This window comes from Aquabacterium soli (assembly GCF_003933735.1).
GTDB classification, from domain to species: Bacteria; Pseudomonadota; Gammaproteobacteria; order Burkholderiales; family Burkholderiaceae_C; genus Aquabacterium; species Aquabacterium soli.
This window is the reverse complement of the sequence record NZ_RSED01000010.1, coordinates 113,169-170,839: the sequence shown is the minus strand read 5'-3', so window position 1 is coordinate 170,839 and position 57,671 is coordinate 113,169. Positions and strand designations below refer to the sequence as shown.

General features: G+C 62.9%; 44 protein-coding genes and 2 pseudogenes (1 of these 46 only partly in view). 11 read left to right on the top strand and 35 right to left on the bottom strand.

Annotation, left to right across the window (positions count from 1 at the left end):
- Positions 1-15 precede the first annotated feature (15 nt).
- The 5 genes from EIP75_RS14305 to rpmH form a co-directional block, all read right to left on the bottom strand.
- Positions 16-1,077, bottom strand: coding sequence for an ABC transporter ATP-binding protein (locus EIP75_RS14305; protein WP_233584866.1), 1,062 nt, complete (start codon positions 1,075-1,077; stop codon positions 16-18).
- 292 nt (positions 1,078-1,369) lie between these two features.
- Positions 1,370-3,091: a membrane protein insertase YidC gene (gene yidC, locus EIP75_RS14300; protein WP_125243954.1), complete on the bottom strand. Its 1,722-nt coding sequence runs from the start codon at positions 3,089-3,091 to the stop codon at positions 1,370-1,372.
- A complete protein-coding gene (gene yidD / locus EIP75_RS14295; RefSeq protein WP_125244005.1) occupies positions 3,088-3,366 on the bottom strand; it encodes a membrane protein insertion efficiency factor YidD in 279 nt (92 codons plus the stop codon). The genes yidC and yidD overlap by 4 nt, the downstream gene beginning before the upstream one ends.
- Positions 3,367-3,419: 53 nt before the next feature.
- Positions 3,420-3,980, bottom strand: a complete 561-nt coding sequence (locus EIP75_RS14290; protein ID WP_125243953.1) for a ribonuclease P protein component — start codon at positions 3,978-3,980, stop codon at positions 3,420-3,422.
- 143 nt (positions 3,981-4,123) lie between these two features.
- Complete coding sequence (gene rpmH, locus EIP75_RS14285) at positions 4,124-4,258, bottom strand: 50S ribosomal protein L34 (protein WP_125243952.1); 135 nt, start codon at positions 4,256-4,258, stop codon at positions 4,124-4,126.
- A 415-nt stretch (positions 4,259-4,673) separates the two neighbouring features.
- On the opposite strand from rpmH, the gene dnaA reads away from it, so the two are divergent.
- The 4 genes from dnaA (at position 4,674) to EIP75_RS14265 (ending at position 10,570) form a co-directional block, all read left to right on the top strand.
- Positions 4,674-6,215, top strand: coding sequence for a chromosomal replication initiator protein DnaA (dnaA, locus tag EIP75_RS14280; protein ID WP_125244004.1), 1,542 nt, complete (start codon positions 4,674-4,676; stop codon positions 6,213-6,215).
- A gap of 268 nt (positions 6,216-6,483) precedes the next feature.
- Positions 6,484-7,611: a DNA polymerase III subunit beta gene (dnaN, locus tag EIP75_RS14275; protein WP_125243951.1), complete on the top strand. Its 1,128-nt coding sequence runs from the start codon at positions 6,484-6,486 to the stop codon at positions 7,609-7,611.
- A gap of 94 nt (positions 7,612-7,705) precedes the next feature.
- Positions 7,706-10,249, top strand: a complete 2,544-nt coding sequence (gyrB, locus tag EIP75_RS14270; protein WP_125243950.1) for a DNA topoisomerase (ATP-hydrolyzing) subunit B — start codon at positions 7,706-7,708, stop codon at positions 10,247-10,249.
- Positions 10,250-10,255: 6 nt separating this feature from the next.
- The gene (locus tag EIP75_RS14265) at positions 10,256-10,570 is read left to right on the top strand and encodes a nucleotidyltransferase family protein (RefSeq protein WP_125243949.1); all 315 of its coding nucleotides are present in this window, start codon (positions 10,256-10,258) and stop codon (positions 10,568-10,570) included.
- 34 nt (positions 10,571-10,604) lie between these two features.
- Here EIP75_RS14265 and EIP75_RS25030 read toward each other — a convergent pair.
- From EIP75_RS25030 to EIP75_RS14230, 8 genes and pseudogenes are all read right to left on the bottom strand, one after another.
- Positions 10,605-11,591, bottom strand: a pseudogene (locus tag EIP75_RS25030) (DUF3387 domain-containing protein); the annotation flags it as partial.
- Between the two features lie 66 nt (positions 11,592-11,657).
- Positions 11,658-13,826: pseudogene (locus tag EIP75_RS14260) on the bottom strand (type I restriction endonuclease subunit R); the annotation flags it as partial.
- A 205-nt stretch (positions 13,827-14,031) separates the two neighbouring features.
- Positions 14,032-15,747: a DUF8451 domain-containing protein gene (locus EIP75_RS14255; protein WP_125243947.1), complete on the bottom strand. Its 1,716-nt coding sequence runs from the start codon at positions 15,745-15,747 to the stop codon at positions 14,032-14,034.
- Complete coding sequence (locus EIP75_RS14250; RefSeq protein ID WP_233584865.1) at positions 15,744-16,997, bottom strand: restriction endonuclease subunit S; 1,254 nt, start codon at positions 16,995-16,997, stop codon at positions 15,744-15,746. The genes EIP75_RS14255 and EIP75_RS14250 overlap by 4 nt, the downstream gene beginning before the upstream one ends.
- A 49-nt stretch (positions 16,998-17,046) precedes the next feature.
- Positions 17,047-18,609 (bottom strand): class I SAM-dependent DNA methyltransferase, encoded by a 1,563-nt coding sequence (locus EIP75_RS14245; protein ID WP_125243945.1) that lies wholly within the window; start codon positions 18,607-18,609, stop codon positions 17,047-17,049.
- Between the two features lie 246 nt (positions 18,610-18,855).
- Positions 18,856-19,128: a helix-turn-helix domain-containing protein gene (locus EIP75_RS14240; protein WP_125243944.1), complete on the bottom strand. Its 273-nt coding sequence runs from the start codon at positions 19,126-19,128 to the stop codon at positions 18,856-18,858.
- Between the two features lie 127 nt (positions 19,129-19,255).
- Complete coding sequence (locus tag EIP75_RS14235; RefSeq protein WP_125243943.1) at positions 19,256-20,743, bottom strand: M20 family peptidase; 1,488 nt, start codon at positions 20,741-20,743, stop codon at positions 19,256-19,258.
- Positions 20,736-22,136 carry a TAXI family TRAP transporter solute-binding subunit gene (locus tag EIP75_RS14230; protein WP_125243942.1) on the bottom strand — a complete coding sequence of 467 codons (1,401 nt, stop codon included), beginning with the start codon at positions 22,134-22,136 and terminating at the stop codon, positions 20,736-20,738. Before EIP75_RS14230 ends, EIP75_RS14235 begins: the two co-directional genes overlap by 8 nt.
- Before the next feature lie 75 nt (positions 22,137-22,211).
- Here EIP75_RS14230 and EIP75_RS14225 point away from each other — a divergent pair, with 75 nt between their 5' ends.
- Both EIP75_RS14225 and EIP75_RS14220 read left to right on the top strand, forming a co-directional pair.
- Positions 22,212-22,814, top strand: coding sequence for a hypothetical protein (locus EIP75_RS14225; protein WP_199758594.1), 603 nt, complete (start codon positions 22,212-22,214; stop codon positions 22,812-22,814).
- A gap of 2 nt (positions 22,815-22,816) precedes the next feature.
- On the top strand, positions 22,817-23,524 hold the full coding sequence (locus EIP75_RS14220) for a nucleotidyl transferase AbiEii/AbiGii toxin family protein (protein WP_233584864.1): 708 nt from the start codon (positions 22,817-22,819) through the stop codon (positions 23,522-23,524).
- Positions 23,525-23,552: 28 nt separating this feature from the next.
- Here the strand turns inward: EIP75_RS14220 and EIP75_RS14215 are convergent, their stop codons facing one another.
- Positions 23,553-24,725: an aminotransferase class I/II-fold pyridoxal phosphate-dependent enzyme gene (locus EIP75_RS14215; RefSeq protein ID WP_125243940.1), complete on the bottom strand. Its 1,173-nt coding sequence runs from the start codon at positions 24,723-24,725 to the stop codon at positions 23,553-23,555.
- 388 nt (positions 24,726-25,113) lie between these two features.
- On the opposite strand from EIP75_RS14215, the gene EIP75_RS14210 reads away from it, so the two are divergent.
- The 3 genes from EIP75_RS14210 to EIP75_RS14200 are packed head-to-tail and all read left to right on the top strand — an operon-like array spanning position 25,114 to position 27,209.
- On the top strand, positions 25,114-25,581 hold the full coding sequence (locus tag EIP75_RS14210; RefSeq protein WP_233584863.1) for a CDP-alcohol phosphatidyltransferase family protein: 468 nt from the start codon (positions 25,114-25,116) through the stop codon (positions 25,579-25,581).
- Positions 25,578-26,237, top strand: coding sequence for a lysophospholipid acyltransferase family protein (locus EIP75_RS14205; RefSeq protein ID WP_125243938.1), 660 nt, complete (start codon positions 25,578-25,580; stop codon positions 26,235-26,237). The genes EIP75_RS14210 and EIP75_RS14205 overlap by 4 nt, the downstream gene beginning before the upstream one ends.
- 30 nt (positions 26,238-26,267) lie before the next feature.
- Positions 26,268-27,209 carry a phosphatidate cytidylyltransferase gene (locus EIP75_RS14200; protein ID WP_125243937.1) on the top strand — a complete coding sequence of 314 codons (942 nt, stop codon included), beginning with the start codon at positions 26,268-26,270 and terminating at the stop codon, positions 27,207-27,209.
- 15 nt (positions 27,210-27,224) lie between these two features.
- On the opposite strand, the gene EIP75_RS14195 is transcribed toward EIP75_RS14200, so the two are convergent.
- The 18 genes from EIP75_RS14195 to EIP75_RS14105 all read right to left on the bottom strand — a co-directional run bounded on the left by EIP75_RS14195 (position 27,225) and on the right by EIP75_RS14105 (position 52,882).
- Positions 27,225-28,259, bottom strand: coding sequence for a hypothetical protein (locus EIP75_RS14195; protein ID WP_125243936.1), 1,035 nt, complete (start codon positions 28,257-28,259; stop codon positions 27,225-27,227).
- 150 nt (positions 28,260-28,409) lie between these two features.
- Positions 28,410-29,258 carry a right-handed parallel beta-helix repeat-containing protein gene (locus tag EIP75_RS14190; protein ID WP_158622862.1) on the bottom strand — a complete coding sequence of 283 codons (849 nt, stop codon included), beginning with the start codon at positions 29,256-29,258 and terminating at the stop codon, positions 28,410-28,412.
- Between the two features lie 164 nt (positions 29,259-29,422).
- Positions 29,423-34,750 carry a DUF6765 family protein gene (locus EIP75_RS14185; RefSeq protein WP_125243934.1) on the bottom strand — a complete coding sequence of 1,776 codons (5,328 nt, stop codon included), beginning with the start codon at positions 34,748-34,750 and terminating at the stop codon, positions 29,423-29,425.
- Positions 34,747-36,474: a DUF192 domain-containing protein gene (locus tag EIP75_RS14180; protein WP_199758593.1), complete on the bottom strand. Its 1,728-nt coding sequence runs from the start codon at positions 36,472-36,474 to the stop codon at positions 34,747-34,749. Before EIP75_RS14180 ends, EIP75_RS14185 begins: the two co-directional genes overlap by 4 nt.
- Before the next feature lie 60 nt (positions 36,475-36,534).
- Positions 36,535-37,461 (bottom strand): type II secretion system F family protein, encoded by a 927-nt coding sequence (locus EIP75_RS14170; protein WP_233584862.1) that lies wholly within the window; start codon positions 37,459-37,461, stop codon positions 36,535-36,537.
- 11 nt (positions 37,462-37,472) lie between these two features.
- Positions 37,473-38,318 carry a type II secretion system F family protein gene (locus EIP75_RS14165; protein WP_125243933.1) on the bottom strand — a complete coding sequence of 282 codons (846 nt, stop codon included), beginning with the start codon at positions 38,316-38,318 and terminating at the stop codon, positions 37,473-37,475.
- 16 nt (positions 38,319-38,334) lie between these two features.
- Positions 38,335-40,188, bottom strand: a complete 1,854-nt coding sequence (locus tag EIP75_RS14160; RefSeq protein WP_233584861.1) for a TadA family conjugal transfer-associated ATPase — start codon at positions 40,186-40,188, stop codon at positions 38,335-38,337.
- Between the two features lie 9 nt (positions 40,189-40,197).
- A complete protein-coding gene (locus EIP75_RS14155) occupies positions 40,198-42,450 on the bottom strand; it encodes a secretin GspD/PilQ domain-containing protein (protein ID WP_158622861.1) in 2,253 nt (750 codons plus the stop codon).
- Between the two features lie 86 nt (positions 42,451-42,536).
- On the bottom strand, positions 42,537-43,553 hold the full coding sequence (gene cpaB, locus EIP75_RS14150; RefSeq protein WP_158622860.1) for a Flp pilus assembly protein CpaB: 1,017 nt from the start codon (positions 43,551-43,553) through the stop codon (positions 42,537-42,539).
- A gap of 16 nt (positions 43,554-43,569) precedes the next feature.
- A complete protein-coding gene (locus tag EIP75_RS14145; RefSeq protein ID WP_125243930.1) occupies positions 43,570-43,776 on the bottom strand; it encodes a hypothetical protein in 207 nt (68 codons plus the stop codon).
- Complete coding sequence (locus tag EIP75_RS14140) at positions 43,773-44,372, bottom strand: hypothetical protein (protein ID WP_125243929.1); 600 nt, start codon at positions 44,370-44,372, stop codon at positions 43,773-43,775. The genes EIP75_RS14145 and EIP75_RS14140 overlap by 4 nt, the downstream gene beginning before the upstream one ends.
- 200 nt (positions 44,373-44,572) lie before the next feature.
- Complete coding sequence (locus EIP75_RS14135; RefSeq protein WP_125243928.1) at positions 44,573-45,367, bottom strand: hypothetical protein; 795 nt, start codon at positions 45,365-45,367, stop codon at positions 44,573-44,575.
- Between the two features lie 23 nt (positions 45,368-45,390).
- Positions 45,391-46,242: a hypothetical protein gene (locus EIP75_RS14130; protein ID WP_125243927.1), complete on the bottom strand. Its 852-nt coding sequence runs from the start codon at positions 46,240-46,242 to the stop codon at positions 45,391-45,393.
- Between the two features lie 69 nt (positions 46,243-46,311).
- Entirely contained in the window at positions 46,312-47,694 is a 1,383-nt protein-coding gene (locus tag EIP75_RS14125; RefSeq protein ID WP_125243926.1) for a hypothetical protein, read from the bottom strand.
- Positions 47,695-47,777: 83 nt separating this feature from the next.
- Positions 47,778-48,035 carry a hypothetical protein gene (locus tag EIP75_RS14120; protein ID WP_125243925.1) on the bottom strand — a complete coding sequence of 86 codons (258 nt, stop codon included), beginning with the start codon at positions 48,033-48,035 and terminating at the stop codon, positions 47,778-47,780.
- Between the two features lie 102 nt (positions 48,036-48,137).
- Positions 48,138-49,637: an apolipoprotein N-acyltransferase gene (gene lnt, locus EIP75_RS14115; RefSeq protein ID WP_274379815.1), complete on the bottom strand. Its 1,500-nt coding sequence runs from the start codon at positions 49,635-49,637 to the stop codon at positions 48,138-48,140.
- A gap of 100 nt (positions 49,638-49,737) precedes the next feature.
- A complete protein-coding gene (locus EIP75_RS14110; protein WP_125243923.1) occupies positions 49,738-52,143 on the bottom strand; it encodes a carboxypeptidase regulatory-like domain-containing protein in 2,406 nt (801 codons plus the stop codon).
- A 226-nt stretch (positions 52,144-52,369) separates the two neighbouring features.
- Entirely contained in the window at positions 52,370-52,882 is a 513-nt protein-coding gene (locus EIP75_RS14105; RefSeq protein ID WP_125243922.1) for a hypothetical protein, read from the bottom strand.
- A gap of 159 nt (positions 52,883-53,041) precedes the next feature.
- On the opposite strand from EIP75_RS14105, the gene EIP75_RS14100 reads away from it, so the two are divergent.
- Positions 53,042-53,824, top strand: a complete 783-nt coding sequence (locus EIP75_RS14100) for a class I SAM-dependent methyltransferase (RefSeq protein ID WP_125243921.1) — start codon at positions 53,042-53,044, stop codon at positions 53,822-53,824.
- A gap of 16 nt (positions 53,825-53,840) precedes the next feature.
- Here EIP75_RS14100 and EIP75_RS14095 read toward each other — a convergent pair whose 3' ends face one another.
- On the bottom strand, positions 53,841-54,311 hold the full coding sequence (locus EIP75_RS14095; protein ID WP_125243920.1) for a hypothetical protein: 471 nt from the start codon (positions 54,309-54,311) through the stop codon (positions 53,841-53,843).
- Positions 54,312-54,326: 15 nt separating this feature from the next.
- Positions 54,327-55,754 (bottom strand): type II toxin-antitoxin system HipA family toxin YjjJ, encoded by a 1,428-nt coding sequence (yjjJ, locus tag EIP75_RS14090; protein ID WP_125243919.1) that lies wholly within the window; start codon positions 55,752-55,754, stop codon positions 54,327-54,329.
- A 264-nt stretch (positions 55,755-56,018) separates the two neighbouring features.
- On the opposite strand from yjjJ, the gene EIP75_RS14085 reads away from it, so the two are divergent.
- Positions 56,019-56,900, top strand: coding sequence for a metal-dependent hydrolase (locus tag EIP75_RS14085; RefSeq protein ID WP_125243918.1), 882 nt, complete (start codon positions 56,019-56,021; stop codon positions 56,898-56,900).
- A gap of 16 nt (positions 56,901-56,916) precedes the next feature.
- Here EIP75_RS14085 and EIP75_RS14080 read toward each other — a convergent pair whose 3' ends face one another.
- Positions 56,917-57,671, bottom strand: the 3' portion of a protein-coding gene (locus EIP75_RS14080; RefSeq protein WP_125243917.1) for a substrate-binding domain-containing protein. It continues 334 nt past the right edge of the window; the window shows 755 of its 1,089 coding nt (coding positions 335-1,089); the start codon falls outside the window, past its right edge — the gene reads right to left on this strand; it ends in the stop codon at positions 56,917-56,919.

Genomic DNA, 57,671 nt, shown 5'->3' with positions numbered 1-57,671 from the left:
GAAGAAGGGGAAGGGCTAGGCCGCCAGGCGGTGCACGTCGTGGGCGTCCCAGTGCGCGCGCGCCGGGTCGCCGGGCTGCCAGGGGGTGGCCTGGTAGGCCGCTTCGCTGAGCATCACGTTGAGTTCGTTGCTGTCCTGCCCGCCCGACTGCAGGGTCAGCAGCACATAGGTGCCCTGGTATTCGACGCCGGTCACGGTGGCGTCCAGGCTGCTGCCCAACGGGACGCCGGCCTCGGTCTCGCGGCTCAGCCGGGTCTTGTCGGTGCGCACGGCCAGGCGTTCGCCTGCGGCTGCGATCACGTTGTGCCCACCGATGAAGCGCGCCACGAACTCGGTGCGCGGCGCATTGAAGATCTCGTGCGGCGTGCCGTTCTGCTCGATGCGGCCGGCGTTCATCACCACCACCTGGTCGGCCAGGGCCATGGCCTCTTCCTGCGAGTGGGTCACGTGGATGAAGGTCATGCCCAGGCTCTTCTGCCAGCCTTTCAGCTCCGCACGCATCTTGATGCGCAGGAACGGGTCGAGCGCCGACAGCGGCTCATCGAGCAGCAGCACGCGCGGCTCGGTGATCAGCGCGCGGGCCAGTGCCACACGCTGCTGCTGCCCGCCCGACAGCTCGGCCGGCTTGCGCTGCGCCAGATGGCCCAGCGACACGCGTTGCAGCAGGTCCTGCGCCTTGGCATGGCGCTCGGCCTTGCCCATGCCGCGCATCTTCAGGCTGAAGGCCACGTTGTCCAGCGCGCTCAGGTGCGGGAACAGCGCATAGCTCTGGAACATCATCGAGGTGCCGCGGGCCGAGGCCGGCAGGTGCGTGATGTTGCGCCCACCCAGCACGATGTCGCCTGCGCTGGCGTCCTCGTGGCCGGCGATCATGCGCAGCGTGGAGGTCTTGCCACAGCCTGAGGGGCCGAGCAGGCAGCAGTAGTGGCCCGCCTTGATCTTCAGGTCGATGTGGTCCACGGCCACGGGGGCCGAAGCGCCTTCGCCATAGCGTTTGACCAGACCGGTCAGTTCGAGGTCGGCCTGCGCGGCCATCGTGGCCAGGCGCTGCGCTTCAATCGTCGGTGCAAGGGACATCGGGAGACCTCCTGCGGCCGGGTGGCCGGTGAGGTCTGTAACGCAATGGGTGTGCCAACCTGTTTTGGCTGGTTTTCAAAGGATTTCGTCCCCTTTTCAGGGCCAAAACGCCTCGTCACCGCGCGTGGCGCACCAGATTGCATACAAATGCACAAATAAATTGCATACAAAAGCGTGCGCTGATTGCATACAAAAGGTGCATCGCAAACAAGCACACCGTTTACCGTGGTCACGCGGCCATGAAAAAAGGGCCCCGGATGGGGCCCTTTGTGCGGGGGAACCAGATGGCCGATCAGGCCTTCTGGGTTGCCCCTTCGATCTGCTTGTTGATCATCCACTGCTGGGCGATCGACAGGATGTTGTTCGTCAGCCAGTACAGCACCAGGCCGGCGGGGAAGAAGAAGAACATCACCGAGAACACCAGCGGCATGATCCACATCATCTTGGCCTGCAGCGGGTCCGGCGGCGTGGGGTTCAGCCAGGTCTGCAGCAGCGTGGACAGGGTCATCAGCAGCGGCAGCACGAAGTACGGGTCCTTCACCGACAGGTCGGTGATCCAGCCGATCCACGGGGCGTTGCGGATCTCGACAGACGACAGCAGCACCCAGTACAGCGCGATGAACACCGGGATCTGGATCATGATCGGCAGGCAGCCGCCGATCGGGTTGACCTTCTCCTCGCGGTAAATCTTCATCATCTCCTGCTGCATCTGCTGCGGCTTGTCCTTCAGGCGCTCACGCATCTCCTGGATGCGCGGGTTGATGGCCTTCATCTTGGCCATCGAACGGTAGGCCTTGGCGTTGAGCCAGTAGAAGGCGGCCTTGAGCAGCACCACCAGCGCCACGATGGACCAGCCCCAGTTCTGCAGCACGCTGTGGATGTAGTACAGCAGCCAGAACAGCGGCTTGGCCAGGATGGTCACCAGGCCGTAGTCCTTGACCAGCTCCAGGCCGGGGGCCAGGGCTTCGAGCTTTTTCTCTTCCTGCGGGCCCACGTAGAGCTGCGACTCGAAGGCCTTGCTCTGGCCACCGGCCACATCGCCCAGGTTGAACAGCATGCCCACGGCATACAGGTTGGGGCCCAGCTTGCGCGCGAAGAACTCGCGCGAGGTATCTTGCGTGTTCAGCCAGGCCGACGCGAAGTAATGCTGCACCACCGACACCCAGCCGTTGTTGGCCGTCTTGTCGAACTCGGTGCTGTTGTCGTCGATGTGCTTGAACTCCACCTTCTTGAACTTGGAGTTGGCCGTGTAGAAGGCCGGGCCCACATATGAGGTGGGTGCACCGAAGAAGCCGGACGAATGCGGCACCACGCCATCACGCACCAGCTGCACATACACCTGCGGGCGCACCGTGGTGCCCGAGGTGTTGACCACCTCCTGCTTGACACCGACCACATAGCCGCCGCGCGGGAAGCTGTAGGTCAGCACGCGCTTGACGCCGTTGATCGGGGCCGATTCGAGCTTGAGCACCAGGGCATCCTGGCCATCGGCCAGGGTCCGCTCGGCCGTGACCGGGGCCATGGCCGAGGTGTGGTTGGGCAGGTCGGTGCCTGCGGCGCCCACCAGGCCCGACTGGGCTGCGTACGAGTGGGCCGGGTCCAGCACCAGCACCTGTTTTTCAGGGTGGTCCTGGTCGGTGTACTTGAGCAGCTCCACCTTGACCAGGTTGCCGCCCTGCGTGTCCACCGTGGCGCGCAGCACGTCGGTGGTCAGCACCAGTTGCTGGCGTGGGGCGGCCGGTGCGGCGCCCGGCACGGCGCCCGAGGCGGCGGTGGCGGCAGCCACGGGCACGCCCGCATTGTTGGCACCGGTGCCCGAAGGCGTGGGCACCGATCCGGCATCCGTGGCGCCTGAGGCGGGGTTGGCCGCACCAGACGCCGCTTCGGCCACGGAGGCCGCCGGCGCGGGCGCGAACATGGAGGGCTGACCGGTGTGGCGCAGCCAGCCGTCCCACAGCATCAGCAGCGAGAACGCAAAGACTGACCACAGAATGGTCCGACGCATATCATTCATGGGCGGGGTGCTTTAGGCGTAGAAGAATTGGAAGACAGGAAAGAAAACAGCCGCGGCGCCTGCTCAGGGGCCGGGTCATGGCCACCCGGGCAGCCCGGGTGACAGCGCAATAGACGCCGCGCGGTCAGATAAGTGCCCGCCACAGGGCCATGTCGCTGCAAAGAATCGAGCGCGTAGGCTGAACAGGTGGGTGTGAAACGGCAGGCCGACCCGAGCCAGGGGCTCAGGAAGAAGCGGTAGCCCCGTACCAGCCCGATCAACAAGGCATTGACCAGACGCGACAAGGCGGCGCCGGCCTGCTTGAGCCACAAGAACCACAGCACGGGCTTCATCGGCGCCACCCTGCTTTCACGCAGTGGGCCAGCATGGCCTGCAGCTCGGCGCGCACCGCCAGCTTGAGCGGCTCGGAAGCCGCGCTGGGGTAATCCTTGACGGGCCAGGGCGCTTTCAGGCGCAGCACCCAGTTGCCCGCCGGGCGCTCGGCACTGAGCCAACCGGCCTGCTCGAGCGCAGCGGCATGCTCACGCCAGAGCTGGCGGGCCTGGTGCTTGATCAGCGACCGGGTGACCGATCGCTTGGCCATGCGCTTGGGCAAGACCAGCCCCAACCGCCACACACGGTGGTGGTGAGTGCGCACTTCATCCACAGGCTCGACCACCTCGGAGGTGGGGCCTGTTGACAAGTCGGCTTCAGGCACCGTGTCCCCCGTGGTCCGGGGGGCACGCCGCGCCAGCGACGGCTCGGCGAAATGCACGGAAAAATGCGCGCTGCGCGCCACGGGCCGTGTGCCCAGGGCTTGCTGGAAATCGGCCGAGCACAGGCGGGGCCGCAAAGCCAAGGGGCTGAGCCAAGGACTGGTCACGGCGCTGCTGATGATTTTCGGAACCATCCAAAAAATTCAGGCTGCCCGAGCAGCGCCAGGGGTTTCCTGGGCACCTCCATGCAGCCTGTCGAGGCAAGACCCACATGCGTGCCGCCCACGAACAAGGCGTGGGAGCGGCCCGGCGGCCTCATCTCATCGTCGGGTGACGATCAGACAGCCAGACGCTGGCGGCCCTTGGCGCGGCGGGCGTTGATGACCTTGCGGCCACCCTTGGTCTTCATGCGGACCAGGAAGCCGTGGGTGCGGGCGCGGCGGGTCTTGGACGGTTGGTAAGTACGCTTCATGATGAATCCTTCAGTCCCCCGGCCGCCCGATCAAGCCCACACAGCCGGCAGGCGCCGGGGCGGGTGTTCGAACGGACCACGAAGGGGTTTTTCATGTTCCGGGCTTTCATGCACCGAAGGCGCCATGCGAGACCGGGTTTGTTGACAGCTTGCGAATCGATTGCCGAAAGCCATGTACCGACACACCGCAAGCCCGGGCGCCAGACAAGGGCGCACCTAACTCACAACGGGTCGAACCCGGGATTACAGCAGAAGTCGCCCAAGCCGTCAATGGGTTATCGCCACAGGTCGCAAGGCCAAAGTCTGTGGATAACCTGTCGGAAACTGCCCTGCGCCAGCGTAGAATCTGCGGCCCAAGGAAGGACTTGTCCACAACATGAGTGCCGCCGATTCCAGCGTCGATCCCAGTGCCCCGATGGCACCCAACTTCAGCCCGGACGCCGTCTGGGCCCAGTGCTGCGAGAAGCTGCGCGCCGAACTCCCAGAACAGCAGTACAACACCTGGATCCGTCCGCTGCCGCCTGCCGATGTGCAGCGCGATGGCGACACCACGGTGCTCAACGTGCGCGTGCCCAACCGCTTCATCCTCGACTGGATCCGCACGCAGTACAGCACTCGCCTAGAAGCCATCCTGGCCAGCGTGAGCGATGGCCCGGTGCGCCTGGACATCAGCATGGCCGCCCGCCCGGCGATGGCGCGCCCCGCGGCCCCCAGCATGATGCCGCCCAATGCCCAGGGCCCGCACAGCCTGGGCACCATGGGCACGGCCTTGCCGCCCAACGCACTGGCCGCCCGCGCCTCTGGCAACTACCAGGGCGGCATCAACCCGCTGCCGCCCAGCGCCGGCCCGCACACCGTGGTGCTGAGCGAGCAGGGCGAGCACCCGCACAACGTGGTCGGCCTGCATGGCGGACAACGCCGCAACGGCCACCCGCAGGTCATGGGCCTGAACCCGGGGCTCACCTTCGACAACCTGGTGCCCGGCCGCGCCAACCAGATGGCACGCACCGCCGCCCTGCACGTGGCCGGCGCCCCCGGCCACATGTACAACCCGCTGTTCATCTACGGCGGCGTGGGCCTGGGCAAGACCCACCTGATGAACGCCGTGGGCAATGCCCTGTTGGCCGACAAGCCCGACGCGCGCATCCTGTACCTGCACGCCGAGCAGTTCATCTCCGACGTGGTCAAGAACTACCAGCGCAAGACGTTTGACGAGCTCAAGGCCAAGTACCACAGCCTGGATCTGCTGCTGATCGATGACGTGCAGTTCTTTGCGGGCAAGGACCGGACGCAAGAAGAGTTCTTCAACGCGTTCGAGGCCCTGCTGGCCAAGAAGGCACACATCATCATGACCAGCGACACCTACCCCAAGGGCCTGGCCAACATCGATGAGCGCCTGACCTCCCGCTTCGACGCCGGCCTCACGGTGGCCATCGAGCCGCCCGAGCTGGAAATGCGCGTGGCCATCCTGATCAAGAAGGCCGACCAGGAGGGCATTGCCATGCCCGAGGACGTCGCCTTCTTCGTGGCCAAGAACGTGCGCGCCAACGTGCGCGAGCTTGAAGGCGCCCTGCGCAAGGTGCTGGCCTTCGCCCGCTTCAGCCACAAGGAGATCACGATCACCCTGGCGCGCGAGGCCCTGAAAGACCTGCTGTCCATCCAGAACCGCCAGATCAGCGTCGAGAACATCCAGAAGACGGTCGCCGATTTCTACAAGATCAAGGTGGCCGACATGTACAGCAAGAAGCGCCCGGCCAGCATCGCCCGCCCGCGCCAGATCGCCATGTACCTCGCCAAGGAACTGACCCAGAAGAGCCTGCCCGAGATCGGCGAGCTGTTCGGGGGCCGCGACCACACCACCGTGCTGCACGCCGTGCGCAAGATCGGTGGCGAGCGCGCCAAGGACACCGAGCTGAACCAGCAGCTGCACGTGCTGGAACAGACGCTCAAGGGTTGAGAATCAGCGCTGAGAGGGCTGTCATGGCAGCCACCCCGATTTCTGAGAGGATGTCAAGCCAACAACGTTGTGGATAAAAAAAGGACAAGCCACCCCTTGTCCACAGCCCTTCGCGTTTTGCCCAAGTTGTTGTCTGTTGTCCCCAAAACGACGAGGTGTGTGGCCCACAAGCTTGTCCCGACCCTAAACCCTTGATGGATCAGGACAAAATACGGTTGTGCACAGAAAAAGCGGCCCTCTACTACGACGACCAATTTGAAAGAATGAAATGATTGTGTTGAAAGCAGCCCAGGAAAAAGTTCTCTCGGCCCTGCAATCGGTCAGCGGGATCGTCGAACGCCGTCACACATTGCCCATCCTGGCCAATGTGCTGATCCGCAAGAAGGGCCCGCAGATCGAACTGGTCACCAGCGACCTGGAGATCCAGATCCGCACCACGGCCGAGCTGGGTGGTGACGAAGGCGACTACGCCGTCACCGTGGGCGCCAAGAAGGTGGGCGACATCCTCAAGAGCCTGCCCAGCGACCAGACCGTGTCGCTCACGGCCAACCAGACCAAGCTGACGCTGCAGGCCGGCAAGAGCAAGTTCACGCTGCAGACGCTGCCGGCCGAAGACTTCCCCCTGGTGCAGGAGGCTGCGGATTTCGGACCCGCCTTCAGCGTGCCCCAGAAGACGCTCAAGCTGCTGATCGGCCAGGTGCACTTCGCCATGGCCGTGCACGACATCCGCTACTACCTCAACGGCATCCTGTTCGTGGCGGAAGGCAAGAGCCTGACCCTGGTGGCCACCGACGGCCACCGCCTGGCCCTGGCCCAGGCCAACCTGGACGTGGACATGCCCAAGCAGGAGGTGATCCTGCCGCGCAAGACGGTGCTGGAGCTGCAGCGCCTGCTGAAGGACGACGGCAAGGCCGCCGAGGGCGAAGAGGCTCAGATCGAGATGCGCTTTGCCGGCAACCAGGCCAAGTTCGCCTTTGGCGGCCTGGAGTTCGTCACCAAGCTGGTCGAGGGCAAGTTTCCTGACTACAACCGCGTCATCCCCAAGAACCACAAGAACCACATCACCCTGGGCCGTGCCACCCTGCTGGCCAGCCTGCAGCGCGCCGCCATCCTCACGTCCGAAAAGTTCAAGGGCGTGCGCATGAACTTCGCGCCGGGCGTGCTGGGCATTGCTTCGAGCAACGCCGAGCAGGAAGAGGCCAAGGAAGAGCTCGAGATCGACTACGGCGGCGACAGCTTCGAGATCGGCTTCAACGTGGGCTACCTGATGGACGTGCTGGCCAACATGAGCCAGGACATGGTGACCGTGTCATTGCACGACGCCAACAGCTCGGCCTTGATCACGAACCCGGAGTTCGAAGGCTTCAAGTACGTCGTGATGCCGATGCGGATCTGAGACAGCCCTGCCCGGGGCAAATGCCCCCTAAAAAGGCTAAAATGTCAGAGCCCTGAAGACCGTCTTCGGGGCTCTTTTCTTTCCCGGGCCCGACATGAGCGACACCACTCCGATCCCTGACCAGCAACCTGAGCAACCCGCGCCTCAAACCGAAGCGCAGATCTCGGCTGGCTATGGCGAAGGCAGCATCCAGATCCTGGAAGGCCTGGAGGCGGTGCGCAAGCGGCCCGGCATGTACATCGGTGATACATCCGACGGCACCGGCCTGCACCACCTGGTTTTCGAGGTGGTCGACAACTCCATCGACGAAGCCCTGGCCGGCCACTGCGACGACATCGTCGTCACCATCCACACCGACAACTCGATCAGCGTCACCGACAACGGGCGGGGCATCCCCACCGGCGTCAAGATGGACGACAAGCACGAGCCCAAGCGCAGTGCGGCCGAGATCGCCCTGACCGAGCTGCACGCCGGCGGCAAGTTCAACCAGAACAGCTACAAGGTGTCGGGCGGCCTGCACGGGGTGGGCGTGTCGTGCGTGAACGCGCTGAGCAAGTGGCTGCGCCTGACCGTGCGCCGCGAAGGCAAGACGCACTTCATCGAGTTCCGCAAGGGCGTGCCTCAGGATCGCCTGCTGGAAATGCGCGATGGCTTCGAGATCAGCCCCATGCGCATCACGGGCGATACGGAAAAGCGCGGCACCGAGGTGCACTTCCTGCCCGATGAAGAGATCTTCACCAACATCGACTTCCACTACGAGATCCTCAGCAAGCGCCTGCGCGAGCTGAGCTTCCTGAACAACGGCGTGAAGATCCGCCTGGTCGATGAGCGCAACAACAAGGAAGACAACTTCGCCTACGCCGGCGGGGTCAAGGGCTTCGTGGAGTTCATCAACAAGGGCAAGAACACCCTGAACCCCAACATCTTCCACGCCATGGGCGACAAGGTGTCCGATCACGGCACCAACGTGGGCGTTGAAGTGGCCATGCAGTGGAACGAGAGCTACAACGAGAACGTGCTCTGCTTCACCAACAACATCCCCCAGCGGGATGGCGGCACCCATTTGACAGGCCTGCGCGCGGCCATGACCCGCGTGATCAACAAGTACATCGAAGACAACGAGCTGGCCAAGAAGGCCAAGGTCGAGGTGGCCGGTGACGACATGCGCGAAGGCCTGGCCTGCGTGGTGTCGGTCAAGGTGCCTGAGCCCAAGTTCAGCAGCCAGACCAAGGACAAGCTGGTGAGCAGCGAAGTGCGCGCGCCGGTGGAAGACATCGTCAGCCGCCTGCTGACCGACTGGCTGCTCGAGAACCCGATCGACGCCAAGATCATCTGCGGCAAGATCGTGGAGGCCGCACGCGCCCGCGAAGCCGCCCGCAAGGCCCGCGAGATGACGCGCCGCAAGGGCGTACTCGACGGCCTGGGCCTGCCCGGCAAGCTGGCCGACTGCCAGGAGAAGGATCCGTCACTCTGCGAAATCTACATCGTGGAGGGTGACTCCGCCGGTGGCTCCGCCAAGCAGGGCCGCGACCGCAAGTTCCAGGCGATCCTGCCGCTGCGCGGCAAGATCCTGAACGTTGAAAAAGCCCGCTACGAAAAGCTGCTGACCAGCAACGAAATCCTCACGCTGATCACGGCGCTGGGCACGGGCATCGGCCGCGGCGCGGGGGGCGATGATTTCAACCCCGACAAGCTGCGCTACCACCGCATCATCATCATGACCGATGCTGACGTTGACGGCGCCCACATCCGCACGCTGCTGCTGACCTTCTTCTTCCGGCAGATGCCCGAGCTGGTGGAGCGCGGCCACATCTACATCGCGCAGCCGCCGCTGTACAAGGTGAAGCACGGCAAGCAGGAGCAGTACCTGAAGGATGCCCATGCGCTGGACGAGTACCTGATGAAGGTGGCCCTGGACGGCGCCGTGGTGGAGCCTGAAGGATCGGGCGGGGGCAAGCCCGCCATCGCTGGCGATGCCCTGGTGGACCTGGCCCGCGCCTACGTGACGGCCAACGCCGTGACCGAGCGCCTGGGCAACTGGATGGACATCGAAGCGCTGCGCGCGATTGCCAACGGCCTGACACTGAACCTGGACACCCTGGAAGCCGCCGAGCAATCGGCCACCGCGCTGCAGGGTGCATTGCAGAACGCCGTGGTCACGGCCGAGTTCGACACCCGCACCGACAAGCACATCCTGCGCATCAGCCGCATCTTCCACGGCAACACGAAGTACAGCGTGATCAATGCTGACTTTGTGCATGGGGCTGATTACGAAGCCCTGAGCCGCGCGGGCATCACCTTCAAGGGCCTGCTGGGGCCGGATGCCGTGGTGCGCCGCGGTGAGGGCGAGAAGGCCAAGGAAATCAAGGTGAGCGATTTCCGCGCCGCCATGGACTGGCTGATCGGCCAGGCCGAGAACAGCGTGGGCCGCCAGCGCTACAAGGGCCTGGGCGAGATGAACCCCGAGCAGCTGTGGGAGACCACGATGGATCCGGAAGTGCGCCGCCTGTTGCGTGTGCAGATCGAGGATGCGATCGAGGCCGACAAGGTGTTCACGATGCTGATGGGCGATGAGGTGGAGCCTCGTCGGGATTTCATCGAGAGCAATGCGTTGCGGGCGGCGAACATCGACGTTTGATTCATCGTGGCCATCCAAGCGTTCATCCTGGAGCAGCGTGAGGCACTGGCGGAACTCTGCCGCCGTGCCCATGCGCGCAGGTTGGACGTGTTTGGATCAGCCGTCAGGGATGATTTCTCCGAGGCCAGCAGTGACCTGGACTTTTTGGTCGAGCTTGAAGCAGCACAGCCCGCCGACTATGCGGAGCACTACTTCGTGCTCAAGGAAGGACTGGAGCAACTGTTCCACCGACCGGTGGATCTGCTGACGCAGGCGGCCCTCAAGAACCCGTACCTGCGCTCTCAGGTGGAGGCAGAGCGGAAGACGGTGTATGTCGCCTAAGGCCGCCAAGTACCGTGCCTTAATCGCACAGGTGCTATACCCACGCTTCTCCGATCTTCTCGGCTTGTGTGAGTACCAAGTCCACAGCCGCGTCGGCGTAGTCAGGTGGGTACTTGTACTTTCGCAGGATGCGTTTGACCATCAAGCGCAGCTTGGCCCGAACGCTCTCGCGCTGAGCCCAGTCCACGCTGATGTTCTGGCGTAGGCTTTCGGTCAGCTCATGGGCGATCTTCTTGAGCGTCTCGTCGCTCAGCTCTCGCACCGCTGATTCGTTGGTGATCAGCGCGTCGTAGAACTTCACCTCGTCGTCGCTCAGGCCCAGGCTTTCGCCGCGTAAGGTTGCCTCACGGAATTTCTTGGCCATCTCCACCAGTTCTTCCATCACCTGGGCGGTTTCGATGGAACGGTTCTGGTAGCGCTTGATGACGTTACCAAGCAGCTCAGAGAACTTGCGCTCCTGCACAACATTGGTGGCGAAGCGGCTCTTGATTTCGCCTTCGAGCAGACGCTCCAGTAGCTCCACAGCGAGGTTGCGCTCGGGCAGGTTCTTCACCTGCGCCAGGAACTCGTCATCCAGCAGGCCGATGTTGGGTTTGTCCAGTCCCACAGCATCGAAGATGTCCACCACGCTGTCAGACACTACTGCCGAACCGATGATCTGACGGATGGCCAGCTCGCGCTGCTCATCGGTCTTCTTTTGCTGGGTGATGTCCTTCTTGGTCAGGATCACCTTCACGGCTTGCATGAAGGCCACTTCTTCGCGGACGGTCTTGGCTTCATCCAGCGTGCAGCAAAGCGTGAAGGCCTTGCTCATGGCCAGGGCTGTGTCAGCAAAGCGCTTTTTGCCGTCGCGTTGGCCTTCGCTTTTCAACCCCAGGATGTGGTTGGCTGCACCGGCCAGCACCTTGTGCCCACCCGTGAGAAAGCCGCTGTAGTCAAAGCCGTGCAGCATGGCGCGCAGCACGTCGAGCTTTTCTTCCAGCACAGCATAGGCTTCGTGGGTATCCACGGTCGGCTTGCCACGGCCCTTGCTGGCTGTGTACTCCTTCATGGCGGCTTTCAGCTCGTTGCCGATGCCGATGTAATCGACCACCAAGCCGCCTTGCTTGTCCTTGAACACGCGGTTCACGCGGGCAATGGCCTGCATGAGGTTGTGACCCTTCATGGGCTTGTCCACGTACAGGGTGTGTACGCACGGTGCATCAAAGCCGGTCAGCCACATGTCGCGCACGATCACCAGACGCAGCGGGTCGGCCGGGTCTTTGAAGCGCTTCTCCAGCCGCTTTTTGACTTGGCCGCTGTAGATGTGGGGGCGCAGCAAGGCCTTGTCGCTGGCCGAGCCGGTCATCACGATCTTGACTGCGCCCTTCTCCGGGTCTGCGTCATGCCAGTCAGGGCGCAGCTTGATGATCTCGTCGTACAGGTGCACGCAGATGTCTCGGCTCATGGCCACCACCATGGCTTTGCCATTCTGCGCCTTGTTGCGCTCTTCAAAGTGCTTGACCAGGTCGGCTGCTACTGCTGTCACGCGAGGCTCTGCCCCCACCACCTTTTCCAGGGCGGCCCAGCGGCTTTTGAGCTTGGCCTGTGTGCTTTCCTCTTCGTCTTCAGCCAGTTCATCCACCTCTTCATCGAGGTGGGGCAACGCTTCCTGCTTCAGGCTGAGCTTGGCCAGACGGCTCTCGTAGTAGATGGCCACGGTGGCGCCATCTTCCTTGGCCTGCTGCATGTCGTAGACATGGATGTAGTCGCCAAACACGGCCCGGGTGTCGCGGTCTTCGCTGGACACGGGCGTGCCGGTGAAGGCTACGAAAGTCGCGTTGGGCAAGGCATCGCGCAGGTGTTGCGCGTAGCCAGCCTGGTACTTATGAGCCTCGGTGGTCACAGCCTTCTCGACCTTGTACGAGGGAAGGACGAAGTTGGTGGGGACCACCGAGCTGGCTTCGCCGCCCGTCGTCAGTGCCGACGACTCCCCATCGGCCTTGCCTACCTTGCGTTTGACCGTTTTGAGCTTGGCCTCGAAGCCGTACTGCGTGCGGTGTGCTTCGTCAGCAATCACCACAATGTTGCTGCGGTTGGAGAGCAGCGGGAAGGTGTCTTCGTCCTCGCCCGGCATGAACTTCTGGATGGTGGCGAAAACGATGCCACCAGAAGGCCGGTTGGTCAGCTTGGCGCGCAGGTCTTGCCTGGTTTCAACCTGCACGGGCTGTTCGCGCAGCAGGTCTTGCGCCAGGCTGAACACGCCGAAGAGCTGGCCGTCCAGGTCATTGCGGTCGGTGATGACCACGATGGTAGGGTTCTGCATGGCCGGCTCTTGCATCACCCGCGCCGCGAAGCAGGTCATGGTGATGCTTTTGCCGCTGCCCTGGGTATGCCAGACCACACCACCCTTGTGCGTGCCGCCTGGGCGAGAGGCGGCCACCACCTGCTCGATGGCTGCGCGCACGGCGTGGAACTGGTGATAGCCAGCGATCTTCTTGATCAGGCCACCGTCGTCCTCGAACAGCACGAAGTAGCGCAAGTAGTCCAGCAAATAGGTGGGGGCCAACGCGCCTCGCACCAAGGTTTCCAGCTCGTTGAACTGGCCCAGCGGGTCGAGCGTGACGCCGTCGATGGTGCGCCATGCCATGAAGCGCTCGGCGTTGCTCGACAGCGAGCCCATCAGTGCTTCGGAGCCATCCGATGCCACCAGCACCTCGTTGTACTGGAACACATCCGGGATCTGCTCCTTGTAGGTCTGGATCTGGTCGTAGGCCTTCCAGATGTTGGCTTGCTCGTCGGCCGGGTTTTTCAGCTCTAGTAGCACCACGGGCAGGCCGTTGAGGAACAGGATGATGTCAGGGCGGCGCGTGTGGCGCGGGCCCTTGACGGTGAACTGGGTGACGGCCAACCATTCGTTTGCGGTGGCATCGGCCCAATCGATCAGGCGGGTGAAGTCACCCCGGGTTTCGCCATCTTGTTGGTACTGCACTGGCACGCCGGCCACCAGCAGCCTGTGGAAATGCTGGTTGGCCGACAGCAAGGCGGGGGTGCCCAGGTCTCGGACCTGTTGGAAGGCATCTTCCTGGGCGGCCGGGGGGAGGTGCGGATTCAGGCGGGCAATGGTATCGCGCAGGCGCCGTGGCAAAAGTACTTGGCGGTATGAATCGCGTTCAGGGCTCGTGCCATCGGGCGCGATGTCAGGGCCATGAAGATGCGTATAGCCAACCTCGATGAGCCAACTCAGTGCTTCTTGTTCGAGCTGATCTTCGGTCATGGGCTCCCTTGCGTCATGCCTTGGCGATTTTTGTATGCGGTTTGGTTACAAGTTTAAATGGACAGACTTTGATTTCTGCTTTCTTCGCACTGTTCACAGAGTGTTTAGCAAAAGCAAACCGCAAGTTGTTGATTTTATTGTGTTTAAACGGGGTGTTTAGCATTTGCTAAACACTTGCTAAATGCTTGCCACTGCCTTTAGTAGCTCAACGCAAGGTGTAAAAAGGTTTCCCCTTTTCCATTTGCTTGTGCAAGAAGCCATCTTCCTGGCTCCATTTCTTGAAAAGCCTTGAGGCTTCGACCTTGGCTGACGGCGAATCTCCCAAGCCCAGCAGTTCCCTCAACTGGGTGTTGTTGATGCGCTGGTGATCCTTGAGGTACTCACGGACCAGTTCAGCGTAACGCACGGGATTCAACCCGCGCGTGCGGGTGTACGCAGCCTTGCCTTTCAGGGTGGTGGCCACACCCTTGGCCAAGTGAAAGGTCGCCGCGGATGTGTGCCCCTTGCGTTCCAGCAAGTTCAAAGGGGGGGTGCACATGGCCTCCAGCACCAGCTTGGCATCATCACGGGGCAGTTGCAGTACCTGAGCGACCTCGGCCACATCGATGAACGATTGCCCCATCAAGGCATCCAGCACCAACAAATGGTCGAGCGATACCTCGGCGCCCACCGCATCAAGGCGCGCCACCACCTGTGCCACGGCATCATGGGTTTGCCGGTTGAACAACCGCAAGGTAACCGCGTGGCCGTCGGTCTGGTACTGAGGGCGGCGCTTGCCGTAGATCAGGGCTGACCTGAAGATGCGTTTGCGGCCGATGCCGGACGACTCAACCAGCCGCAGCTTGACCAGCGCATTGGCCAGGGTACGGTTGCGCGGCACGGCCTCATGGCGAAGGATGTTCTCTGGGGTGATGCCTGCCACGAAGCCGCCTGGGCTGGTGACCACCAGTTCCTGCGCAGAATGCCTCACCAGGATCTCGCCCGGGTGGAGGTAATCCCGGTGGGTCAACGCGTTCAACACAGCTTCGCGCACGCCTTCGATCGGGTACTGGGGGATGCGCATCTTGAACAGCCCCAGCTCGATTTCTTTCTCAGGGTTCAGTGGCCCCACGAACACCTGCTCCATGCGCTCGACGGCTTCGAGCAAGGGCAGGCGGTCGATGTCGTTGCGGGCCACGGTGGTTTCGCTGTCGTGCAGCACGTAGTGGAACTGCGCTTGTGGGCAACAGCGTGCCAACACCTCGCGGCGCCCAAAGAGCAGCAGGCCGGTGTGGGTGACACGGCCATCACGCACCGCCTCAAGCCCTTGCAAGAATTCAGTGTCAGAGAGGCCCAGCAAGCCAGACGATGGCGCCTTGCTTCGCAGCACCTGCCGGGCGCGCTCGATCTGCAGTGGGTCTAGATCGGTCAGCGCCAGGCCCTGTGCGGGCTCACCGCTCCAATCCAGTGCCGCGCTGGCCACCTGCGCACGCTGGAACACCGTGCCGTCCATTGGCATGCAGTGCTTGCCCACGCGCTGCTTGTACAGGCCGGCTGCCGTGCCATAGGGCTTGCGTGGCCCCTCGGGCACGCGGACCACCAGCAAGGTGCCTGTACCCTCCGGTACGGGCAACGCGAACACCTCTGCTTCGATGCCAGGGCGTGTGCCATCGTAGATGCCGCGTTTGAACATGTCCACATCGTGCCCCTGCGTGCCCACGATGGCTTGGGCACGGCCCTTGATTTTGTCGGCCACCCCAAACACCACGACACCGCCACCCGCATTGGCAAAGCACACGGCGTACTCGCTGGCCACCTTGAGATCTTCCTTGGGCCCGTGCGAGAGCTTGAAATCAAGGTGGAAGCTTTCGAGATCATCTGCGGTGTGATCTCTGAGTTGATCCAGCAAGGCCAGGATGTCGTCGTGGGAGGGGACGCTCATGCGGCGGCCTTTAATTGAGCGTGGGCCTCAGGCAGGCGGAGTTGGCCGGAGATGAGGCGGGGGAGTAATGTGTCACGCAAGGCTCCCAGAGTTTTCGCCTCTTCGTCATTGGCTGCGATGCTGGATTGAATGACTGAAACCATTTGACCGAACGCCATCCCGATAGCATCAGTTGGTACAGCAATCAGATAGCGGCTAAGCGCTTCGTTTTGAATGCGTTGACGCCCGCTCGTGCCCACCATGCTCTGGATGGCAAACTCCAGGAAGGGCCGGTGTTTACAGAGCAGGTACACAAAGTAGTCTGGCAAAGTGCTCTTGGGTCGCATCACTAAAAACTCTGTTGACCCCCAGCCAATCTGGCCGTCGGCAAGGAAGTCCACGAATGCAGCCTTGCCGTTTTCCAGGCACGGCGTGATGCGCGCCAGTAGCGTGTCGCCATTGCAGAACTTGGTCCCGGACCCCAATTCACGCTGGATAGGGACATCTGTGCGATGTCCGGTGGTCGCAACGTTGGCCATTTCCAGGTAGGGGGCAAGCGCACCCTTCTTCAACGGTCGAGGAGGGTTGAACTCGACAGCATCTGCCAATGGCATCTTCTTCCACCCCTTCGGCACCAAGCCCAACGCCGTCTCCTCCAATGCATCAGGGAACAGCGCCGCAGTGGCCTCGTCCATGCCTTCGGGGGCATGGCCTGCCATCTTGGCGCGCACGGGGTCGAAATCGACGAACCACGACTTGAACAGCGCCTGGGCAATGGCTTCGAGTGTGGCGTTGGTTTCGCGCAGGAGGGTGATGCGGTCGTCAAGAGCCCCCAAAGTCGAGGCAATCTCTCGTTGAATACCAATGGGAGGCAAGCTGAGTTTGAACTTGAAGCAGTCTCCTACCCGGATGTGGCTTACGACCGAGCCAGACCCCTCATGGCTCCCGAATTGGTGCTGCAAAGCTGGCGACAAGAACGTGTACAGGAGAAAGCGGGAATCGAGAAGCTTCGGGTTGGCGCGGTACTGCATCAACCTCTGTCCGAGAAACACGCCCTCGGCTTCCTTGACCATACCAACCTCACCGATTGGCGCCTCCCGTGTCAGGATGACATCGCCTGGCTGCAAATTGGCTCTGCGAGTCCACTTTTCGTAGGTGTCTTCTTCGACGTATCGGCATTCACTGAGATCGATTCGACCGTGACGCACATTCGTAGTTCGAATCATCCTGAATGGAGTTTCATGTGCGACCACGGGAGCGGTCTTGTTCACGCAGTCAACGATGAGGTCACAGACATCCTCAATCGTGGCTGTCGGCCACTCAGAACTCATACCCCAGCCCCCCCAGCTTCTGCCGAATCAACGCATCCAGCTCGGCACCCTTGGCCATCTGCTCGCCCAGCTTCTCGGTGAGCTTCTGCATCTTCTCTGCAAAGGCCTCGTCGTCGTCTTCCACTTCTTCGGCGCCCACATAGCGGCCCGGGGTCAGCACATGGCCGTGCTGCGCAATCTCTGCCAAAGGCACGCTGCGGCAAAAGCCCGGCACATCTTCATAGGTGGTGATGCTCGCGCCTTCCTCCACCTCGCCACGCCAAGCGGCCACGGTCTCGGCAACGCGGGCAATCGCCGCATCATCCAATTCGGCCTGCACGCGCGAAATCATCTTGCCCAGCTTGCGGGCGTCAATGAACAGCACTTCGCCCTTGCGCTGCTTCTGCTTGGTCAGGAACCACAAGCAGGCCGGGATCTGGGTGTTGAAGAACAACTGCCCCGGCAGGGCCACCATCACTTCCACCACGTCGGTATCCACCATCGCGGCGCGGATCACGCCCTCATTGTTCTGGCTGGAGCTCATCGAGCCATTGGCCAACACGATGCCGGCGCGGCCCGTGGATTTGAGGTGGTGCAGCATGTGCTGCAGCCAGGCGTAGTTGGCGTTGCCTTGGGGTGGGTCGCCGTAGTGCCAGCGGGGGTCGCCCTCCAGGCTGCCATGCCACCAGTCGCTGATGTTGAACGGTGGGTTGGCCAGGATGTAATCGGCCCTCAGGTCGGCATGCTGGTTGCGTGTGAAGGTGTCGGCGGGTTCGCGGCCCAGGTTGAAGTCGATGCCGCGAATGGCCAGGTTCATGGCGGCCAGGCGCCAGGTGGTGGGGTTGGCCTCTTGCCCGTAGATGGACACATCGTCCAGCTTGCCGCCGTGGGCTTCGATGAACTTTTCGCTTTGCACGAACATGCCGCCTGATCCGCAGCACGGGTCATATACCTTGCCGTGGTGCGGGGCCAGCACGGCCACCAAGGTCTTGACGATGCTGGCTGGCGTGTAGAACTGTCCGCCCCGCTTGCCTTCGGCGCTTGCGAACATGCCGAGAAAGTACTCGTACACCTGGCCCAGCACGTCGCGGGCCACGGCGGCATCGGTGCCGAAACCGATGGTCGAGATCAGGTCGACCAGCTCACCCAGCTTGCCGTCGGGCAACTGTGCTCGGGCATAGCGCTTGTCGAGGATGCCCTTGAGCTTGGGGTTTTCGGTTTCGATCAGGCTCAGGGCATTGTCGATGTGCTTGCCGATGGTGGGCTGTTTGGCCGCCGCGCGGATGGCCTCCCACCGGGCGACCTCGGGCACGCAGAAAACGTTGACCTCTTTGTAATAGTCACGGTCTTCGAGCTCGGCGTCGATGTCCTCTGCGGCAGCGTCGCCGTAGAAGTATTCGTCGTCAGGGTTTGTCAGGCGCTGGCGCAGCTCGGCCTGACGCGCGGCAAAGGTGTCAGAGATGTACTTGACGAAGATGAGTCCCAGCACCAAGTGCTTGTACTCGGCGGCGTCCATGTTGGCGCGCAGCTTGTCGGCGGTGGCCCAGAGGGTTTTCTTGATGTCTTCGACCATGGTCTCGGGGGAATTTGCTTCTGATCGCTGGCTGCTGCAGCGGTCTTGCCGAAACCGCAGATTTTAGTTTGTGGCCTCAGTAGAGCAGTTTCGTACTTGCCCCGTGCCGGACCGGGAGTGAAGGACCGCTTCAGAGGCAACTATTAGGAAATTCCTAATGGTTCGACTTTAGGGTGCTGGCCAGCCATGTGCGACATTGATGGAACGCATGACATCATGACGGCAAGGCTGGATTTCCAAGGTCGCTCAGGGAGCATCGTCATCTTCCCTGTAGAAAGCTGCCGCGACTTCCTCCATGGTGGGCAACCCAGCCGGCTCAATGTGCATGACCAAGTTCAAAGCGCGAAGCACATCGAACAGCGATGACACGGATGCTTCCTGGCCACTCTCAAGGCGATAAATCACCTCGCGGACACGGCCAGCACGCCCAGCGGCGGCCGTTTTGCTGAGGCCGAGGCTCTCGCGTCGTTGTCGAAGCAAGTTGCCAAGTTCGTAAGGGAGTCGGGGCCTGTCAGTCATGGCTTGCAATATGCGCGGCACAGTGCTCAAACGCAAGCCGTGGCTTGCAAGCGTTGGTAGAAGGGCGGCGTGTCGTTGATGCTGGTGGCTTCGTGCGTGAGCCAAAGCCCCCTTGATCTTGTTTACTTCAAGGATTCAGATTCCGCAGCAACCGCTCATAAAACTGAATCATCTCCCCATACTCCTTCACCCCGATCCGCTCATCCGTGCCATGCAAGCGCGCCAGATCCTTGGCCGTCACATGGATCGGCCTGAAGCGCAAGATGGTCTCGGCCAGGTCCGTGAAGTGGATGGAATCGGTGCCGCCGATCAACAGCCCCGGTGCCACCACGGTGCCCGGCTGCAGCTCCCGCAGGCTGCGCGCCAAGGCCCGGTACGCCTTTGACTCCGTGCTGGACACGGCCGCGGCCTCGGTGCCCTTGGGCTGCCGTTCCACGCTCACGTCCAGCCCTTCCACCACCTGCTGCACATGCCGGATCACATCCTGGCTGGTGTTGCCGGGCAGCAGCCGGTAGTTGATGGTGGCTGCCGCCAGCCCAGGCACCACGTTCTCCAACTCGCCCGCTTTCAAGATGGTCGGCACGGCCGTGGTGCGCAGCATCGCGTCAGCGGCTGGGGTCTTGGCCAGTTCGCGCTCGATCAAAGGCCGCGTCAGCCACAGGTTGCTCAGCACCACGCGCATCGGGCCGTTGGCTTCTGCCGCCACCGATTCCATCATCTCGCGTGGCAGGCCTTGCAGCCGGCCCGGCATGGGCTGCGCTTCGAGCCGCTGCAGGGCCTCGGCCAGCACGCCGATCGCATGGCGCTTGGGCGGTTGGCTGGAATGCCCGGGCTGCCCCTTGGCGGTGAGCTTGAGCGTGAGGTAGCCCTTCTGCGACATGCCCACCAAGGCCACGGGCGGTTTCACGCCAGGCACCATGCCATGCGTGATCACCATGCCTTCGTCCAGCAGGAACCCGAGCTTGATGCCCTGCGCGCGCCACAGCTTGGCCACCTGCCCCGCGCCCTCGTCACCACCCACTTCTTCGTCGGCGTTGAAGAGCAGGTAGATGGTCTGGCGCGGCTTGAAGCTGGCCTTCACCAGCGATTCGACCGCTTCCAGAATGGCCATCACGCTGGATTTGTCGTCCCAGGTGCCGCGGCCCCAGATGAAGCCGCCTTGGATCGCGCCCGAGAAGGGTGGCACCTGCCAGTCGCCCTCGGTGCCCGGCGCCACGGACACCACGTCCTGGTGGGCCAGCAGGGCGATGGGCTTGGCCTGCGGATCCGTGCCTGTCCAGGTGTAGAGCAAGGCATGTTTGCCGATGATCTGCCGAGTCAGCTTGTCATGCACACCCGGGTAGCTGGTCTCGATGAGCTGGCGCAAGGCCTGGAAGGATGCCGCGTTGGCATCGGTGGCCGACCACACGGTGCGCAGCTGCACGGCGGCGCTCAGGCGTTTGGCCGCCGCGTCGACATCCACAGCCACGCCTGGCCGAGGTTCGACGTGGACCTGATGCGAAGGGAAACGCCAGGTTTGCCAGGCCAGGACCAAGGCCAGACCGAGCAGCAAGGCCGCCAACAGCCACAGGATGCGTTTGATCAAAGAGGGTTTGCGGGAAGACATGTCAGCCATGATGCCTCTGCTCCTTCAGCGCCGGAACGCTGCCCCGCCCCAACAACCGCCTCCGCGTCTTCTCGATGTTGCTCCGCAGCGCATACACCTCTTCCGCATGCGCCAGCGGCACCGTGATCTGGCTGGCCACGCGGTCCAGCTCGTCCAGTTCGTTCAGCAGCTCGGTCGCATCGCCATCACCTTCTTCCATGCGCGCCTCTACCTCGCGCAGGCGCGCATACCAGCGGAACACGCGCTGGCGCACCCGGTAGGTGTACAGCGGCGGCACCACGCGTGACAGGGGCAGCAGCAGCACGATCAAGCCGCCGATGACCAGCCACATGCGTTCCAGCAGGTTGCTGGCCCAGAAGGGCAGGTAGCGCTGGTAGAAGGGCGGCGTGCCGTTGATGGCGCGGTCGCCCTCGGGGCTCACGGGCAGCTCGCTGGTGCGTGTGTTCGGAAAATCCCGCGCGCCGTTGAACCAGCCCGATCCACCGTGGATCTGTTGCGCCGCCTGCGCGAACAACTGGCGCAGGGCGGGGTGGGTGTCTTCGTGCGTGAGCAGGGCGGTGGTGGCGGCCAGCAGGTGGATGTCGTCGGGCGGCAGATCACGGGCCAGGTGCACCATGCCGCGTGGCAGCGTCACGGTCTGCAGGAAGGGAAAGCGGCGGGCCAGGGCATCGGCCTGCGGCAGCTCGGCCAGCGCCACGCCGGGTTGCTGCAGCAGTTGCTGCACCACGGGGGATTCGGGCGCGGTCACCAGCACCAGGGCATCGAGCTGGCCGGCCTGCAGCGCCCGGGCCGCAGCCTCCGGGGCCAACTGGCTCACGATGACCTCGTTGGACATCATGCCGTTGGCCTCCAGCAGCCGGGTCATCAGCTCGGGGGCGCCGCTGCCGGGCTGGTCCAGGTTGACGCGCAGGCCGCGCAACTGGGTCAGCGAGGTCAGGCGGGTGGTGTCGGCAGCGGGCGAGGGCTTGCTGGCCGTGGTGGCCTTGTTGAGCGCGGCGGGGCGGTAGAACAGCCACAGCGGCTCGTAGAACAGGGCGCCCAGGGACATGACGCCGTGCTCGGCATCGTCGCTCATGTCGGCGCTGCCGCCGCGCACGAAGGCCACGTCGGCCTTGTGATCACGCAGGGCCTGCAGGTTGTCGGCGGGGCCTTGGGTGGGCAGCAACTGCACTTTGATGCCATCGCGTGCCAGGGCCTGGGCGTAGCGCTGGCCGAACTCGGCATAGGCGCTGCCGGCGGGCCCGGTGGCCAACGTGACGGTGCGCGGGGGCTGCGGATCCAGCCACCAGTACGCGGCAGCCAGCAGGCCCAGGGCCAGCAGCAGCACGGGGCCGGCGGAGGCCAGCATGTCGCGGATGGACAGCAGGACGAGAAGCAGGGCTTCTCTGATTTGACGGGTCATGAAGGGCATCGAGGCGAAGTTCTCAGAAAACTATACAGGTCGTCATGTGTGAAGCATGTCTGTGCGGTGCTTGTCATGCCCTGCCGCATTCGTTATATTCTCTATTCGCGAATGGCGAATGACCCTTGGCCAACGATCATGGTGCGATCCAATCCTCAAGTCACCCTCCGCCCTCAGGATCTGGTGGTGCTTCTGCGGCTTTCGCTGGAGAATGAGCCCTTGCCTTCGTATGCGGGGTTGTCGGCGGAACTGAGCCTCACGGCCTCCGAGATTCACGCGGCCGTAGAGCGGGCGGTGACGGCGCAGTTGTCCCGCAAGGATGAGCGGGGCAAACCCCGGGTGATTCGGGAGTCATTGCGGCTGTTCGTGCAACATGGCGCTCGGTACTGCTTTCCCGCAACCCGGGGGGAACTGACCCGCGGCATGCCCACGTCGTACGCGGCACCACCTTTGAAGGACAAGATCGTTCAGTCCAGCGAGCCTGTGCCTGTGTGGCCAGCCAAGAACGGATCGGTGCGGGGCATGGCGTTCATTCCGCTTTATCCAACCGTGCCCGAGGCCGCCGGGCGCAATCCCGCGCTGTATGAATTGCTTGTGCTGGTTGACGCGATCCGTGGTGGCAGCCCCCGTGAACGCGCCTTGGCGATCAAGATGCTGGATGCTCGCTGGACGGACTGAACATGGCGCTCAACCCGAATGATCCCAATGTGGCCATGCTGGAGGTGGTAGCGCATCGCCTGGGCGATGCGTTGAGGCGCCGCCTTGTCTTCATCGGTGGCTCTGTGGTGGGCCTTCTGATCACGGACCCGGCCATGCCGAATATCCGGCCTACAGAAGACGTGGACTTGGTGGCGCAGGTCTTGGCTCGCGCCGAGTTCAATGACATCGAGATGGCGTTGCGGGCACAAGGCTTCAGGCAGGACATGAGCCCGGATGCGCCCATCTGTCGTTGGCGCATCGATCAGACAACCGTGGATGTGATGCCAACGCTGGAGGCCATCCTGGGGTTCAGCAACCGTTGGTATCCCCTGGCTGTGGAATCGGCCGTGTTGGTTGCACTGCCGAGTGGCATCGAGATTCAGATGGTTCAAGCCCCGGTGTTTGTTGCAACAAAACTGGAAGCCTTCCATGGGCGTGGACAGAACGACCACCTTTTCAGCCACGACCTTGGTGATCTGATCAGCGTGATCGATGGGCGTGAGGCTTTGCTGGAAGAGTGCGTTCAAGCCCCTGAGGTGTTGAAGCGCTATCTGGCCGCGGAGATCCAGCGATTGATGTCGCAGCGGGCCTTCATGGATGCCCTGCCCGGGCATCTGCCTTCAGATGCGGCCAGCCAATCGCGGTTGCCCGATCTGGAGGCCAGGTTGCAGCAGCTTGCGCGCTTGTGAGGGATGGCCCCGCAGCGAAACTGCGTGGTCAGCCTATCCACTTCTTCAGTCGTGCCAGACCTTCCTGCAGATCTTCTTTTGAAGCGGCGTAAGACAGCCGCACATGGCGCGCGGCACCTGTCACCCCGAAATCATGCCCCGGCGTCAGCGCCACATGCGCTTCATCCAGCGCCCGCTGGCAGAAGCGCATCGCGTCCATGCCTGTGCTGCTCACATCGATGTAGACATAGAACGCGCCATCCGGCCGCACCGGCACGGGCAGGCCGATGTCTTCAAGCCCTTGGAGCACCAGAGCGCGTCGCTCGGCCAGCTCTTGCTTGCGTGCCTCGCACTCTGCGATGGATTCAGGCGTGAAGCACGCCAGCGCGGCCATCTGCGCCGGGGTGGGCGCGCAGATGTAGTAGTTCTGCGCCAGGCGCTCCATCACGGGCACCAGCGCATCGGGCACCACGGCCCAGCCCAGGCGCCAGCCGGTCATGCCGAAGTACTTGGAGAAGCTGTTGATCACGCAGGCGCCCGGATCACTGGCCAACACGGTCTGCGCGGCCTGGCCTGAGGCGGCATCGGCATCGCTGAGGTTCAGGTAGATCTCATCGACGATGCGCCAGGCCTGGTGGGCCTCGGCCCATTGGCAGATGGCGGCCAGCTCGGCCGGCGGCACCGAGGTGCCGGTGGGGTTGGAGGGCGTGGCGATCATCAGGCCGCGGGTGCGCTCGCTCCAGTGGTGCTGCACGGCGGGCAGATCCAGCTGGAAGCGCGATGCGGCGTTGGTGGGCACCAGGCGCACATCGGCGCCGAAGCCGCTGAGGAACTGCCGGTTGCAGGGGTAGGAGGGATCGCCCACCAGCACCTCGTCACCCGGATCCACCAGCGCGGCGGTGAGCAGCAGCAGCGCGGCCGAGGCGCCGGCCGTGACCACCACCCGCTCTGGGCTGATGCTCACGCCATGGGCGCGCTGGTAGAAGCCGGCGATGGCCTCACGCAGCGCGGGCAGGCCCAGGGCGCTGGTGTAGGGCAGGGCGGTGTTGTGGGCCATGATGCGCTGCAGTTCTGCACGCACGGCGGGCGGGGCGCCGAAATCAGGCTCCCCCAGGTTCAAGCGGATCACGCGGTGGCCGGCGGCTTCGAGCGCGGCGGCGTGCTTGCCGAACTCCATGGCCAGGAACGGGGTAATGGCTTGGGCGCGTTGGGAGACCTTCATAAGGGCAGTTTAGCGGCCGGGGCGCGTTGTTATCGGCGGCTATCACGTCACTGGGTGGCGGCGGATGCCTGCCTGTCCCCCAACAAGGGTGATTCCGCTGTCGCGTCTGCGCCCTGATACTTCTATGACATGCCTCACCAGGCTTTCCTGAGTAGAGGCTGCGGGGCGGTCGGCATTCGCGATCACGCCCAAAAAAAACCATCAAGAGGGAGTCAGCACAAGCATGCCTGATCGAAGACCTGTATCCAGCCGCAGCAACGGCCTCATCCGCGGCATTGCGCAGTACCTTGCCAGAACTCGCGTGACGCCCAACATGGTGTCGGCCTCAAGCGTTGCCGCTAGTGCGCTAGTGCCTATCGGGTTGCTTCTATGCAGTGGATGGGTTGGCGTGATCGTGGCGGTGGTCGGCATCCAACTGCGTCTGCTGGCCAATGTCCTTGACGGGCTTGTCGCCGTCGAGGGTGGCAAAGGCTCACCCATTGGCGCGTTGTACAACGAGTTTCCCGATCGGCTCGCCGATACGATCATTCTGGTCAGCATCGGCTACGCCGCCGGACTTGGTTGGCTCGGGTGGGCTGCAGCGCTCACAGCCGCCCTGACCGCCTACGTGCGGGTGTTTGGTGGCGCATTGGGGCAACCCCAGAGCTTCCAGGGGCCTATGGCCAAGCAACACCGCATGGCCCTCGCCACCGTCGCCTTGATCGGCGCACAGGGCCTGGCAACGTGGCAGCCCGGTTGGAACATCGCGGTTTTGCAAGCAGCGCTGGTGGTGATCGTGCTGGGTTCCGCCATCACATGCGCTACACGGACACGCACCATCGTTCGTCATATCGGTGCACAGGAGGCTCATCCATGACCCGTCGACCCAGGCATCTCATTTTTCTGCGGGAGGCGGTTTGCGCCGTGGTGCGTGTGCTTGGCGGGGCCTATCCGGACGGCCAGATCCCTGCAGGCCAGACACAACGCCTGTTCTTTGCCAACCACTCAAGCCATCTCGACACCCTGACGCTGCTGACGGCCCTGTCGCTGCGGGCACGCCTCAGGGTCAGGCCCGTGGCGGCGCGTGACTATTGGTGTGCCACTCGGCCGCGCCGATGGATGGCCGAGCACGTGCTCAACGTCGTTTTCATCGACCGCGTGCGCCAGGAAGGGCAGGACCCATTGGCACCAGTGCACGAGTCTCTGGCGCAAGGCTGGTCGCTCATCTTCTTTCCCGAGGGAACGCGCCACCCTGCGGATCTTCCGCTGCCCTTCAAGAGTGGCCTGTACCGGCTTGCCCAGGCCTTTCCAGATGTCCGGTTGACACCTGTCTACCTTGAGAACCTGCACCGCATCCTGCCCAAGGGAACCCTTCTGCCGGTGCCGCTGATCAACAAGGTCCATTTCGGCCCTGTGCTCGACCGGATACCCGATGAGGGCAAGGAGGCGTTCCTCTCTCGCGCACACGCGTCGATCTGCAGGCTCGCCACGCCCCACGCCATTGAGGCGGCCCCTACCCGGTCCCCCCACTGAAGTCGATGGCCCGCGCCTGACCTTGTCCGCATGCAACCCTTCGAACTTTCGCCTTTCTCGACCCTCGCGGTCGGGATCATCGGCTTCCTGCTGACGGCCACCTTGATCAGCCGCTTGATCGCCCTCCGCGTGGGCAGTACACCAACGATGGTGAACCTGCGAGACCGCATCAATGCCTGGTGGGTGCTAGTGGGCCTTGGCTTGCCTGTGCTGGCACTTGGCAAGGGTGTCACCATCGTGTTGTTCGCGGTGCTCTCGTTCCTTACCTTGAGGGAGTTCATTTCTATCACGCCTACCCGGCAGGGTGACCGTGTCGTTCTATTCGCCGCATTCTTCGTGGCGGTCCCGTTTCAATATGCACTGGTGGCGAGCGGTTGGTACGGCCTTTTCTCCATTTTGATCCCTGTCTACGGATTCTTCGCCATGGCGGCCATGTCCACCTTTGCGCAGGACACGCAGCACTTCCTGGAGCGCAATGCCAAGATCCAGTGGGCCGTGATGGTGTGCGTCTATGGGATCAGCCATGCACCTGCGCTGCTGTTCCTGGAGATCCCGAACCACCAGGGCCAGCAGGCCGCCATGCTGCTGTTCTTCCTGCTGGTGGTTCAGCTGTCGGATGTCATGCAGTACGTGTTCGGCAAGCTGATGGGGCGCAGGAAGGTGGCGCCGATCCTCAGTCCGAACAAGACGGTGGAGGGGTTGGTGGGCGGTGGTTTGTCAGCCAGCCTGGTGGGGGCGCTGCTTCATTCGTTCACGCCGTTCAGCGCGGCGCAGGCCTTCTTGCTGTCAGTGGCGATTGTGATTGCTGGGTTCTTCGGCGGTCTCGTGTTGTCTGCGGTGAAGCGATCCTTGGGGGCCAAGGATTGGGGGAGCAGCATCCCTGGGCACGGGGGCGTGCTGGATCGCCTGGATTCCGTGGCGTTCTCTGCCCCCATTTTCTTTCACCTGGTTCGGTATTGGTTTGTGCCTTGAGCCGGTGTATTTTTGTCAATCCAACCGACGGAGCACCAACAAGAAATAGGCATTGGATGAAGTGCCTCTGATGAGCACAACTTTTGCACGCTCGCCATATATCCCGCCAGAGATGTCGCTGATCTGCTCATTAACCAGCATCACTTCTTCAGGCGCATCCACCAACGACGCAGTTACAGCGCTGCCTGACAGTACTGTCTCGATCACCGATGCCCGCGAACGCAATGCGACCTTGGGAATTGCCAGCGTCATTTGCGCGCCAGTTTCTGAATCTATGCAGGTCACAGGGGAATTCTTCAGAGTCAAGTCACCGCTCTTGACGTCGAGTTCCATTTCAATCGGGCATTGCCCCTTGGATCTGCTGGAGCTTTCGCCTGACGGCGTGGTTTCCAGCAACTTATGTCCGTCTCCGGCGCTCACGATGGCGTGCCCATAGAGATGAACTGTTCTCTCTGTGGGTGCAGTGAGCCAGTCCGTACGCATGCCGAAATAGGTACTCCACGAAGTTTGGTCGAACCACACCCCAGGGGGAGGCATGGTCAAGGGGATGTTCTGAGACATTCCGAATATTTGTGGATCCGAATCCCTCGTAAGTATTGTGGTACCCGCGGGGCTGGCAGCGTAGGCTCTGGTGTGATCATCACTGATAGGTGAATAGTAGTCATAGAACTTTTCACCATCATATATGCGATCGGCGTGCAGTAATACACGTTTTTGCTCTATACCCTGGTATAAAATTGAATTGAATTTGGCCGTCATTCGAATGCCGAGGCCAGAGAATTCGATGTAGGGACGATTTGAATTTGTCAGAGCTTGCAACAGTTGCACTGGGGAGGCACTTGATGCTGTGGGCTCTTGGCAGTATTCAACCTTCAAGATTGGATCATTTTTTCTTGCGGAGCAAAGGGGGCCTGATGGCTTTGCAAATACGTCCGATTCAACGTAAGATTGGTTGATTTCATTGCCTCTGCTTTCTTGGCTGTTCCCCCCTCCGCAGGCAGAAATGGTAATGGTAAAAGCTGATGTAATGAGGGCTTTAAATTTATTCATTGCTTTCCCGGCATATTTAATATATTAAGTTGCGGTGGTTTTAATTTTTTGAATTTCCTAAGGGCGACGCTTGCTTGCAGCAGTAGATGGTCGTTGTCGTAGAAGGCTGGAGTCGTCCCTTGGCCGATATTTCCATTGGCCTCATGCCGACTACCGTCCCAGTATCCGGTCCCACAATGTCGGGAAGCGGTTGTCACGCTCGATCACACTGCTATACTGGTCAGGCCGCTCGTCCCAAACCTTGTAAAGCTGCTTAACGCCGATGATGCGGTTGTTTTCGATCACGACGTTGCGGCTGTCGACGAGGCTGATGGCCGCTTCTGGTTTGGCCGACCAGCAATCGACCACGATGGTGTTGTTGCGGATGACGCTGTTGTCTGCCGCGTGCAGTTTGATTGGCGCGGCACTAGGTGTGGCATCAGGGCACTTCAAAACGATGGTATTGCCTTCGATGCGTTGGCCGGCACCGAAGAAATAGATTGCCGCGTGCCCGTTGCTTACCGTGATCCGGCTGTTGGTGATACTGTTGCCGCTGCGCCGCCCGCCCACTCCAACGGCGCCGAATCTCTGGCGGGTTGATGTGCCTGCATTGATCTGCATGTAATCGAGTCGCAGGCCGCCGCGCTGAATGGAGGTGCGGCCTTGGCCTGTAAATGGCTCCACATCCTGTTGGTAGGCGTAGGCCAAGACCTTGTTTAGGACCCCGTCTGACGAGTGGTCGCTGCGTAGGCTGGTGAACCAAGCTTCATATAACCATATACCGCCCCCTCCCCCAGCTCGAATCATCCCATTGGCGATGCTGGTGTCTGGGGCGCGGACCCAAACTGGAGCGACGGGCTCATTGCTAGAAAGTTCGTGCTGCTGCAAATCAATTTGCACCGGTCCAGCCTCCACCTCCCACATAGGCGACTTGTTGGTAACTCGTCCACCGGATGAGAAGTCGAACATGTCTTTGCTCTTGATATCCTCGGTCAGGCAATAGCTGCCAGCCTTGGTCAAGGTTGCCACTCTGGTCCAAACACGGTCGTCTAGCGACTCGCGGGCGCGGCTGACCGGCTCGCAATGGGTAGGTGCGGCATGGAGGCTTCCTGGCGTTCCGTACACGCCGAGCACCGCTGCATATGTGGCTAGTACGCACTGCATGGGCCAAGCATTCATTGTTTTTATTTGCATGATTCGAAAGACTGCGGGAGTATCAAGAAGAGGTAGTCAGAGGCCGCGAGCCGATTGCCCTTTGCATCACAGAGGTTGACACGTCTATTTTTTGCCGCTTCATTCTTGTTGTATGCATCGGGCCCACCGACTTGCGAAAGGTTGATGGCACTGCCGTCTGGTCGCTTCGCAAAGGTTGAAAGCGACTCGTTGAGTATCTTCAACTTGTTAGTGAACGATGCCCCATTCTCGGTATGACTTTCGCGGGTCGCATTGAACTGCCGCAACACCCCTTCTATCTGCGCCCAACTCGCCCCCCTGCTTTCGCTGGCAAAGCCACTCTTTTTCTTTATCCATTCATAGACAGCCTGCTCCATAGTCAGTGTCCTGGCCTCATTGTTCCACTGCGCTATCGGCAGTTGAATAGTCGGCAGACCGCCAAGGGATTCACTAGGAAGCGGTACGGGCACACTCACCATCTGTGTGTGGTTGTATGTGTAGTCCGGATGTTCGCCATAAGGCACGCCATGCCCGGTGCCATATCCAAGGGTCAGTGCGTCAATAGGTCGATTGTTGTTGTCTCTGTGACCGAAGGTGTCTTCGAAGGCATGCAGGAACTCCCCGAAGAACTGCAGCTTTGCACACCGGGTGGGCGCCTTTTCGTATCCATTGATCAACCATCCCATCTGATACGGCAATTTCCCGTTCTGCGTGAACAGCAGCAGATCGTCGTTTTTGTAGATGGCTGACGTATTCCCGTATCCGCCGCCGATGCCTGTGCGGTCCGACAGAATGAAGTGATAGCTAAGCAGCGCCTGCTGGTTCCAAGTGGCCGAATTGACTTTTGTCCCGAGGTGCTCTTCGTCTAAAGGCCGCGTGGCCGGGTTGTCGTCGATGTACTGCGCTGCCAGCGCGATGATGCGCGCCTCCTTGTAATCCACCCCCGCTGCGAGGGCGAGGAAGAACGTCATGTAGTAGTGGATGTCTTCCTGATACTGCCCTTGGGTGTCAACCTGGGTCAGCGGATTGTTCGACACGTAGGCGTACACGTTGCTGCCCGCCAGCCTATCGGCCTGCCCCAGGTCCATTCCCGGCGACATGCTGATCGGGTCTGCGGTGGTGAAGCGCCCAGTCTGAGAGTCGTAGTCGCGATGCAGGTTGTAGTGGGTGGCACGCTCTGCGTCCCAGTATTGGCCGGGCAGGCGCAGATTGAGTTCATAGATCAATGGGGGCGACTCCTCAGCGACAGCCTCGCTCATCAGGCTCCATGAAGCAGTGCGCATCGGCCTTATGGGTTCTATGCGAGCCAGCCCAAATGCCTCGTATCGGGCACGCCATACGACCTGGCCCTGCGCGTTGCTTACCGCCACAGGTGCTCGCCGCTGGTCGGCGTGGACTGAGTAAACCTCGCTGTTGGCCTGCGGCACGCGGTCGAACCATGACCAGATAATCGTCCGCAGATGTTCCCAAGTGCTAGCCCAGGCACCTTCCCCAGTCGGTGTGTCTATGCAGGCCACGACCAGCCCGTCCAAATACACGTACTGTCGGCTCACGCGCCCTGATTCGTCAGCCTCGGCATGCAGTTGAAGGCCTTGGTCTCTCGTGTCTGCAACCATTGGCCGTGAGCCGCTGTCCTGGTATAGATAGTGAGTCGTACGCTCACGATCACCATCAGTGATGGTCTTGCTGATCCGCTCGCCGCGCAGGCCCCAACCGTAGCGCGCAACCGGGCGGTCCTCATCGTCCACTGCGGCGAGCGCCGGGCCGCCAGGTGCGTAGATCGTCCGCACGGCTGGCTTGTGCACCATCATCGGCGAGGCAACTTTGTGTTGATCGGGCTGTTCGCCTTGACGAGTCACGCTCTGCAGTGCGGCATCTGTGCTTTGCAGCTCCCAGAACTTCCAGGGTTCGCCCAGCGCGCTGTAGACAGACGCCCAGCCCGCTTGCCGAGCCGTGGGTTCGACCGCCACCAATTGTTGTCCTACGTAGGCGTAACGTCTGCTCTCGCCACCGACCGTCGAGCGAATTCGGTTTCCTTCGCTGTCATAGGCATAGGTGTTGGGTGTGTGATCGCCCTGGCGTTGTTCGCTGACCAACCGGCCAAGTTGGTCGTAGCCGTAGTGCCGCTCTAGTGTCTGTCCGCCCGTGGCCTCTGTTGCCGCAACGAGCCGGTTGCCTGCATCATAGGCATAGCGGTCATCCAGGATGGTAGCCCCGGCAGGTTTTTTCCCTACATCCTTGCTTGTCTGAGCAGTGTGACGCAACAGGCGTCCCCGCGCATCGCGTTCGAATCTCTCGGCTACGCCGTTTCCGTGGGTGAAGGCATTGATGCCGCCCAGCCAGGACGCGTCCAGATTCGTCACGACGGGCTGGTCGTTGTACATCACACTGTTCAGATGCCCGGTGCCGTCGTTCCATGCGTACCGCAAACGGTGTGCTCGTTGCCCGGTGTCGACGAGCGTGCGCTCCGCAAGGCGGCCACGCTCGTCATAGCGTAGCGTGGTGACGAACTGCAGCGCTGTGTCCTTGGCGTGGATGCCCGGCTGCAATAGGTTTCGCTCCTCGACCAGCCTGCCTAGGCTGTCGTAGCGCCACCGCTTTTGCTCTTTCGATCGGCCCTGTGAATCGAAAGCAGTGGTTTCGCTGGCGAGCCTGCCGTCGTAACGCGAACGCGTCAGGGCAGTCTTGTCGCCCACGCCTGATGCGATCAGTCGACCGGCTGCGTCGTATTCGTAACGCTGGACCTGCTCGCTGTCGTTCACGCGTGCAATCAGGCGGTCAGCTGCATCCCACAAGTAGCGCGTTATGCCATGCTGGGCATCGGCCTGCAGCAGCTTGCGGCCGAAGTCGTCATAGATGGCGGACTGCTTGGATGTCCGTTCGATGCTGGTGACACGGCCCGCCGTGTCATGTTGCCAGCGGGTACGCTGTTCCGACTCGGTGCTGGCAGCGCGGACCTGCTCTGTGATGAAGCCTAGCTCGTCGTAGGCGTAGGTTGTTTTACCAGCGGCCGGATGTTCGATCTCGGTCGGCCGGTCTGCACCGGAGCCTGGCCCGGACCCATAACGCAGTGCCAGCATCTGGCCCAAGTCGTCGCTCAGCCGGGTCAGCCGCCGCCCTTCATCCCGGCCAATTTCCACTGTCTGGAGGGCACGCTGCTGGGCATCAAGGCGTGTGACCGAAAGCAATGAGCCGTCTGCGTCGCGTTGGAGCGCAATGCGCCCACCGTCTGGAAGTATCAGCCTGCTGGGTCTGCCGTTGGCGTCGAATTCGGTACGGACCTGAGTGCCATCTGCACTATGGATGGTCACCAGGCGACCATTGGCGTCATAGTCGTAACCGGTACGCTGACTTAGGCGGCTCCCCATGCTGAGCACACGGTCCTTGCGCGACCAAGCCACCACGTTGCGGGTCAGCACTTGACCAACATGGTTGTGGCCTGTGATGGTTTCACGATACCGGCTGCCATCGTCCTCGGCAAACAGCGTGACACGGCCTGCAGCATCGCGTTGCAAAACCTTCATTGCGTAATCGCCGGGCGACTGCATGCTTTTCACGTGGTTGCCTGCGCTGTCCCACCGAAAACGTGCGGTGTCGGTGTTGCCCACCAGCGGGCCATTCACAGCCATCAGCATGCTGCGACCGTTGACATGGCCATATTCGTATTGCGTGATACGGTGGATCGGGCTGGCCTGATCCGGCTGGGTAATGGGCTGCCCCTGCGCATCCAAGGGGCTGTAGCCACTTTCTTCAACGCTCAGCACCTGCCCACGCTCGTTGTACTTCAGACGCATCTGGTGCTCTCGCCCCGCCACGACACTGGGCTTGGCGATCAGCGTCGGTTGCTCACCCGCCGCACCATATTCATAGCGCACCATCCAGCGCTCAGCCCCACGTTTGCCTCCCTTGTAGCTGACCTGGCTGACACGCACCACCCGGTCCAGGGGATCGTAGGCAGTGCGCATGCCCAGCATTGGCCTGCCTTGCGAATCGAGCTGAATCTCGTCGATCAGCCGTCCCTTGGCGTCATACCCATACCGCATGTTGGCCCGTGGGCAAGGCAGCGCCGCCACACAGGGCTCTCCCCGCGTCTCGGTGATGCGGTAGTCGCCCGCCACCATGGCGCTGCGGATCTCCAGTCGACGGCCTTCGGGCCGTGCGGCCGTGCGGCCGTGCACCAACACGCTGCGGCCAGGCGTGCTGCCTGGTAGCTCGCTCAAGCTGGCCCGTTCAAGAACCGCCAGCTCCACCTTCAGGCCCCCGTGCTCGCTGCTCACGGCCCAGGCGCGCTGGTCATAGCCATATGTGGAGATGCGCTGGTTGAGCGGCTTGCCGTCACTGACGCTGCCCGACACGCTGATGCCCGTGAGCAATGTCGGGAAGCGCGCGTCCTCATAGTGGTAGGCGCGGCTGACGGAACTTGTGGTGGTACCTCGGCTGGTGAGTGGGTGGGCGGGCTTGTCGGCCTCGTGGTGCGTGGGCAGGTGCACCTTCACCAGGTTGGCCACCAGTTGGATCTTGTCGACCTGGGTGCCCTTGGGCGGTGCGCTGCCGTATTCATAGGCGAAGCGCCCCACAGGCGTGTCGATGCTCTGCACGCCGGTGAAACGTGCGGGCTGGTCCTTGTCGCGCGTTGACTCAGCGTAGTTGAGCTTGAGCTGGCGGCCTTGCGGATCAGTGACCTGCACCAGGTGGCCACGGGCGTCGTGCTGCAAGGTGGCGAATTCGCCTGTGGGCACGGCGATCTGCACCAGTTTGCCGCGATTGTCGAAGCTCAGCCGGCGGCCATTGGGCCAGGTCCACACGTATTCATCACCGCGCGGTCCTCTTCGGATGGCGATGCGGCCGTCCGACGCACGCGAGGTGCCGCAATGGCTGGGATCCAGCAAGTCACGGTTGAAGATCAACCGTGCGCCATCGGCCTGGACGATCTGCAAGGCGCGGCCCACCAAGTGCAGTTCGGTCTCGTAAGACAGCTTCCAGCCTCGCCCCATGATGCCGTTCGGAAAGCCGATACCACTGAACTGGCTGTTGTAGTGGCGGACCAGTTCCAGGCCCAGCACACCGGGCAGCGCAGGCAGGTCGACCTCGCGCTGGTACTTGTTGCCGGTGATCACGTTGATGGGATTACCCCCGCCTTCGTCCACGGACTTGTCGCTCTTGCTGGCAGGGCCACCTGCGCCGCAAGAGGTGGGGCCGGTGGCTTCGCCGCAGCTCTGGGTTCCACCGGACGCGCTGCCCGGTGATGCGGCTGCAGCAGTCATGGTTTGGGCATGCACGATGCTGGCCAGCATCAGGTTCAGGCAGGCCAACACGCCCACGGCGAGGGTTCTGGTCATGTCTTGGCTCCACTCATCTGGACGACCACGCGGCGATTGGGTTGCAGGCAGTCAATGAGCGCCTGTCCGGTCCTGGGTGAACACGCAGACAAAGGCACCACGGGTTCGGTGGCACCTCGGCCTTCGTGAGCGATGGTCTGGCTGGGGAAGCCGTGGGACCGCAGGTAGTCACTCACTGCCTTGGCGCGTGTCACGGACAGTTGCTGGTTCACGCCGGCCTCGCCGATCTGGTCGGTATGCCCGATCACCTTCACATCGCTGAAGACTTCACCCGCAGCGGTGCGGTCTTTGGCGCTCTGGATAAGGCGATCCAGCGCCGCACGACCCTCCGGCAGCAGTGTCGATTGATTGAAGTTGAACAGCACATCGGTGTCGAGTTCGACATCGGGCAGAGGCAAGGTGCCGGTGCACACGGGGCAGGTGCCCTCCTTGCAGGAACCGGTGCCGCCACCACCAGGGTCCGTGGGCTCGGGCATGGGCGAGCAACTGATGGTCTGGCACCGTGGGGGCTCGGCGGTTGTCACCGGCGGATCGCCCGGGTCCACGGGCGTGCCGCCATTGCCCATGCCTGGGATCGACACTTGGGTGGTCTCGATGGGATCTGTCTGCATCTGCAGCGTGACGTGGCTGACCACCGGGATGCGGCCTGATTCGATGAGCCGGGTCTCGAACGCGTTGTCCTTGACGTCGAGCCACTTCAGAAAGGTGGCGTACACCCGGCCGACCAAGGGCACCTTGGGTTCATAGCCATGCGTGATGCGCAGCTTGATGATGTTGGCGTCTTCCAGGCTTTGGCCGGAGCTCGGCTTGACCAGCGAGCCTTGGACGTTGCGCAGTTCACGGCTGTTGCCCAGCTTCTCCAGAACGGCTCGATCATTCAGGTTGTGGGCCAGATGGCGGTGGGGAATGACGCGCCTGGCACCTGTGTTGAACAGTGTCTGCAGACGAGGGTCGTTCCAGTCATCGAAGCTTTCCCGAGTGGGGTTGAGCATTTCGATCTGTACATTGCCTGCCATGTCGGCCGTGGCCTTGGCCAGCGACTCGGTCGTTTCCTGCAGGGTTCGTCCGCCGCCATACAGTGGGATCAAGCCTCGCAAGTAGGCCCGCTCGACTGTGTCGATGCGGGCATTGCCCGTGGAGCCCGCGCGAGCGGCCATGAACGAGGCGTGGTTGATGAGGTTCTTGGCATTGAACAGCAAGCCATACTGGACGGAAGCCAGGCCTAGCAGGGTGAGCAGGGGGCCCACCACAGCGAATTCGAGCATGGCCGCGCCGTGTTGCTTCTGTGGCACCGCGGGCTTCGACGCTGGCACATCGCCACCCATCACGGCCGATTCGAATGCGTCGTGGGCAATGCGGTCTCCGGGTTCGATGCCGATGCGGGCGAGCTCCCCGGCGGCCATCTCCAGGGTGTGGATGGACTGTGTGCGGCTGGCCACTCGTGCGCCTGCATTCCGATACGCACTGGCTCGCCAGGGCGTCAGTGCGGCCACGCACCGCAGCACCAGGCCTCGATCGTTCACATAGGCGAGGTCGATCGGATAGCGCATGAAGGCGGTGTGCACGCTGGCGCATTGCTTGAGCAGCAGGCCCGTTCCGGGTGCCGGTGGCGGGCTGAGCATGAGCCCGCGAAAGCGCGAGCCAAAGGTATCAGCCACCCGCAGCGACAAACGGTGGATGCGGCCCGGGACGCGAAGGTAGACCTCGTCAGATGACGTCTTCATGGGTTTCTCGCCTGGTTTCTGGGTGCTTTTTCTGAGGGAGTGCGTGTGAACGCCGGGCCCCTAGAGCCCTGAATGCATGAACTTGATGACGATCGGAAAGAACAGGACGATGAACGTGCATGGAAAGATGAAGGCGATCAGCGGGAACAGCATCTTCACGGGCGCTTCCATGGCCATCTTCTCGGCGCGCAGGAAGCGTTCTGAGCGCCGCTGATCAGCCTGTGCGCGCAGCACTGGCCCAAGGCTCATGCCCATCGATTCGGCCTGGATGACGGCGGTGGTGAACGCTGTGATGGACGGTTCACGCAGGCGCGCGGCCATGGCCCGCAGTGCTTCGGCGCGTTGCTTGCCGGCGCGGATGTCTCTCAGTACACGCAGGAACTCGCTGCGCAACACGCCCTTGGGGCCTTTGGCCACGGCCTGTGCCATGGCCCCTTGCATGTTCAGGCCTGCCTCCACGCACAGGGTGATGATGTCCAACAGAAACGGCAGGGACTTGAGCAGTTCGCGCTTGCGCAGGGCCATGCGGTCACGCAGCCAGATGGTGGGGTAGAACCATCCAGACAGTGCCCCGAGCAGCGTCACCTGGCCGTACAGCATCGTCGAGAAACCACCACTGCCGGGCTTCTCGAACAGAGAGAGTACGAAGCAGGCAAGGCCCGCCAACGCGATGGCGCCGATCACCCTGGCAGCGATGAACTGCGCCGGGCTGACCGTGAACTCCAGGCCTGCCACCAGCAGCCGGGCTGCGATGCGGCCACGGGCCTTGCCAGGGATGACACCGTCCAGGAAGTGGCTCGACCATTGAATAGGCCACCACAGCAGGCGAAACCCCAGTGGCGGCGGATCCTTGAACTCACGGTCTTCGTTGGGCACCTCGGCCAGCGCGCGGCTGACCAGCCAGGCGATGAGCGCCACGCTCACGCCGACCGCAAGGGCCACCGACAGCAGGACAAGCGATTCTTGCGTGATCAGATCATCAGACATGCGCTGGCCCCTCATACGTCGATGGTGACGATCTTGCGCACCACATAGATGCCCATGACCTCAAGAAAGGCGATGACAGCCAGCACGCCCCAGCCCAACGGGGTGTGCCAAAGCTCACTCATGGCCTCCGGCTCCATCTTGTTGAGAATGAACATCAGGAACACCGGCAGCAGCCCCACCACCCAGGCCTGCATCTTTCCTTGTGCCGTGAGCGCGCGGATCTTGCCTTCCATCTGCAGGCGGCTGCGGATGGTGTGCGAGGTTCTTTCCAACGTCTCTGCCAGCCCGCCGCCGGTCTCTACCGCGATGCGCATGGCCGACACCACCAGCGTGGTGGTCTGGGTGGGCATGCGCCGGCCCAGGTTGTTCAGGCTCTGCTCCAGCGAGACGCCCAGGCGTTGCTCACGCAGCATGAGCGAGAACTCCTGGACCAGCGGCGCCCGTGCCTCGGCCACGAGCTGGTTGAGGGCGGAGCTCAAGCCCGCCCCGGCGCGCATGCCCCCCGCCAGCATCATCAGCGCATCGGGCAGCTGCTCTTCGAACTTGAGCAGGCGGCGCTTGCGCATCCAGGCGTACAGCAGGCGGGGCACCACAGCCATCATGGCCAACACCGGCAGCACGGCCACCACGCTGTCGAACACCAACCAGGCGGCCCCGCCGATCAAGGCCATGGCCGCCAGGTTGGCAATGAACAACTGGCGCGGATCGATGAACAGGAAGAACTCGCGGGCCTGAAAGCGCACGCGCTGGGTGAAGCTTTCCCGGTAGCGTTGAAGGCCTGCCGTGCCCACCTCGATGGTGACCCAGGCCAGTAGCGCCGTCGACACGGCGATGACGACCGACACGACGATGACCATGCCTTGTGGATCCATGTCAGTGGCTCGCCATGCGGGCGCCGGTGTCGGCCGGCTGGGGGTGGGTGGGGTTGAAGATGCCGATGTCCAGCGGGTGGTTGGCCGCGAGCAGCTCTTCGTAGAAGCTCGGCACCATGTCGCAGCCGGTGAAGTAGCCCTGCAGCCTGCCTGTCTCGGGATGGTGTCCCCGGTGCACGAACCTGAATAGCTCCTGGATCTGGATGGTGCCGCTCTCGATGCCGGTGATCTCTACGATGTGCGTGACCATGCGGGTGCCGCACGAGAACCGCGTCTGCTGGACAATGATGTCGACCGCAGAGGCGATCTGCTCGCGGATGGCGCTCAGAGGCAGTTCCATGCCGGCCATCAGGATCATCGTTTCCAGGCGGGCCAGTGCGTCCCGCGGCGTGTTGGCATGCAGCGTGGTGAGCGAACCCTCGTGGCCCGTGTTCATGGCCTGCAGCATGTCCAGCGCCTCGGCGCCCCGGCACTCACCCACCACGATGCGGTCTGGCCGCATGCGCAGTGTGTTGCGCACCAGGTCGCGGATGGACACGCCGCCCTTGCCTTCGACGTTATTGGGGCGGGCTTCCAGGCTGATCAGGTGCTCGTGTGCCAGTTGCAGCTCGGCCGCATCCTCGACTGTGATGACGCGTTCGGAGCGGGGGATGAAGTTCGACAGGATGTTGAGCAGCGTCGTCTTGCCCGAACCGGTGCCACCCGAGACGATGACGTTCTTGCGCTGGTCCACACAGACATGCAGGAACTCGGCCATCGGTTCGTTGAGGGAGCCAAAGCGCACCAGATCGCTGGATGTCAGCTTGCGCTTGGAGAACTTTCGGATGGTCAGCGTGGGGCCCTTGAGCGCCAGCGGAGGGATGATCGCGTTGACGCGAGAGCCGTCCTTCAGGCGTGCATCCACCATGGGCGAGGATTCATCGATGCGGCGGCCTAGGGGCGTGACGATACGCTCGATCACCCCCATGACCGCCATATCGCCTGTGAAGGTCAGCGGGTGACGTGTCAGGCGCCCTGAGCGTTCGACGAAGATCTCGTCGTGCCGGTTGACCATGATCTCGGTGACCGACTCGTCGGAGAGCAGCTCTTCGAGCGGGCCCAGGCCCACGGCCTCGTTGAGAACCTGACGGCACAGCAGATGTCGATCGATGGTGGCGGGGATCTCCTCATCTCTCTTGGACAGCAGCGAACGGATGAGGGCTTCGGTCTCGTGCCGCAGGCGCTCGTCGCTCATGCGTGAGACATCTTGACGCCGCAGGTCCATGGTTTCCAGCAGCATGGCGTGGATGCGCTTGCGCCACTCGAACTCGAGGGCCTTGTGGCCGTTGTCCGGGGCCACGGTCATGGGATAGTTGGGCTGCAGTGGCACCGCCCCTTCGAGCGGGGCGACGGCATCGTGAAGCACCGGTGCCCGGGCCTGTGCTTGGGCCTGCGCCTTGAGGGCGGCTTCACGCGACTCACGGATGGCCTTGCCGGCCTGCTCGTTGCGGTGGCGCGCGGTGTCCGAGCGAGAGGCGGGATGGGCGGCCTGGACCGCTGGTTCGGGAAATCTGCCTGTCGCCGTGGCGGCGGGTTCGCGGACGGTCAGCTTGTAGGGCCCGATGCCGATCACATCGTTGGGCCTCAGCGGGCCATGCTGGATCTCCACCCGCTTGCCGTTGACCGTGATGCCGCCGAACGCGCCAAGGTCTTCGAGCAGGACGCCTGATGGTGTCTTGAACAGGCGAGCATGCTCCTTGGACACTCGCCAGCCGCTCAGGCGGATCTCGCAGTCTGCGCCCTTGCCGATGATGCAGTCCTCGGGCGCGAGCATCTCGCGGGTGGTGCCGCTGGCATCGGTGATTTCTACCTGCATGGCCGCTCCTCAGGGTTGGCGCTCGAGCCACTGGGATGCCACCCAGCCTTGGCGGTCCGCGTAGCGGATGGGCGTCCAGGCGCCTTGCGGTGGCTGCTCTGACTGTTCGACGACCGTGCCTTCAGGCACCTGCACGAGGACCATCGCGTTGACGTCAGGCGAGACCCTCAGGGCCAGCTTGGGCAGGGCCACGCGGTAGCGAGCGGTGCTGGGAGCGCCTGTCTGCGGTGAGCCGGAAGCGGCTTCCTTTGAGGCGGGCAGGGGCGTTGGCTTGACGGCAGGCGCCGGCGCCACGGACAAAGCCTTGACGGCGGCAGCAGCCACGGGCGCGTTCACTTCTTTGCCGCCCTGCGCTTGCTGTACGCCCGGGCCCTTCGGCACGGCCGACAGCACTTCCAGGCGAACAGGCTCAAGCCATTGCGCGGCGGCCCACCCTTCGAGGTTTCCCACCACGACGTGGCGCCAGGCATCGGCATAAGTGCCGCGTGCCCGTTTTTGTCCTTGTCGCACGATGGCGCCCTGCGACAGTGGCATGAGCATGGGGCTGCGCAGGTCAGGGCTGGAACGCAAAGCCAGGCCTTCAAGCATCACCCGCAGGCTAGCACCGGCCAGCGACTTTGCTTCGATAGCCACGGGTTGCGCGGTGATGGGAGCCGTGGAGACCGTCGTGGTGGCAGGCGATGGTGCGGGTATGGCCAGCGGAGCTGGGGACACCGCCGGCTTGGTTGGTTGCGCGGCCCCCTCTTGCGGGGGCGCAGGCTGCGACGGCTCTGCTGCTGTACTCACCGGTTGGCTTGGCTGCAGTGGCTCGGTCAGATGGGGGGCTGGCCCAAGGACTTTCTCCAGACGCTCTTTGGCCTTGTCAACCTTGTCCACCAACTCGGGCGTCTTGTGATCGATCACGCTCGGTGTGACGAAGACCACCAGTTCGGTCTCGTTGTTCTGATAGCGCTTGGATCTGAAGAGCGCGCCCAATACCGGCAGGTCACCCAGAAAGGGCAGCTTGTCTACGTTGTTGCTGAAGTCCCGCGAGAGCAGGCCGCTCAGCACGATGGTCTGCCCGCTGCCCACGTTGAAGGTCGACTTGGTCTTGCGGGACTTGATGCCTGGCCCCGCAGGCGTGCTGACAGACGTGTCGATGGAACTGACCTCGCTTTCGATGTCGGCCGTGATGTAGCCATCGCGGTCCACATAAGGCTCGATGTCCAGCTTGATGCCGTAGTCCTTGAAGGTGACGAAGTTGCCCTCGATGCTGGTGACCACGTAAGGGATCTGTCCCCCTGCCAGAAAGGAGGCCTCCTTGCCGCTGCGCGTGGACAGCTGGGGTTCGGCCAGCACGGCGGCCTTGCCCTCCTGCGCCAGCAGGTTGAGCGTCATGTTCAGGCCGATGTTGAGTGCGCCGGCGCTGTTGAGCGCCCGGTGAAGAGTGGTCGAGGCTTCGCCCGGGTTGGTGATCGGCAAGCTCGACTGGCCAGAAGAGACGGGGATGTTGACCTGATAAGGGCCATTGCGCCCGGTGCGAAAGGGCAGCCAGACGGCCGCGACGGCACCGCCACCCGTGGGCGTCCATTTGAGCCCGTACTCCTGCAGTTCGGATTTGGGAAACTCGACGACCTTGACGTCGATCATCACCATCTTGTCGTAGCCGCGCGGATTGGTGAAATTGATCAGCTGTGGATAGGTCGATTCGAGCTTCTTGACCTTGCCCAGATCCAGGTCCGACAGGCGATCACCTTCGACGATCACCTTGTCGCCCACGATGGACGCTCTGGCCCCCGGAATGGAGGCGAGGAAGGCGGCTATCTCACGGCCCACGCGCGAGGTGTCGCCCGGCACGATGTTGATCTTGAGCCGTTGGTAGCGTCCGTCCTCGTTCCAGATGAACAAGGAAGAGGTGCCCGCCTCGTTGGCGAACAGCAGCACTTCTTTCTTGTCCAGCGCTGCAGCGGTCAGCAGGCGGCCGTTGCCGACTGCGATGCGCCCCACCCCTGGTGCTGGAAGCACGCGAGATTCGCCCACGAACATTTCGATCTCCGGGATCTGGCCGAGGTCATCAATGGCCTTGACCGGTGCGTAGGCCACGTCCTTCGCCTGTGCCGGTCGGCGCTTGCGAGGCGTGAGCGTCTCGGCGAACCCGTTCACCGGGGCCTTTGTGTCGTCCGTCGCAGCAGGAACAGGAGCAGGCGCCGAAAGCTGGGTTTGGGCGGCGGCGTCGATGAAGGGCCACAGGCCTACCCACAGCACGGCGGCGGCCAGGGGCATGGTGCGAGGCCCAAAGGAAATAACAGAAGTGATCAAGCTCATGACGGCAGCAGAAGGAGGTGACGGCAGCGATGACAAGGGATGGTTCACGGACGTTGCGCGTTGCCGCCGCTGAGGACCTGGAGTTGGCGCGCCGCGGATTCGGCTGCACTGGCCGCACGCGAGGCGATGGCGTTGTGCTCTTTCATGGCCTGTTCCTGGGTGTTCTGCCAGGCCTGCATGGCCCGCCGGCCCGATTCCATCTGCAGTTGCTCGGGGGTGAACTTGCTGTTGAACCCGCCGTAGAGCACGGGGATGCCGTCGTTCTGCCCGGGTGTTTCGGACGCCCCAAGCGTTTTCGATGCCTTGCCCGGCAATCCGGCCCCAGGGGGCGCGCCATTGAGCAGTTTGTCGACGTCCAGATTCGCGATGGCCATCTGCTTCTGGTCCTGCGGATTGCGCAGCAGCGCGGTCAACTTGCCGCCTTCGCGTGCCGTGATGACGTGCTGGGCCTGTTCGGGTGTGGTGTCGAGCGTGACGGTGGAGTACTCGCGGCGTTCACCGCTCTTGGGGTCATCGACCGCGCGCTGGCCCGTGGCCATGACCTGCACCCCTTGCAACAGCGGGAAGGTGGTCTTGCTGCCCTGCTTGTCCAGCGTCACGATCAGATCGATCACGTCGCCCGGTTCCAGCATGCCGGAGATCGAACTGATCTCGTCCACCGGCACAGTCATGGCCCGGCGGCCGACCTCCACCCGGGACGAGAACGTGGGCGCCTTCTTGGATTCGAGCGAGCTCCACAGGATCATCTGCCCCGCCTTGACAGGGAACCCCAGCTTCTCGCCTTCGGCGCGGGTGAAGACCTGAGGGGTCACCGCCGACTCGTGTGCGTACTCGATGGGGATGGGACGCACCGACACGTTCTCCGACGACAGCACGGCGCCTTTTTCAAGATCAGTGCTGGCCACCACCAGTTCGACCATGCGGCCTTTGGCTTTGACCTCGATCTCTTCCATGCGACTGCTGAGATAGCTGCGGGCAATCAAGGCGGCCAGCAGGCCCATGGACGTGGCCACCAGCAGGACGATGGTGGGCTTGTTGAGTTTGATGCGCGGAATGTTCACGGAAGGGCTCTGGTGTTCACTCGGGCGCCGACAGCGACGAGCTGATCTTGGCGTAACCGGTCTGGAATCCCCGTACGAGGAGCTGGATGGCCGACAGGCGCGTGCCGCCGCTTGCATCGTCTGCGATGGGCACGAAGAGCGCTGCCGTGATGGCCGCGACGACGACCACGTACTCGACCATGGCTTGGCCCTGGACGCGCAGGGAATGGAGGCGGCGGGTCATGGCTGCTCCTGGATGACGGTGTTGATGGTGAAGGCCGATTGCCCCCCTTCCCCACGGAAGAAGACGGCCACGGCTTCTCGGGTGCCTGACTTGAAAAGCACGGCCTTGCCCGCGGGGGCCTTGACATCGGGCGATGCGGACGGAGAGGCTGTTTTGATGCTGGATGAGTCGAGCGTGCGTTCGACCGCGAATCCGCGGCGGACCAGGGCTGCTGTGACGCTGCGCATGTTCAGGGCTTCGCTCTGCTGGTTCACGAGCACCAGATGCTCCGACAGTCGCCCTGCATCGTTGGAAGCCACGTGGTTCATCAGGCGTGTGCCCGAAGGCAGCTCCGAGACCCACTGCGCCAGTCTGGCTTGCAGGCGAGGTTGCTCTTGCGCGGCCTTGGCCAGGTCGATGATGGACACCAGCCCCCGCGTGCCATCACGCAGCGGCGTGAGCTTGATGGTGATGAAGTGCTTGCCTTCGGCTCGGCCCAGCACGGTGGCGTCTTGCATGCGCTCGACCGACCAGTGGGTGGCTGGGTGTCGCTTGAACCAGTCGGCCACGGCGCTTGTGCCGCGCGGGCTGATGAAGCCTGCGGCACGTGTGGGCATGCCGTTGGACAGATAGTCTCCGCCGACATCGAAGGTCTGGGCATCCGCAGGAAGCTCAACTTGTGGCCATGTGTCTGGCGAACGAGCATGCCCAGGAGACGGCAGCAACAAGACACCCGCGAGGATGACCGTGGCGGCACTTGAGATGAAGGCTTGACCTTGCATGGCTGGGCGTGAGGGCCGTTGCATCGTGGTGGCCTTCAACGCAGACGATCTGCAGGCACGACATCGCGCCAGAACTGAACGTCACCCAGGCGTGGGCCGCGGATGTTGCCCAGATCAAGGAGTCGGCCATCCAGGCCATCAACCACCAGATCGGTCATGGGCCTGATGTTGGCCAGCAGGTTGCCCGGATTGACCACGGTGTCTCTCAGCCGGTTTTGGACATCTTGGGGACCGCGCCCGGCCCACGGGTCGAGCAGCACAGTGGTGCTGCGGCTGATCACCAGATTGATGTTGTCGAAAGGCTCGATGAGCCTCAGGCCTGCAGGTAGATTGGCCACTGTCACGGCCACGTTGGCTGTGTAGATGCCCCGCCGTGACAGGTCAAAGCGGCCCATGAGCAGGAAGGGATCTCCATCCCTTGATCCGGAGAAGCCGGCGTTGTGGGTGGTCCCGTTGCCGAACCCATAGCTCACGCGCACGTCTTGATCGAAGTTTCGCAGTAACGGGTTGCCGAAGGCGTCGGTCCACATCCCGTTGCGGTGCGATCGGAAGTTGCCGGCTGCATCCCCCGTCTTGATCGGCGCGCGGCTGTTGCTGAAGAAGCGGCGTTGTACTTCCTGTGCAAGCTGTGCCTCGGGCTTCCAGCTGTTGAGACGGTCGTTGCGCGTGATGGCGTCGAAGGCCACGTAGCGGCTGGCCATCAAGGTGTTGTGGGCCATGTCCTGGTATTTGCCGACCATGGGGATCAGCAGGAACAGGGGTACCACCACCAGCGAGGCGACCAGGAATTCAGTCAGTGCCTGGCCTTGCTGTGAGGAGGGGCCAGGCATGCCGCGCCGCGTGTGCCTAATGCTCATCGCAGGTTCCCCTGCTGTGGCTTGACAGAGAAGTCGCCCTTCAGGTGAGGCACGAAGACTTCTTGCGAAACGGCGAAGTTCATCTGCACGGCGTCTGCTCTGTACACGTTGCCACGCTTCGAGCGTGATTCGAGGGGCAGCGAGGTACCTTGAGGTGCGGGTGCCAGACCATGGCCCGCGAAGCCCACCGCACGCGCGTAGCAGAGCGTTCCACCATCCGGATCCAGTGGGTTCGTCACCACGTCGCAGGTCTGGTCAGCAACAGTTCTTGCTTCACCGGTGAGGCGGGGCAGTAGAGGGTTGACAGGCATGCCATGGGGCGGCTTTGGAATGCCCTGTGCTGACCGCAGGCCCAGCTTGCCGGGCCTGGACAGGCTCTTGAGATCCCCCGGGCAGGTGCCCGAGGTGGTCTTCTCAATCAGGTTGGCCTTGCACAAGCCGCCTGACCATCGCAAGGTGATGTGGCGGCCTTCTCCCTCTATCAGACTGCAGTCCTTCGAGTTGACGAGGTAGGTGCTGCCATGGGCGTAGACGATGGACGCCTCTGAACTGACGTAGCTGTCTGTGCGAACGCGATAAGTCCGGTCAGGCCACTCTTCGACCGGCTTGACAGGCAGCCCGTGCTCCCGGTTGCCTTGAGCACACTTCCGCACGTCTTCGCGCATCTTCTCCAGATGTTGCTGGTTGAGTGCGTCATCGCCCAGTTGCTCCAGGCGCCGCGCCCAGTGCATGGACACACGCGGCTCGGCCTTGCCAAGCGCTTGATGCGGTGCCTCAGCCTGAGCGATACGCTGCTCGAGCCGGGTTTCAGCCAAGGCCCAGGACATGGTGGCGGGGAGAAGGACCATGGCCATGCCCAGATTGAGGGTGTGCCCAGCGAGAGGGAATTCGAATGGTGTTTTGCGCACGGCGTGTCCTCAGAACGGGCGGCCCTGCCGGGCCCGGGCTTGATCGACGGCCGCCTGGGAGTGCACAAGACGCACCTGCCAGTAAGGATTGAAGGCGCTGCCCAGTTCGCGACGGCCATCCGAGCGACCTGCAGGCCGGTCAAAAAACACCTCGGAGGTGGCGACGGCGGCATACGCGCCATCGGAGGGGGCGCCCTGGTAGCGGTTCAGGTCATGGGCACCGTTGGCGGCTTGACGAATCTGAGAGCGGCCTTGAGAGGTGGGTGTCTGCGCCGGTGCGCGCGTCACACGCATAGAGAAGCGAATCGCCAGCTCACGTCGATCGGGGTTGCCGTTTTCTGGCGTGTAGGCGAGGGCGGCGTCAGAGAGTTCGAAGAAGCTGGGGATCCCTGTGTACTGGGACCATTCATTGGTGCTGGCCCAAGCACTGGCCCGTGGATTGACGCGGCGCGACTGGCCAAACAGATCACGGTTGCCGTTGTCGGCGTCGCCGTTTTTGTGAGCTTGTTGAGAGCCGTTGCCGAGTACTTCCTCGCCGCGCAGCACGCATTGCTGGCGTTTGTTGCGACGGTGGCTCCAGTAGGACGCGGTGTCGATGGCTTTCCACTCGTCCAGGCCGATCAGGTTGGTACCGCCTGCCCGTTCTACCCGGTTGAAGCGCACCCCGTTGATGCCGATGCAGTTGGGGAGTATGGCGGTATCCGTCCAGCGTCGACTAGGGACGAAGGTGTCGACATTGGCCGACGCTACCGATACATCAGCCATGCGTTGGCGTTGGACGCCGCTGCGCTCGCGCAGCAGCGGGCCACCTTCGAAAGCGAAGAACTGGTCTTCCAGCGGGACCAGATCGACATCGACGGTGCCATTGCCGCGGAAATTGGCATTGGCCACATCCTGCATCACCTGGGTTCGCGCAACCGCCATGAGGGCCATGGTGGCGCGTTGCGATACCTGCAGAATCTGTTTGGCGACCTCGACGCCAGTCACGGCGATCGAAGCGGATTTTTCAACCCACTGGGCTGTGGGCGCGATGACTTCCTGGCTCCAGGCCAGGCCCATGCACAGTGGTGCGTATTTGGCCAATCCTTCGGCAGCGGGCCTGTTCCACCAGCTGTAGCAGTTCTGGCTCAGAGCGCCATTGGCGTGCTGCTCGATGTAGCCTGTCCATGAGGCCACGCTCACCATCTGTGCCACGGCGATCTCATTGGCGATCAGGGCGCGGTTGGCGTAGGCGGTGTAGTTCAAGGCCCTCGCGTGCATCACCCCCGCGCTGTAGGCGGTGGCATCTGCCGCGATGATGAGCTTGTCCTTGTCCTGCGTCAGCTGGCCGGCGTTGAAAAGGAAGAAAAGCGCAGCCAGGCCGCCGGCCAGGACGAAGAGTCCATAGACCATGGCTTGGCCACGCTGCTGCCGCCCTCCCAGGTACGGCGGCCAGCCCCGCGAAGGGCTGGCGGTTCTCACGCTCTTGTTTTTTGTTAGCGCGAGTTGTTGTTCTGATAGGCGTTCAGGCCCTTGCGGGTGGCGCCTTCAGTCTCTGCATCTGCGGCACGGCCCTGTGCTTCAGTGATCGCTGCCGTAGCGTCCTGACCGGCGACTTCGCGGGCAATACCGGCCGTCTGGCTGCGGACAGTCTGGCCAAAGAACTGATAGGTGGCAATGGCGGCAACGGCAATCAGGGCGACGATGACGATGTACTCGGTCATGCCCTGGCCACGCTGAAGCTTGGCTTTCATCTGAAATTCCCTAGTGAGTTTAAGTTTGGTTTAACGCCGCGATGCATTTGCTCACGACGCCAAAAAAGTATAGATGTCCGGATCCCTGTGGTCTCCCCCCCTTCAGGGGTGCTCAGAAGCGAATCTGAAACGAATCGTGACGGAGGCTTGGACAAACAACCAGCCCAAAGCCACAGCCAGGAACGGCAGGTCGCCCAGCGCGGCATAGGGTGTTCTACCCTGCATGGGTTGCACCATGCCGCTTAATGCGGTGAGACGGCGCTCAGGGGCCGCGGCCTTCACCTCGCCTGTGTGATCGATGTGCGCAGTGACGCCAGTGTTGGCAGACCGCAGGATGGGACGGCCAATCTCCAGGGCCCTGACCCTGACGATCTGCAGCCGCTGGGCGATCGCTGCGCTTTCGTCGAACCAAGCCAGGTTGCTCGGGTTAAGAATCACACCTGCCTGGGCTGCCGCACGTCGGGCGTCCTCGCCCATGAGTTCTTCCTGGCACATCAGTACGCCGATGCCTTGATGGGCAGGCCCCTGGAACGAAGCTTGGTCGAGCGAGCCCGGTACCAAATCTTTGAGGGGAAGGGCCAAGTCACGGGTGGTCCATTCAAGGCCTTTGGGCGTGTACTCACCGAATGGCATGAGCCGGACCTTGTGGTACGCCGCCAAAGCCTGTGTATCCGGGCTGAGGTGGAGCATGGCGTTGTGCGCCCTGCCGGCCTCGTCCAGCATGGGCATGCCCACGAACAAGTGGCTGTTGCCGGTGGCGCTGCGGGCCTGCCAACGCTCGGTCATTCCCGCAGGCAACTGCGTGAAGAACAGTGGCACTGCGGTTTCAGGCGTCAGGATGATGTCGGCGCGCTCGGATTCCAAATGGCGCGTGAGCGCTTCGAGTTGCTGTGTGATGTGGTTCGGGTCGAACTTGAGGTCTTGCGCTACGTTGGGTTGCAGCAGGCGGTAGCTCAGAGGGAGGCCCGATGCCTGCACCCAGTTGATCTCTGTCAATCCTGCGCCGCCGGCCACGACGCCAATGGCGATGATCAAGGCCAGCGCTTGCTGCCTGCGTGATGCCATCCACGGGATTTGGCATGCCAGGGCCGTGGTCAACAGCACCGCAAAGCTCGCGCACCACACCCCGCCGATGGGCATGTAGCCGCGCATCCAGGTGTCTGTGAACGCGTAACCGACCGACAGCGAGGAGAAGCCTCCGAAGGCCACCGAGCGGGCCCACTCCGCGAGAGTGATGAGCACGGCGAACGAGACGGCTGACAAGGCCAATCCCCCTGGGTTCCCGTCCTGTCCGTGCTTTCGGTGCAGTGCCTTCCAGACCAGGGCGGCTAAGCCTGTGCTCAACCCGAGGTACAGGGCCAAGACGCAGAACTGCAGGGTGGCACCCAGGGAGTCCATGCCGGCTTTGGTGGTCATGGCGGTGTACATCCACCGATGCCCGACCAACTGGGAGGCGGTGCCAAAGGTCCAGCCCAACCACCAGGCGGCCCAGGGGCTTCGTGTGCACGAGAGGGCGTATAGGAGGACGCTGAAAGCCATGGGGATCAGCAGCCACCAACCCCGAGGTGCCCAGCCCCATGTGCTTGCCGTAGCCGCGGCCATGACCGCCGCCACCATCCATCCCTGGCCTGTCTTGTTCATGCGTTCGATTGTTCGCCGGCCTTGCTCGACCTGCGGTGGTCATTGGAAAATCTTGCGCACGTCAGCGGCCCGGAAATGGCGAGATCACGCCTCCGATATCCACCATCAAACGGCCTTGTGTGTCTGCGAAGACTCGGCCCACCTGCGGGCCCGCAGACTGCAGGACCACTTCGCCAGCATGTGTCTGTGTGGCCTCATTCGTTGATCCTGAGCGTGTGGATGTCAAACTGCCCGTGGCATAAAAGGCAGAGCCAGATGACGTCAGCGACAAGTTGTCGTATGACTGAGATTCACGGAGCGTGGTGACACCTTCTTGCTGCGTAAACCGGGCATCTTCTGATATGAGCACGCGTCCTCCCGTGAAGACAAGCACTGCGCTGTTGTTCGGGAGGCGGACGCTAAAACCAGGCTGTGGTTCGATGGTCTTCGATGTGAGGTGGCTGTTTTGGGTTGTCGTGCTGTCGGTGTCGACATCGATGCGGCCATTGAACAATGCACCACCCAAGCCGACCGAGAAATTGCTGAACGTTGAATGCAAGGAGGTGCGCCTGCCGGTGCTCAGAAGTTCACTGATGCGCTGGACCAAGGAAATGCTGCCGTTGTAGAGCTCCTCATCGTCGAGCCCACATTGGTTGAAGCTCATGATCAGCGCATGAGTGGTATCAGGCCGAAGCGCGCGCATTTGAATCACGGGCGTTCCGTCCAATGACCAAGCTCCTGAACCGCGGGTGCAGATGTCCTGTGGGGATGGGACCAAATTGATGGTGCCATCGCTGTCAGCCAAGCCTGCTGTGGCGAAGTAGGCCAGTTCTCGGGCGTTCAGCAACTGGCTCAATACATCGCGCACCAGCTCTGATGTTGGTGCGTTGCCCGAGCCCTCCGAGCCTGAGGCCTGGAGCGAGACGGTCCACGGATCGCTTTCAACGGAACCTGCTCGGTTGCTCACCACCACGTGGTATTCGCCCTGGTTGTGTGCGGTGAATCCATGGATGCTGAGCGAAGGTCCCGTCGCGCCAGCGATCGCTTGACCGCTGAAGCTCCACTGATAGGTCAGGCTCCCGGAGCCGCGGGCATCGACCGACAGTGACAGCAGTTCGCCTGCTTTCACATAGACCCAGCGTGCCGTGCCCAGCACGACGGGCGGCGACTCGGCGGCGATGTGCAGTACCGCTTCACGGCTGATCACCTCATTCAGCCCTTGCCGCACGACCACCCGGAACTTGTCGCCGTCAGCGGCGTCCACGGCCCACATGGTCAATGTAGGGCCAGTTGCAGGAGGGATGTCCACGCCGTTGCGTTGCCATTGGTACTTGAAGGGCCCAGCGCCTGCTGGCTTCACGACAAACCTGGCCATGCCATTGACGCTCGTGGCATCTTCGGGCTGGTGTACCAGTGTCAGGTTATTGGGCGCTGGGTTCAGCCTGTAGCAGGCTTCGATGGCGGCATCGCTGGCATGTGGGCCCAGCACGGCATCGATGTAGTTGTTACCTTGCACGGACAGCATGGCGCGCGAACCTCGGCGCAGGGGCAGCCTGAAGCGTCCCTGGCTGTCGGTAGTGACAGTCCCGATGCCCGTGTAGTCCAGGCCCTCGCTGTACAGGACTTGTTGCGCCACGGGTTGCCCATTGCCGTCGACCAGGCAGCTGGAGACATACACGGTATCCAGTGTGATGTCTGCGTTCCAGTATGTGAAGTGCGATACCGAACCTTCGTAGTACCACGCTGGCGCTCTACCCTTGAGCTCGGCCTCTCCCTCGAAGCTCCAGATGCCAGTGGCTTCATCCAGATGCAACAAGGGGATGGTCGCAGGAGGCATGGCCGATCGGCTGGTGACGGGAATGCGGATCACGGCTTTTTTGCCAGGCGCCATATCCAGACGGCGACCTTGTGCGTCGGTCAGGCTGACATGGAGGGCTCCGTAGCTCTCAATGGGCACCACCTCGCCGTCGGCAGACCGGACCAGGTAAGAGCCAGGCATGGCCCCGGGGCTGGTGGCGGGGTCGATGCTCGTGAGGGTGACGGTGACATTGCCGGATGCTGCCTGCTTGCTTCCATGGAGAACCATTCCGTCGGCGGGCAGATGGACACGCGCGCCAGAGCTTGTGTCCACGACATCACCGCCTGTGGCTGCGTTCAAGGTCTGCTGGACACCATGTGGTGTCAGCACTACCACCACATGGTCGGCTGCCGATCCGGCCAGCTTGTGCACGCCTGGTGCGTGGCCTGCATGCGTGACTTGCAGGGCATCGTCAGTGGAGCCTGCCGCGTCGAACTGGAAGTGTCCTTGGGCGTCTGTGGTAACGGTCTGATTGCGCCAGCGCACCTGAGCACCCGGCACCGGCGCGTTGGCCGTCGTCAGCACGGTGCCACGCAGGGCCTGGCTGACGGTGAGCAGGCCTTCGCCTTGGCTGGTGTTTGTTGAAGGCGTGTTCGAGCCGCCGCCACACGCTTGCAGCAGGCTGGCCATCGCGAGCGCCCCCATCCATTTCTTGAACCACGTTGCCATGGTGTCCTCCCGAGTGATTTATTTACGGGGGATTCTGACGGCAGGTATGCGGTGGCGGGGCCCTCTGATTGGGGTACTGGTGGCTTGCGTTCTTGGAGAAGGACCTCCCTGGCAGGCCTGTGCCATGGACGGAGATCCGCGCGGCAAGGGGTTGACGTCTTCGTGTCCGCCATATCGATCATGCCTTCTATGTCGCGATAGACGCGGTCACTATCCTGACCTCCGACAATCGACCAGATGCGTTCGTGCCGAAGTAGATGTTGTCCGCCAGCCTGAGATAACGTGTCGAAGCTGGTCCATCGATACGGAACGAAAACTCCGACGCCACCGAAACGAACGCGACCATCACATTGGTCTCCAACACCGCAATGCCGTTGTTGTCGAACAAGGTGTCGAAGGCGATGTCCACCGGCCCTTGTGCATTGACGATAGAGGGCAATGCCAGCGCGTGCCACGATGCACGGGGCCCCACCCTGATCTCCAGCGATGTGAGCAGGCCTTGCCTGTCCAGCAGCAGGTCCAGATCGCCCACCATCAGCCGGCGTTCGGGCTGGGCCTGGATGAGCGCGCTGTTGATGTGGCCCGCCAAGTTGGCTGGCTCTACTGGCTCGCGCAGAACCCTGGCGGAAACCACATGTGAATCCTGGTCCCAGCTGACCAGGCAGCGCGGCGTCTGGCCCATGGGGGTGGCGATCAGCATGGGCAGGTGCTGGCGTGTCATGGCTTCATTGGTACATGGGGCAGGCGGGCAGCAGTGTTGAACCAGTTCAACCTTTTGCAGAAGGTGCCCATGGCGGTACTTTGCTGCAGATGCATGGGGCATGCTGAATAATCCTTGGCTCAACAGCCAGGAGACACCGTGTCAGACCAGACGATCCGCTTCGAAGACGGGGCCAGTTATGAACAGATGATGGGCCGCTGGAGCCTGCTGGTCGGCGAACGGTTCCTGGACTGGATCAACGCCCCCAAGCAATCCAGCTGGCTGGATGTGGGATGCGGCAACGGCGCCTTCACCGAACTGATCGTGCAGCGCTGCGCGCCTTCTGCCGTGCAGGCCATCGACCCCTCTGAAGCGCAACTTGCCTATGCACGCCAGCGCCTGCAGGCTGGTGCACCGGTCACGTGGTCCAAGGGTGATGCCCTGCACGCACCCGTGCCTGATGCCAGCTGCGATGTCGCCGTGATGGCCCTGGTGCTGTTCTTCGTGCCCGATGCGCCGGCAGGCGTGGCCGAGATGTGCCGCGCCGTCCGCCCCGGCGGCATCGTGGCCGCCTACCACTGGGACATGCTCAACAAGGGCTTCCCGCTGTCGGCCATTGGGGCAGAGATGCTCAAAATCGGGCTCACGCCCAGCATGCCGCCCAGTGTGGAGGCATCCACCATCGAGGCATCCCAGGCCTTGTGGCAGCAGGCCGGCCTGCACGATGTGCGCACCACCCAGATCACCGTGGAGCGTGGCTTCAGCAGCTTCGATGAATACTGGAACAGCGCCGCCGGCAGCAACATGATCCGCTCGATGATCGATGATTTGCCAGCCGAGCAGCGGGCCGCGTTGAGGGACAACGTGCGGCGCCGCCTGGGTGCTGGCGATGGGCCGTTCACGGTGAGCGCGCGGGCCAACGCGGTGGTTGGTATCAAGTGATGTTGATGGGGTGGCTTCAGCCCCGCTCGGGCTGAGGCTCACCATCCACGATGAAGCGCCGAGTGAATCCTATGCGGCGGCTGACACCTCTGGGCTCTGACACCCATGGCAGGCGGAACTGATCCTTGCTCAACAACTGCACCGTCCAGGTGGTGTCACCGATGAAGCGAAAGCTCACGGTGTCAGGTGGCAGCAGGGCCAAGTCGGTGAACGATCCGGTGGAATACGCCGCGCCCAGCTGTGCTGCATCCACGGTGTGCAGACTGGCATCGATCAGCACGATGCGCAGTGCTTCTTCATACGGCACGTCGTCGGTGATGAACAGCAGGTGCTGACCACGCCATTGCACGGCGGCTTCCAGCACGGCACCGGGCAGGACACGGCCACTGGGCTGGCCATCCACCAGCAGTTCGCTGCGGGGCTCTTCGGCCTGAGCCTGCTGCGGCAAGCGGGCCAGTGAAAGGTGGTGGGTGATGCGCATGCGCATGTGGCCGTGGTGACTTCAGCGATCCATCACGCCGCGCAAGCGCCGCACTTCTTCAGCCGATTTGGCGCACACCGCCCTGAATGCTTCGCTGATGCGCACATCGCGGCTGGCGGTGTCCCAGAACGCTTCAGCGGCCGTGGCCGCCAAGCGGGCATGCCCGAACGCGGCTGGCAAGGGCAAGCGCACTTCGTATGGGCGCACGGGCAGCTCTACACCGCGCACGGGCGCGTGGTGCATGGGCAGCATGTCGTAGGCTGGCGCCACCTGCAACTGCCCGTTCACAGGCACGAACGACAGATTGCCGGCGTGCATGTCGGTGTTCTGGATGAACTTGCCGAAGTGCCACATCAGGGCCAGCGCGTCGAGTGTTTGGGTATCGCTGCGGGCGATCAGGCCCCGTTGCCGCAGCCTGGTGCCGGCATCAGGCCACGTGCCGCTGATGTCGCCCAGGAATGTGTTGCCGATGACCTGCCAGGAGCACATGGGCGATCGGCCGAAGGCGCCATGGCGATCGAACCGATCGAGCTCCAGGAAAGTGCGGCCACCAGCCTGCAGGATGCGGGATGCTGCTGTGCGCAGGCCCAGCCCGGCCAGGGCTTGCAGGGCCAGGTGCTCACACACCAGCAGGTCTGCCCAGCGGCGTGAGCCGGGTGAATCATCCGAGCCGGAGAACTTGACCAGCACGTGCTGGACCTCGGGCAGGCCTTGCGGCCCTGTGCCCGTGCGGTGGATGACGGCCGGAAACTTTGGGAACTCGCCCGCAGCCGATGACCCTGCGGTGCCGTCCGTCATGGCAGCTTCGGCCAGCTTCAAGTAGGCCTGAGGCCGGTCGTGCTCAGCGATCGTGGTGCTGTCGTTGCCCAGCCTGCGCTGAGCCCAGCGCTGGTAGGCGGCTTCGCCGACGATCAGATCGCCCACCGTGTCCGAGCCCAGCAGAGACAGGGCATGCAGGGTGTCGTCATCAGACCAATCGCGCGGGTCTTCACTGACCTGTAGCAGCGGTGCATGGGCACGGGCGAAAGATCGGCCCAGGAAACCTTCGGGCCGCATGTCTTGCAATGGGTAGGGCAGGCCTTCGAACCAGCCATCGCGCATGGCGCTGTCGCTGGCATCCAGGGGCCACCCTGGGAAGGCGCCTTCGAACCAGCAGCCGTGGCCATGCGCCAGGTGCAACTGCCCGATCTGGTGGGGTTCGCCGTCCGGGGTGATCTGGAACACTGGCAGGGGCACCATGCTGCCCCGCAGCGGGCGGCGGGCGGCATAAGCGCGCCTGCGTGTCTGGCCCATGGCGATGACGGCGGGGCCTGCGGCCTGCACCGTGCGCATGAGGGTGGGCCGGCTGATACCCAGCCCGTCGACCAGTTGGGCGGCGGGCACACGCGCTGATCCACCGTTCACGCCGGCTTGCCTGCGCAGGAACTGGATCAATTGTTCAACGCTCATGGATGGTAGAGATGAAACGAATTGAATGTTGAATGATGAATTGATTTTTGCCGTATGACAGGGCAATTCCACAGGCATTCTTGCCTGAATGGCTTGATGGTACTCAATTATCTCAATGCACGTATGAAACAAATAATGAAACGAATTTGGGATTCTTTGCATGCAAGCGCTGTCGCGAAATCTTCCCTCACTTGTCGCCATAACCTCTCACGCCTTTGACCGCAAACCTCTACAGTCACCCTCACTGACGGAGGAGTAAAGCCCATGAGCAAGCACGCACCCGATGCGCCCGTGATCGTTCCGCGCGAGAAGCTGGATTTCGACCTGGAAGGCGACATCCCCCAATACTGGTTCGGCGGCGACGCGTTCAAATCGCGCTACTTCGACGCCATGTCCACCATCTTCCCGGAGGGTGAGCGCTACTTCATCAGCTGCGTGCGTGATTTCCGTGACCGCATCACCGATCCGCAGCTGCTGGGCGATGTGAAGCAGTTCATGCGGCAGGAGGGGCAGCACGGCATCGTGCACAGCCAGTACAACGACCGCCTGCGCCGCCAGGGCATCGATGTGGACAAGCTGGAGGCCTTTCAGCGGCACATGATGTTCAACATCGCGCGCAAGCACTTTCCGGCCGCGGTGACGCTGGCCGACACCGCTGCCGCCGAGCATCTCACGGCCACGATGGCCGAGGCGCTGTGCGAGGACTCGACCGTGCTGGCCCAGGCCGACCACCGCATGCGCGCCATGTACGCCTGGCACGCCATGGAAGAGATGGAGCACAAGGCCGTGGCCTTCGATGTGCTGCAGAAGGTGGCCAAGGTGGGCTACCTGCGCCGCACGCTGGCCCTGGTGTTCGTGACGCTGGGCTTCAACCTGAACGTGCTGCTGACCACCAGCTACATGCTCAAGGTGGATGGCTTCAGCCGCGGCCAGCGCTGGAAGATGATGAGCAAGGGCCTGTGGTGGCTGTTCGGCTGGGGCGGGCTGTATACGCGCCTCACGGGCAAGTACCTGCGCTACTTCAAGCCGGGCTTCCACCCGTGGGACACGGGCGTGATCAAGAGCTACCAGGTCTGGGTGGACACCTACAACCGCACGGGTGATCCGATCCAGGCGGGCGAGGCCCTGCAGGCGCTGCACGCCTGATCAGCGGCAAGGCCGATCAGGCCACCAGGCGGCGCCAGCCGTCGAACACCTGGCTGGCCGGGGCCACGGTGCCGCAGGCGTCCAGGCGGTAGCCCTCCAGGGCCTGGAAGGCGGCCTGGCACGCATCGCCCTGCAGCAGCTCGATCAGGCGCTGCATGCCCTTGGTGCCCAGCACGGCCTGGGGCACCAGCAGGCCGTAACGCTCGGTCTGCACGGGGATGAACTCCAGCCCGAAGCGGCGGGCCGAGGTCTCCACCCCAAAGCCCACATCGGCCATGTCGCTGGCCACGTAAGCGGCCACGGCCGAATGGGTGTGCTCGCCGGTGGACCGGTTGGCCAGCGGGGTGGGATCCAGCCCGTCGCGGCGCAGCAGGGTCTCCAGCAGCAGGCGCGTGCCCGAGCCATGGTTGCGCGCCACGAAGCGCACATCGGCGCGCAGCAGATCGGCCACGCCGTCGATGAGCAGCGGGTTGCCGGGCTTGACCATCAGGCCCTGGCGCCGCGTGACCATGTGCACGTAGTGCCAATCGGGGCGCAGCCAGCGGGCGCACTGGCGCAGCACCTCGGCCTGCGCGGGGCCCTGCGGCAGGTGCAGGCTGGCCACGTCGGCCTGGCCGGCGTGCAGGGCGGCCAGGGCCTGGGTGCTGTCGGTGTAGCGCCAATCGAGCGGCTCGCCGGCCTCGCCCAGCAGGCGCTGCAGCACCTCGATCGCGAAGCCGTGGCTGGCGCTCACGCGCAGGGGACGGTCGGCGTCGCTCAGCACCCGGTGCA

Bases quoted from the DNA above. Each gene is read 5' to 3' on its own strand.
- EIP75_RS14155 (WP_158622861.1), bottom strand. From the start codon at position 42,450: ATGCCCCTGGCCGCCGCCGTGCTGTGGGTAGGCCTGTGGCCCTTCATC.
- yidC (WP_125243954.1), bottom strand. From the start codon at position 3,091: ATGAATGATATGCGTCGGACCATTCTGTGGTCAGTCTTTGCGTTCTCG.
- EIP75_RS14225 (WP_199758594.1), top strand. From the start codon at position 22,212: ATGCCCTGCCGCATTCGTTATATTCTCTATTCGCGAATGGCGAATGAC.
- EIP75_RS14140 (WP_125243929.1), bottom strand. From the start codon at position 44,372: ATGCCCACACGTGCCGCAGGCTTCATCAGCCCGCGCGGCACAAGCGCC.
- EIP75_RS14205 (WP_125243938.1), top strand. From the start codon at position 25,578: ATGACCCGTCGACCCAGGCATCTCATTTTTCTGCGGGAGGCGGTTTGC.
- yjjJ (WP_125243919.1), bottom strand. From the start codon at position 55,754: ATGAGCGTTGAACAATTGATCCAGTTCCTGCGCAGGCAAGCCGGCGTG.
- EIP75_RS14160 (WP_233584861.1), bottom strand. From the start codon at position 40,188: ATGCAGGTAGAAATCACCGATGCCAGCGGCACCACCCGCGAGATGCTC.
- EIP75_RS14255 (WP_125243947.1), bottom strand. From the start codon at position 15,747: ATGAGCGTCCCCTCCCACGACGACATCCTGGCCTTGCTGGATCAACTC.
- dnaN (WP_125243951.1), top strand. From the start codon at position 6,484: ATGATTGTGTTGAAAGCAGCCCAGGAAAAAGTTCTCTCGGCCCTGCAA.
- EIP75_RS14185 (WP_125243934.1), bottom strand. From the start codon at position 34,750: ATGACCAGAACCCTCGCCGTGGGCGTGTTGGCCTGCCTGAACCTGATG.
- lnt (WP_274379815.1), bottom strand. From the start codon at position 49,637: ATGGCCGCGGCTACGGCAAGCACATGGGGCTGGGCACCTCGGGGTTGG.
- EIP75_RS14180 (WP_199758593.1), bottom strand. From the start codon at position 36,474: ATGAAGACGTCATCTGACGAGGTCTACCTTCGCGTCCCGGGCCGCATC.
- EIP75_RS14235 (WP_125243943.1), bottom strand. From the start codon at position 20,743: ATGGCTGACATGTCTTCCCGCAAACCCTCTTTGATCAAACGCATCCTG.
- EIP75_RS14305 (WP_233584866.1), bottom strand. From the start codon at position 1,077: ATGTCCCTTGCACCGACGATTGAAGCGCAGCGCCTGGCCACGATGGCC.
- EIP75_RS14170 (WP_233584862.1), bottom strand. From the start codon at position 37,461: ATGTCTGATGATCTGATCACGCAAGAATCGCTTGTCCTGCTGTCGGTG.
- rpmH (WP_125243952.1), bottom strand. From the start codon at position 4,258: ATGAAGCGTACTTACCAACCGTCCAAGACCCGCCGCGCCCGCACCCAC.
- EIP75_RS14240 (WP_125243944.1), bottom strand. From the start codon at position 19,128: ATGACTGACAGGCCCCGACTCCCTTACGAACTTGGCAACTTGCTTCGA.
- EIP75_RS14110 (WP_125243923.1), bottom strand. From the start codon at position 52,143: ATGGCCAGCCTGCTGCAAGCGTGTGGCGGCGGCTCGAACACGCCTTCA.
- EIP75_RS14125 (WP_125243926.1), bottom strand. From the start codon at position 47,694: ATGGTCTATGGACTCTTCGTCCTGGCCGGCGGCCTGGCTGCGCTTTTC.
- EIP75_RS14120 (WP_125243925.1), bottom strand. From the start codon at position 48,035: ATGAAAGCCAAGCTTCAGCGTGGCCAGGGCATGACCGAGTACATCGTC.
- EIP75_RS14145 (WP_125243930.1), bottom strand. From the start codon at position 43,776: ATGACCCGCCGCCTCCATTCCCTGCGCGTCCAGGGCCAAGCCATGGTC.
- EIP75_RS14220 (WP_233584864.1), top strand. From the start codon at position 22,817: ATGGCGCTCAACCCGAATGATCCCAATGTGGCCATGCTGGAGGTGGTA.
- EIP75_RS14165 (WP_125243933.1), bottom strand. From the start codon at position 38,318: ATGGTCATCGTCGTGTCGGTCGTCATCGCCGTGTCGACGGCGCTACTG.
- gyrB (WP_125243950.1), top strand. From the start codon at position 7,706: ATGAGCGACACCACTCCGATCCCTGACCAGCAACCTGAGCAACCCGCG.
- EIP75_RS14085 (WP_125243918.1), top strand. From the start codon at position 56,019: ATGAGCAAGCACGCACCCGATGCGCCCGTGATCGTTCCGCGCGAGAAG.
- EIP75_RS14130 (WP_125243927.1), bottom strand. From the start codon at position 46,242: ATGGTCCTTCTCCCCGCCACCATGTCCTGGGCCTTGGCTGAAACCCGG.
- EIP75_RS14230 (WP_125243942.1), bottom strand. From the start codon at position 22,136: ATGACCCGTCAAATCAGAGAAGCCCTGCTTCTCGTCCTGCTGTCCATC.
- EIP75_RS14095 (WP_125243920.1), bottom strand. From the start codon at position 54,311: ATGCGCATGCGCATCACCCACCACCTTTCACTGGCCCGCTTGCCGCAG.
- EIP75_RS14290 (WP_125243953.1), bottom strand. From the start codon at position 3,980: ATGGTTCCGAAAATCATCAGCAGCGCCGTGACCAGTCCTTGGCTCAGC.
- dnaA (WP_125244004.1), top strand. From the start codon at position 4,674: ATGGCACCCAACTTCAGCCCGGACGCCGTCTGGGCCCAGTGCTGCGAG.
- EIP75_RS14200 (WP_125243937.1), top strand. From the start codon at position 26,268: ATGCAACCCTTCGAACTTTCGCCTTTCTCGACCCTCGCGGTCGGGATC.
- EIP75_RS14195 (WP_125243936.1), bottom strand. From the start codon at position 28,259: ATGAATAAATTTAAAGCCCTCATTACATCAGCTTTTACCATTACCATT.
- EIP75_RS14105 (WP_125243922.1), bottom strand. From the start codon at position 52,882: ATGCTGATCGCCACCCCCATGGGCCAGACGCCGCGCTGCCTGGTCAGC.
- EIP75_RS14135 (WP_125243928.1), bottom strand. From the start codon at position 45,367: ATGCCTGGCCCCTCCTCACAGCAAGGCCAGGCACTGACTGAATTCCTG.
- EIP75_RS14245 (WP_125243945.1), bottom strand. From the start codon at position 18,609: ATGGTCGAAGACATCAAGAAAACCCTCTGGGCCACCGCCGACAAGCTG.
- EIP75_RS14215 (WP_125243940.1), bottom strand. From the start codon at position 24,725: ATGAAGGTCTCCCAACGCGCCCAAGCCATTACCCCGTTCCTGGCCATG.